Source organism: Trichocoleus desertorum ATA4-8-CV12, from assembly GCA_019358975.1.
GTDB classification, from domain to species: domain Bacteria; phylum Cyanobacteriota; class Cyanobacteriia; order FACHB-46; family FACHB-46; genus Trichocoleus; species Trichocoleus desertorum_A.
This window is the reverse complement of the sequence record JAHHIL010000044.1, coordinates 1-50,282: the sequence shown is the minus strand read 5'-3', so window position 1 is coordinate 50,282 and position 50,282 is coordinate 1. Positions and strand designations below refer to the sequence as shown.

General features: G+C 46.4%; 40 protein-coding genes. 25 read left to right on the top strand and 15 right to left on the bottom strand.

The window, feature by feature from the left end:
* Positions 1-1,449: pentapeptide repeat-containing protein (locus KME12_21865; GenBank protein MBW4490435.1), on the bottom strand; the 1,449-nt coding region annotated here is incomplete at its 3' end.
* A 178-nt stretch (positions 1,450-1,627) separates the two neighbouring features.
* On the opposite strand from KME12_21865, the gene KME12_21860 reads away from it, so the two are divergent.
* Entirely contained in the window at positions 1,628-1,915 is a 288-nt protein-coding gene (locus KME12_21860) for a hypothetical protein (protein ID MBW4490434.1), read from the top strand.
* Between the two features lie 210 nt (positions 1,916-2,125).
* Here KME12_21860 and KME12_21855 read toward each other — a convergent pair whose 3' ends face one another.
* A complete protein-coding gene (locus KME12_21855) occupies positions 2,126-2,401 on the bottom strand; it encodes a helix-turn-helix transcriptional regulator (protein MBW4490433.1) in 276 nt (91 codons plus the stop codon).
* A 284-nt stretch (positions 2,402-2,685) separates the two neighbouring features.
* On the opposite strand from KME12_21855, the gene KME12_21850 reads away from it, so the two are divergent.
* The 3 genes from KME12_21850 to KME12_21840 all read left to right on the top strand — a co-directional run bounded on the left by KME12_21850 (position 2,686) and on the right by KME12_21840 (position 4,759).
* Complete coding sequence (locus KME12_21850) at positions 2,686-3,087, top strand: hypothetical protein (GenBank protein MBW4490432.1); 402 nt, start codon at positions 2,686-2,688, stop codon at positions 3,085-3,087.
* 96 nt (positions 3,088-3,183) lie between these two features.
* The gene (locus tag KME12_21845; protein MBW4490431.1) at positions 3,184-3,558 is read left to right on the top strand and encodes a hypothetical protein; all 375 of its coding nucleotides are present in this window, start codon (positions 3,184-3,186) and stop codon (positions 3,556-3,558) included.
* Positions 3,559-3,763: 205 nt separating this feature from the next.
* A complete protein-coding gene (locus KME12_21840; protein ID MBW4490430.1) occupies positions 3,764-4,759 on the top strand; it encodes a hypothetical protein in 996 nt (331 codons plus the stop codon).
* 209 nt (positions 4,760-4,968) lie between these two features.
* Here KME12_21840 and KME12_21835 read toward each other — a convergent pair whose 3' ends face one another.
* Complete coding sequence (locus KME12_21835) at positions 4,969-6,090, bottom strand: pentapeptide repeat-containing protein (protein ID MBW4490429.1); 1,122 nt, start codon at positions 6,088-6,090, stop codon at positions 4,969-4,971.
* Positions 6,083-6,562 (bottom strand): hypothetical protein, encoded by a 480-nt coding sequence (locus tag KME12_21830; GenBank protein MBW4490428.1) that lies wholly within the window; start codon positions 6,560-6,562, stop codon positions 6,083-6,085. Before KME12_21830 ends, KME12_21835 begins: the two co-directional genes overlap by 8 nt.
* 487 nt (positions 6,563-7,049) lie before the next feature.
* On the opposite strand from KME12_21830, the gene KME12_21825 reads away from it, so the two are divergent.
* Both KME12_21825 and KME12_21820 read left to right on the top strand, forming a co-directional pair.
* Positions 7,050-8,240 carry an AIPR family protein gene (locus KME12_21825; protein ID MBW4490427.1) on the top strand — a complete coding sequence of 397 codons (1,191 nt, stop codon included), beginning with the start codon at positions 7,050-7,052 and terminating at the stop codon, positions 8,238-8,240.
* Between the two features lie 206 nt (positions 8,241-8,446).
* The gene (locus KME12_21820; protein MBW4490426.1) at positions 8,447-10,021 is read left to right on the top strand and encodes a hypothetical protein; all 1,575 of its coding nucleotides are present in this window, start codon (positions 8,447-8,449) and stop codon (positions 10,019-10,021) included.
* 202 nt (positions 10,022-10,223) lie between these two features.
* Here KME12_21820 and KME12_21815 read toward each other — a convergent pair whose 3' ends face one another.
* Positions 10,224-11,879: an IS1182 family transposase gene (locus KME12_21815; protein ID MBW4490425.1), complete on the bottom strand. Its 1,656-nt coding sequence runs from the start codon at positions 11,877-11,879 to the stop codon at positions 10,224-10,226.
* A 455-nt stretch (positions 11,880-12,334) separates the two neighbouring features.
* On the opposite strand from KME12_21815, the gene KME12_21810 reads away from it, so the two are divergent.
* Entirely contained in the window at positions 12,335-14,263 is a 1,929-nt protein-coding gene (locus KME12_21810; protein MBW4490424.1) for a hypothetical protein, read from the top strand.
* A gap of 61 nt (positions 14,264-14,324) precedes the next feature.
* Here the strand turns inward: KME12_21810 and KME12_21805 are convergent, their stop codons facing one another.
* Together KME12_21805 and KME12_21800 are read right to left on the bottom strand one after the other, a co-directional pair.
* The gene (locus KME12_21805; protein ID MBW4490423.1) at positions 14,325-16,022 is read right to left on the bottom strand and encodes a hypothetical protein; all 1,698 of its coding nucleotides are present in this window, start codon (positions 16,020-16,022) and stop codon (positions 14,325-14,327) included.
* A gap of 545 nt (positions 16,023-16,567) precedes the next feature.
* Positions 16,568-17,008: a hypothetical protein gene (locus KME12_21800; protein MBW4490422.1), complete on the bottom strand. Its 441-nt coding sequence runs from the start codon at positions 17,006-17,008 to the stop codon at positions 16,568-16,570.
* Positions 17,009-17,105: 97 nt separating this feature from the next.
* Between KME12_21800 and KME12_21795 the strand changes: the two genes are divergently transcribed.
* From KME12_21795 to KME12_21785, 3 genes are read left to right on the top strand one after another with little or no spacing between them, the layout of a single operon-like run.
* The gene (locus KME12_21795) at positions 17,106-17,756 is read left to right on the top strand and encodes an AAA family ATPase (protein ID MBW4490421.1); all 651 of its coding nucleotides are present in this window, start codon (positions 17,106-17,108) and stop codon (positions 17,754-17,756) included.
* Positions 17,728-18,642, top strand: a complete 915-nt coding sequence (locus tag KME12_21790) for a ParB/RepB/Spo0J family partition protein (protein MBW4490420.1) — start codon at positions 17,728-17,730, stop codon at positions 18,640-18,642. Before KME12_21795 ends, KME12_21790 begins: the two co-directional genes overlap by 29 nt.
* 18 nt (positions 18,643-18,660) lie before the next feature.
* Positions 18,661-19,266, top strand: a complete 606-nt coding sequence (locus KME12_21785; GenBank protein MBW4490419.1) for a hypothetical protein — start codon at positions 18,661-18,663, stop codon at positions 19,264-19,266.
* 319 nt (positions 19,267-19,585) lie between these two features.
* Here KME12_21785 and KME12_21780 read toward each other — a convergent pair whose 3' ends face one another.
* Positions 19,586-21,934 (bottom strand): GUN4 domain-containing protein, encoded by a 2,349-nt coding sequence (locus KME12_21780; GenBank protein MBW4490418.1) that lies wholly within the window; start codon positions 21,932-21,934, stop codon positions 19,586-19,588.
* A gap of 85 nt (positions 21,935-22,019) precedes the next feature.
* A complete protein-coding gene (locus tag KME12_21775) occupies positions 22,020-24,098 on the bottom strand; it encodes a DNA phosphorothioation-associated putative methyltransferase (protein ID MBW4490417.1) in 2,079 nt (692 codons plus the stop codon).
* A 218-nt stretch (positions 24,099-24,316) separates the two neighbouring features.
* Between KME12_21775 and KME12_21770 the strand changes: the two genes are divergently transcribed.
* The 7 genes from KME12_21770 (at position 24,317) to KME12_21740 (ending at position 34,071) form a co-directional block, all read left to right on the top strand.
* The gene (locus KME12_21770) at positions 24,317-25,234 is read left to right on the top strand and encodes a DUF4007 family protein (protein MBW4490416.1); all 918 of its coding nucleotides are present in this window, start codon (positions 24,317-24,319) and stop codon (positions 25,232-25,234) included.
* Positions 25,235-25,239: 5 nt separating this feature from the next.
* The gene (locus KME12_21765) at positions 25,240-28,785 is read left to right on the top strand and encodes a hypothetical protein (protein ID MBW4490415.1); all 3,546 of its coding nucleotides are present in this window, start codon (positions 25,240-25,242) and stop codon (positions 28,783-28,785) included.
* Positions 28,786-28,790: 5 nt separating this feature from the next.
* Positions 28,791-29,597 (top strand): phosphoadenosine phosphosulfate reductase family protein, encoded by an 807-nt coding sequence (locus tag KME12_21760; GenBank protein ID MBW4490414.1) that lies wholly within the window; start codon positions 28,791-28,793, stop codon positions 29,595-29,597.
* 329 nt (positions 29,598-29,926) lie between these two features.
* On the top strand, positions 29,927-30,436 hold the full coding sequence (locus tag KME12_21755; protein ID MBW4490413.1) for a hypothetical protein: 510 nt from the start codon (positions 29,927-29,929) through the stop codon (positions 30,434-30,436).
* Positions 30,437-30,464: 28 nt separating this feature from the next.
* On the top strand, positions 30,465-31,790 hold the full coding sequence (locus tag KME12_21750) for a DGQHR domain-containing protein (protein MBW4490412.1): 1,326 nt from the start codon (positions 30,465-30,467) through the stop codon (positions 31,788-31,790).
* A gap of 21 nt (positions 31,791-31,811) precedes the next feature.
* Positions 31,812-32,960: a cysteine desulfurase gene (locus KME12_21745; GenBank protein ID MBW4490411.1), complete on the top strand. Its 1,149-nt coding sequence runs from the start codon at positions 31,812-31,814 to the stop codon at positions 32,958-32,960.
* A 220-nt stretch (positions 32,961-33,180) separates the two neighbouring features.
* The gene (locus tag KME12_21740; protein ID MBW4490410.1) at positions 33,181-34,071 is read left to right on the top strand and encodes an IS5 family transposase; all 891 of its coding nucleotides are present in this window, start codon (positions 33,181-33,183) and stop codon (positions 34,069-34,071) included.
* A gap of 246 nt (positions 34,072-34,317) precedes the next feature.
* Here the strand turns inward: KME12_21740 and KME12_21735 are convergent, their stop codons facing one another.
* On the bottom strand, positions 34,318-35,973 hold the full coding sequence (locus KME12_21735; protein MBW4490409.1) for an IS1182 family transposase: 1,656 nt from the start codon (positions 35,971-35,973) through the stop codon (positions 34,318-34,320).
* 128 nt (positions 35,974-36,101) lie between these two features.
* Between KME12_21735 and KME12_21730 the strand changes: the two genes are divergently transcribed.
* Positions 36,102-36,293 (top strand): hypothetical protein, encoded by a 192-nt coding sequence (locus KME12_21730; protein MBW4490408.1) that lies wholly within the window; start codon positions 36,102-36,104, stop codon positions 36,291-36,293.
* Positions 36,294-36,491: 198 nt separating this feature from the next.
* Positions 36,492-37,076 carry a tyrosine-type recombinase/integrase gene (locus KME12_21725; GenBank protein ID MBW4490407.1) on the top strand — a complete coding sequence of 195 codons (585 nt, stop codon included), beginning with the start codon at positions 36,492-36,494 and terminating at the stop codon, positions 37,074-37,076.
* A gap of 62 nt (positions 37,077-37,138) precedes the next feature.
* Here KME12_21725 and KME12_21720 read toward each other — a convergent pair whose 3' ends face one another.
* On the bottom strand, positions 37,139-39,610 hold the full coding sequence (locus KME12_21720; GenBank protein ID MBW4490406.1) for an NACHT domain-containing NTPase: 2,472 nt from the start codon (positions 39,608-39,610) through the stop codon (positions 37,139-37,141).
* A 150-nt stretch (positions 39,611-39,760) separates the two neighbouring features.
* On the opposite strand from KME12_21720, the gene KME12_21715 reads away from it, so the two are divergent.
* The 3 genes from KME12_21715 to KME12_21705 all read left to right on the top strand — a co-directional run bounded on the left by KME12_21715 (position 39,761) and on the right by KME12_21705 (position 42,279).
* On the top strand, positions 39,761-39,961 hold the full coding sequence (locus KME12_21715) for a hypothetical protein (GenBank protein MBW4490405.1): 201 nt from the start codon (positions 39,761-39,763) through the stop codon (positions 39,959-39,961).
* Between the two features lie 160 nt (positions 39,962-40,121).
* Positions 40,122-41,492 carry an AAA family ATPase gene (locus tag KME12_21710; protein MBW4490404.1) on the top strand — a complete coding sequence of 457 codons (1,371 nt, stop codon included), beginning with the start codon at positions 40,122-40,124 and terminating at the stop codon, positions 41,490-41,492.
* A complete protein-coding gene (locus KME12_21705) occupies positions 41,485-42,279 on the top strand; it encodes a hypothetical protein (GenBank protein ID MBW4490403.1) in 795 nt (264 codons plus the stop codon). The genes KME12_21710 and KME12_21705 overlap by 8 nt, the downstream gene beginning before the upstream one ends.
* 115 nt (positions 42,280-42,394) lie before the next feature.
* Here KME12_21705 and KME12_21700 read toward each other — a convergent pair whose 3' ends face one another.
* Both KME12_21700 and KME12_21695 read right to left on the bottom strand, forming a co-directional pair.
* On the bottom strand, positions 42,395-43,186 hold the full coding sequence (locus KME12_21700) for an IS5 family transposase (GenBank protein MBW4490402.1): 792 nt from the start codon (positions 43,184-43,186) through the stop codon (positions 42,395-42,397).
* Positions 43,187-43,448: 262 nt separating this feature from the next.
* A complete protein-coding gene (locus KME12_21695; GenBank protein ID MBW4490401.1) occupies positions 43,449-45,812 on the bottom strand; it encodes a hypothetical protein in 2,364 nt (787 codons plus the stop codon).
* A 596-nt stretch (positions 45,813-46,408) separates the two neighbouring features.
* On the opposite strand from KME12_21695, the gene KME12_21690 reads away from it, so the two are divergent.
* On the top strand, positions 46,409-47,305 hold the full coding sequence (locus tag KME12_21690; protein ID MBW4490400.1) for an EamA family transporter: 897 nt from the start codon (positions 46,409-46,411) through the stop codon (positions 47,303-47,305).
* Between the two features lie 32 nt (positions 47,306-47,337).
* On the opposite strand, the gene KME12_21685 is transcribed toward KME12_21690, so the two are convergent.
* Positions 47,338-47,979 carry a Uma2 family endonuclease gene (locus tag KME12_21685; protein ID MBW4490399.1) on the bottom strand — a complete coding sequence of 214 codons (642 nt, stop codon included), beginning with the start codon at positions 47,977-47,979 and terminating at the stop codon, positions 47,338-47,340.
* A gap of 221 nt (positions 47,980-48,200) precedes the next feature.
* Here KME12_21685 and KME12_21680 point away from each other — a divergent pair, with 221 nt between their 5' ends.
* The gene (locus KME12_21680) at positions 48,201-48,971 is read left to right on the top strand and encodes a ParA family protein (protein ID MBW4490398.1); all 771 of its coding nucleotides are present in this window, start codon (positions 48,201-48,203) and stop codon (positions 48,969-48,971) included.
* A gap of 64 nt (positions 48,972-49,035) precedes the next feature.
* The gene (locus KME12_21675) at positions 49,036-49,491 is read left to right on the top strand and encodes a hypothetical protein (protein MBW4490397.1); all 456 of its coding nucleotides are present in this window, start codon (positions 49,036-49,038) and stop codon (positions 49,489-49,491) included.
* Between the two features lie 52 nt (positions 49,492-49,543).
* On the opposite strand, the gene KME12_21670 is transcribed toward KME12_21675, so the two are convergent.
* Positions 49,544-50,281, bottom strand: a complete 738-nt coding sequence (locus KME12_21670) for a pentapeptide repeat-containing protein (protein MBW4490396.1) — start codon at positions 50,279-50,281, stop codon at positions 49,544-49,546.
* Position 50,282 lies beyond the last annotated feature (1 nt).

The window sequence follows — 50,282 nt, the reverse complement described above, 5'->3', positions numbered from 1 at the left end:
CAGGTTGGCACCGCTCAGGTCTACACCGCTCAGGTTGGCCTGACTAGCTCCTTGGTTGACGATCTCCCAAGCTAAACGCCATTTAGCATTGATTTGTGTCTGCTCATCAATATATGCACCGCTCAGGTTTGCACCACTCAGGTTTGCACCGCTCAGGTTGGCACCGCTCAGGTCTACACCGCTCAGGTCTACACCGCTCAGGTTGGCACCGCTCAGGTCTACACCGCTCAGGTTGGCACCGCTCAGGTCTACACCGCTCAGGTTGGCCTGACTAGCTCCTTGGTTGACGATCTCCCAAGCTAAACGCCATTTAGCATTGATTTGTGTCTCCTCATTAATATATGCACCGCTCAGGTTGGCACCGCTCAGATTTGCACCGATCAGGTTGGCACCGCTCAGGTTGGCACCGCTCAGGTCTACACCGCTCAGGTCTACACCGCTCAGGTTGGCACCGCCCAGGTTGGCACCGCTCAGGTTTGCACCGCCCAGGTTGGCACCGCTCAGGTCTACACCGCTCAGGTTGGCCTGACTAGCTCCTTGGTTGACGATCTCCCAAGCTAAACGCCATTTAGCATTGATTTGTGTCTGCTCATCAATATATGCACCGCTCAGGTTTGCACCACTCAGGTGGGCACCGCTCAGGTTTGCACCGCTCAGGTTTGCACCGCTCAGGTTTGCACCGCTCAGGTTTGCACCGCTCAGGTCAGTATCACTTAGATCTACATTGCTAAGTTCGCGATTTTGAGCTGGAGAATTGATAATTTCTTGAACCACATTCCATTTATTCCAAGAAGTTTTGGTGTTGATAGCTTCTGATGATTGTTCATCTAAACGCTCAACCTCTTGAATCGGTAATCCACTCAGCTCAGTGATTTCTCCTGAAGTAACATTTTCTATCAGCCTTTCGATATCTTCTGGAGAGCCTGAAATCTTAATTCTAATGCTGCCTCCTTCAATATCTTGAACACGTATTGTGGCCCCTACATATATTTTTAGAACGGCTTCAATCGTTGTTCTAAAATTGGCATCAACAGAGGCAATGTCGCCCTCTAGGACGATCACTGCTTTGGTCTCGTTGTGCTGATCAACTACTGTTACCTGGCGCAGAACCGTTGCCATAGTTTTTTCTTCTTGAATGGTAGTGGAGCTGCCAAGTTTAAGTGCTTCTGGCTGCCCAGCTCTCTGTATCTCTACCATCTCATCGGTGGCTTTGGTCTCTAAAATCTCTTCCCAATTGAGCTGTAAGCCACTACAGATTCTCTTAAAGGTATCAGCCTGAATGCTATGACGCTGAAAAAAGTTTGTAACTGCATTGCGAGAGATCAACTGAGCTTTTGCAAAATTAGCTTTAGATTCAAAACCTAATCTAATCAAAGCTTTCTCGGCTTTCTTAATGCCTTCAGGGGAAGCAATAACCGTTAAGCGTTTTCGACTATTGGATTCAGGCATTAAAGAGAATTTCTACTTAGTTGACCTTGGAGCAAACAAAAATAGGGCACAAGTCAGTCATAACATAAGCACAAACAAAAGCTCAACAAAAGATGCGATCAATAGGAGCTTTGCTGAGTCAAGGTTTGAGGAATTGAGTTTCACACTGGAAGTAGGAAGTTTACATCCAATCATTCCTATGAACCAACCCAATTCAGCTTTCGACATCTTAGGCCCACTAAAAATGAAAATTGCTCAAGAGCGTGTACGCCAAGCCCGCTACAGCTTTAATATTGCCCTAACTTCAAGTGCAGCATTCACTGCGATTAGCTTTCTAGGTGCAGCAATGCTGTTGTTCGGCAAAGTTCCAGAAGGAGCAGCCGTTGCCTCTAGTGGCATGCTAAGTAGTGCTGGCTGTGTTCGTCTTGCTAAGGATGCCAACGATCGCTTAGACAAAATCATGAGCGAACTTCTGGATGAAGCATAAACGGTTATAGCTTTACTTCCACATTTGCCTTGCTAGCGCTAGCATTCCTATTCTGGCCAACCTGTCTGCTACATCTCCAAAAATATTAAGCTGCAAAACCTTTGATTTGGTCACCTCGTACTGTAGTTCCAGTGCATCAGCTTGGTTGACCCAATATTCAGTGCCCCAGTCTTCGCTGAGCCAGCGATCGCATCCTTACTCCCTTGAGGTTTACCGCGGTCGCCCTTGGAGAATCTGAGTTTGGATGGCCTCTGCAATTTGTGGCATTAGGTCAACTCCAAGAGCATCACAAATGGTTTGGAGGGTTTCATAGGGGACCGCCTTGGTTTCACCCGTTTCGATCCGTTGAATGTTCTGGCTAGTCATGCGCTTGCCTTCCAGAGTGATCTGTCGCGACAAGTCATTGAGCGACCAACCCTTAGCATCTCGCCAAGTCTTCAATCTCTTCTCTAACTCTGGCAGTTCAATTGTAATTGCGATTTTCATGCCCATGGACAGTCTGACTAGCGTTGCTTTCATCGTCGCTCATCGACGCTAATAAATTGTTAACTAACAATTGACAATTTAGGAATTGGAATCAAGAATGAGATAAGCGCTAGAAGCTGCATACCAAGCGTTTTTAGCGCACTGAATAAAAATTCAAAACACAACAAGCGATCGCGGGTTCTGAGAAACCAACGATCGCTGCTGATTATGCACCTCAGAACAGCCGAGTCTGGACAACCGCCTGTTCTGACGCCACCCCAACTTTCATTGAGGAATTCAGAATCATGCTAACTCAAAGCTTTAACACTCCAACTGCTCAGTTAGAAACCAATCCCGATGAGCAGATCCAGCTCAGTCAACAAACTTATGCTCTTCCAGGAAACTGCAATGGGGACTACACTGCGATCGCTTTCGAGATTCCCCTTTCTATAGCAGCGCACTTGTTAGAGGCGGCTCAGCAAGCTCAAGCTTGGTACGAAACTGAACAAGGCGAATACTATGCAGTTCTCGATTTAGCTCAAGCCTTTACCAAGTGGATAGAAAGTTGCGTTGAGGAACTAGCGAGTGATGCTTTTGAGCATTGCCTTTCCGGCAATCGGAACTATGCCTTCAATCGCCGCGCATTTGAGCAGGCAGTAGAGCGGCTGGAGCATTCGATACTAATCGAGCCTAAGAAAGTGGCATAAATCAGTGGATTGGGGTGGGAGCTTCCCACCTCGTAAACCTGGGGTGATTGAGGTTGACTACAAAGCTGCGTTCCAACTGCACCGTTAAGAGTAACCATGAAGTTGTCAGACTATCCACCACAAATTGCTCAAGCTGCCCGATTAGTGAATGAGTTAGACAGCAAACTTCTACAAGTGCGTCATCAGATGCATGAGGAAGAAGGCCAGGCTGAGGCAGTTGTAGCTTTTGAAAATGACCTAAAAAACGAGAATCAACGCAAAGCGAGACGTTTTCTGCTGTTGCAAACCAATCAGAAGTACCAAGACCTTCAGCAGCATTTCATGCAGCTAACTGTGGCGAAGGCAAATGCAATGGCTGAACTGGAAAGACTCCGTAATGGCTTCACTGCGACCAAGCTGCAAGCTCGTCAACAAATGGTGTATCAGCTTGCTATCCTAGGCTGCTGCGACCCCGAACTACTTGGCTTTTAGGCGATCGCCCTGGCTCGACTACTTTGTGACCCACTGCGAATATCGCTAGACGAACTAGCAACGGCTGTAGTAGAGTCCCCTTAAAGCGAAACCAGCACCGGGTTGGCTCCCAATGCTGGTTTCAAAAATCTAAGGACTGTTAGCCCATAGCTGGTAACTTAAGGCTAGCAGTTCTCCACCGCAAATTACAACTGGAGAACCACGGATGTCCGAAGTTTTTGCGCGCGTCACCCACGCGCACGATGCTCTAGCCCTACAACTCACCCCCTGTGCCGGTCAGTTACACCGTTGGTTGCTGAGACGCAGGCCCGCAGGACGGCCCCAAGAATTTGAGATGAACGAGTTTTCTGAGTGGACAGGGGTAAATCGCAAGCGCTCCTACTCCATCCGCCACATCCAGCGATCGCTTTTGGAACTAGTTCAAGTGGGACTAGTCGAGGTGGTGCGGAAGTACACAGGCCAGATTTTTAAGCTGGTAGCCAACCATCCCCAAGCGGACAAAAATGTCGCAAAACTGGATCAAAATATCCAATCTGGGATGGAAATGTCCAAAATAGAGGCCTCAAACCCTGATGGCTCCATTCTCTCTTATAGAGAAAAATCAAAGAAAACAGACATACCCTCCACCCACCCTGCTGCTAAAATTAACCAAAATGATCAGGAGGTAAGAGCTCAGGAAAAATCCTTAGATTTAGAGGGTTTGGAATGTTCAGGTCTAAATGCAGGATTAACTAACTTAGTTCAAAATGCTGAAATAGACGTTTCTTCCGCCAGCGGCGAGCAGCGCAAAATTTTAAATCAAGTTAAAGCGGCGATCGCCCCGATTCCGTTGAACCCACAAATTGCGGCTGTGGTACTAGAGGCAACTTTGACCACAGTTCAGGATGCGATCGCGCTAGTCAAGGAACGCAAGCAGAGTGGTGAGGTGAAGAATCCCGCTGGGTTGTTAGTGGATGCAATCCGAGGTCAGTGGAAGCCAGCTCAAAGCACTCCTAGTGTGATGGCTCAGTTCAATGATTGGTACCACAAGGCTTATGCTGCGGGTTTAATTGAGTACTTTACGTCTTCGGATAGCAAGGTGACTGGCCTACCCTCTGACTCAATTGGAGTCCTGCGGCGTGGTTCTCAGGTTTGGGAGGATTGGCGCGCGATCGCTTCAGAGAGCCAAACACTTCCTGATCCCGGCAATCTGCTGACTTAATGCTTGTGCTTCTAGCAGTAGACCTGCCTTGGCTGACAGGAGCTATTAGACGACAACTCTGATGGCGAACTTAGAGATGAAGCTTACTGTCATTGCTGTATCGACTCGGGACACAATCGCTTTTCCCTAACTGTGGATACCCAAACGGCATATTCGCAGAGACTCATCTAGAAACTGGTACGCGAACCTCTGATCGCTCGCCAGGAGAGCTATCGAATAATGGCTCCTCTCCTCATCAAATCAGCAACCTTAGAACTCGATAAACCTGTACAGCCAATCATAATTGCTCCCTCAACATTAGCTTTGTCAAGCACCACTCCAGTGAGTTGAGCTCTGTAGAAGTTTGCTCCACCTCCGATACGATGGATGGACTCCACCGCGACCTCGAGGGCGCTTTCGAGAGCGCTTTCGAGAGCGCCCTCGAGGTCGCGGTGGAGTTTATGGGCGCTGTCGAGGGCATAGTGGAGTTCATAGGTGAGGCGTTCGGCCTGGTTACGGGCGCTGTCAAGGGCATGGGCGCTTTCGAGAGCGCTGTTGAGGTCGCTGTCGAGGTCGCGGTGGAGTTCATGGGCGCTGTCGAGGTCGCGGTGGAGTTCATGGGCGCTGTCGAGGTTGCTGTCAAGGGCACGGGCGCTTTCGAGAGCGCTTTCGAGAGCGCTGTCGAGGCCGCTGTCTAAGTCGTTGATGCGAATGATGTTATGGAAGTACTCGATGTCACGGGCAAGGTCACGAACAAGGTCATAGGCACGGTCGAGGTCGCTGTCGAGGCCGCTGTCTAAGTCGTTGATGCGGTCGAGGTCGCTGTCGAGGCCGCTGTCTAAGTCGTTGATGCGGTCGAGGTCGCTGTCGAGGCCGCTGTCTAAGTCGTTGATGCGGTCGAGGTCGCTGTCGAGGCCGCTGTCTAAGTCGTTGATGCGGTCGAGGTGCATAAAGAGGTAGCGGGCGAGGTTTAGTTCTTTGTTTAAGTCGTTGATGTGGTTGAGGGCGCTGGTAATTAGGTAATCGACTTCTTTAGTACGGGCTAGATAGCTGGAGGGTAGAATACCTAAATTGGCATTTGTAAAGTTGGCTTCTTGCAGATTGGCATTTGTAAAGTTGGCTTCTTGCAGATTGGCATAAGCAAAGTTAGCACCACGCAGGTTAGTCCCTACAAAATTGGCGCTTGCCAAATTGCCTTCATAGAAATTAGTGCTCGACAGATCGGCTCCGGCAAAATCTTGCCTAGGGTCTAGTCCTAGCATTTCAGCTAACTTGAAAAAATTGGTCGTTTTAGCATCAAGAACATTACCGATTGCCTGATCAAGTTCTTCGAAGGAAGTAGGTTCAGCCATGTCTCCACCCCCCTTGACAAATAGGAGTAGATTCGACGATTGGCTTGATATAGCGAAGGGCGATTGCTCGTTCAATCACAGCAAGCTTATTGCGATGAATATTTTTAACTTGCCCAATTTGCCCCCAGGTGATCTGAACATCCTCACCTCGAACTATAAAATCAGCAGCTATTTCACAAGGAAGCTCATCAACTTGGAGACTCCCTAACAACGCTTCCGTTAGCATTCCTTCTAAAATTGGGCGATCGCCGTAGGCTTCAAAAATCCAGGCAGGTTTGTCTTCAGAGCCTATCTTCTTCACCTGGAAAACTTCTACTGTAATCTTCTCAGTCGATCCTTCAGTTGTTTTCGCTCCAATACTAGGAGCATTTGATGCTGCTCCTGCCTGAATTTCATTGGATTTAGTCTTTTGCCTTTCTACCGCAATCGATACCTTAAATGGTTCTAAAAGGGTTGTCTTTTCTAATGGCAATTTGCAATTCTGAAGTATAAATCGAAGTTGCCCCCGCCTCACGCCAAAGGTTGCCCGTCCTCCGGGTAGGCCTAACCGAGTGCCCCCTGGCACTATAATCTCCTGCTCACCGCTAAAGTTAACGGTAAGACTGAGATCAAATTCTTGTGAATGAGTTGTTACCTGCTTGCTTAATCTAGGTAAAAACGAGGCTTTAGGGGCTTCAGATTTTTCCTGAAGATGGAGTTTCATCGCTACGCAGTCAGGAAACTTACTCTCTACTTGAGGTTTTGGGCTGGCACTCATCAGGGCAAAAGCTTGAGAACTATGCTGCTCTATTCTGGCACTTCACCTAATTTTGTCTAGAGGAAGGCTACGGTAAGGCGATCGCCGCCTACTTTTGAAATTGTGGTTGCACTCCCCAAATACTTGTGTTAGCTTCAGCGAAGAGGTTCCGTTGAACCCAACTAACCAGTTCAGTAGAACAAAGCAAAACAGGATATAGATCATGGAAGAGAAGCAAGTTGAATTTCTTGCCAAGTCTGCTTGTCGTGTTTTTCAAGACAGCGATGAAAAGAGACAGATTTGGTCTTTAACGGTACCAGCTAAAGAAGTACCTCAAGGTTTTCCTTACGGTCCGAATGCTCGAAACGCTGATCTTGCAGCAAAGCCAGCCAAGGCTATGCTGGAAACTTTGAAGTCGGAACCGGAGCAATTCATTTACTACAACAACGGGATTATGCTTGTTGTTGCCTCGCTTCAGGCAAAGCGCGTTGAAGGGGGGGATTTTGAAATTCGGATCAGGTATAGCGAGCCGACCGAAGAAACTGAAGACTTTGTGGGGCATGGAGTTCTCAACGGAGGCCATACCTACAAAGCTCTGATGCATGCTCTGCATGGTCAACACAGGCGGGGAGAGCGTTATCCAGATTTAGAGCGAGCGTATGTTCAAGTCACTGTAGCTGTTGGGGTTGAGGAAGAACAAGTTTCTAGCATCAGCCGAGCTAGAAACTTGTCTAAAGCAGTTCCTGACTACGCCTTGAAAAATTTAGAAGGCGATTGGCAGGCTGTTGAGAAGTACCTACCTCAGAGCTGTCGCAAGAATGTGATATTCAAACCTAATGAATTTGAAAGTGAATTGGATGAGGCTCCAGAGTATACGGTTGTAGATGTTGTTCAACGCCTTGCGTTGCTTAACAACGAGATATTTGACTTCAGAAAAGACAGCCATCCTGTAGCCGCTTACACAGGTAAAGGTTCTCTCGTTCGCAAGTGGAATAATGAGGACTACAAAGCAATTCTTCCCCTATTGCCTGACATCTTGTGGCTGGAGGAGAAGATCATGGAAGCTCATGAAGCTTTGAACGGACGTAGCACCACAGGTGGAAAAGTTGTTATTTCCAGAGTTAGCGGGTGCAGCAAAAAGCCATCTACTTTAATAACAGGACGTATCTTTAACCTCACCGTTGCACCCCCCTTTGTTATGCCCGTTTTAGCTGCGTTCCGAGTCTTGATCAAAGATGGACAGTGGATCAAGCCAGTGGATGAGCTGTGGGAACAGTATGGAATGATGCTGGTCGATCGTCTTTGGGAAACCTACAAAGTTGAAGGAAGGGCAAGCGCTGCTTCCTTCGGTCGCTCTAAGAGCACTTGGAACACTCTCACCAACTTGATCGCTATGCAGTTCGTCCAAATTTAACGAGAGTTTGAAGCGGATGAGCTAGCGCTATAAGGGATAGACGGCAGGACTCAACTTCGATCATGATTCCGTAGTTACCTGCCGTTTGTGCGTATATTGAGTCACTTATGCGATCGCTCTTTGAAAGTATCAGCTTGTGCAAGATGAACTCATACTTGCACCATTCTTTGCTTATAGCTTGAGCCAATAAATGTGAGGTTGTGTAAATGCGAAATTGGCCTAAATCAAAAAGGACTATTTGGCAGTCTCTACGAATTAAAGCAACAAGAAGGATCTTCCAATTTGCAGAAGGTATTGAGAATCCAAAACGGAAAATTTTGAAGAACCTTAAGGATCATGCAACATTTAATTTGCATGTTCACGAATCTGAATTAATTGCTTGCCCTGAGAACTTAGAGGTCAGCCTAAACAAGATTGGATTTGCAGACTTGTTCTTCTCTGAGGAGTTCGATAGTCTTCAGAAAGGTTTGAACAGGTTATTAACTAGCTATCCTTATTCCTCTTTGGAAGGCAATACAGAAAACCTTAATGCTTGGTTCAACGATATTCGTAAATCTGCTTCTACAAATGCAGCATCTATTTATGTAGGCTCGATTCTCTTTGACAAGAAAGCTAGAAGCTTATTAAAGCTAGTTCATAGCGCTCAAATTTGGCTTCACTACCTTGATTCTTCTTTTATTATTCTTTCGATTTTTGTTAATCCATCGACTGAATTTTTATCAAAATTTTCTCAAATAAGTAAAAGCATCCCCTACCCTCAATCTGAAATTCTAGGTTTTAGCTTCAGAGATGGAATTACTGCATCTTCAAGAAATCCAACGCAAAATGTTAAGCAATTAGAGTTTGAAGAGATTTTCTTGGAACTCAACAAGAGTATCGTAATTTTTTTCAGAAAAACTTTTAATGCAGGTTTGTCAAGTTTTGGTCCTTTGCCTTGTATTGAAGTTATTAATTTCAATGTTCCTTTAAGAGAAATTCCAGAAAAACCATACCTACCAAAGTTTCCTCCAAAGCTTAGAGCCTCCTGCCAATTTCTTAGAAGTTTGGGGTATCCTTTCGATCAAAGATTAATCTACAAAAGCAGAAGTTGGTGGATATTTTATGAGGTTAGTAGAGAGAAATTGCTCTATGAGAATTCTTCCTCATATCAAGTATTAATGAGTTTGCCAGACTATAAAGTTCTAAAATCTGAAGCCAGCTCAGATGATAAAGAATCTATGTTTGGGATTATATCTTATAGACTTCATGAACTTTTCCCTTTACTAGCATTAGAACACTTCTATAAAGTTCTAAAGAGTATGACAATAGAGCTAAAAAATGAGTTAGAGCCAGCTTTAAAGGATCAAATAAAAGGGAGAATTCACCTTAGAACCTTAGAGGTGGGAATTTCAAAAATGACAAGAGTTAATGGCTTCCACTTTCATAACTCTAGGATGGGGGTAGGAATAAATGAGAAATTTCTTCTGTATTTTATAAATAGAGGGGCAGAAGGTCTATCGAGAAAAAAACACAAAGAGGAAGGATCAGTTTTTTTAGCAGAAGATGTGAAGTATCGCATTGACCAAGACAAGAAATTCTGTGAGGGGCAATTAAGCCTTTTAAAGTTAGCTTACTCGCAGATCCTGTCCTCTAAATCGCTCACGCTGAATTATCTTCTCCAACGGAATACTCTCATACTCTCAATCGTAGTTGCAGTCCTTACTGTTATCACTCTACTTCCAGAAAACACTCGAAAAATTTTAGCTATCAAACTATGGAATTTGTTAATAAATCTTTTTTGATACGGAATTTAAAGAAAGTATGGTTTTTCTCAAAACTTACGATCACTTGCTAGTCCACAGCAACTCGCCTAACACAAAAAAAACACTTCTTGCGAGGCAGGGCATTATCGAATTTGGTTTTTACACCATCCCCATCATAATTTAAGTCCTATAGGGGGTAAAGATAGCGAAGATACTGTTGGCGAATTCATCAGAGAAAAATCTATGCAACTCGAGACTTAAGCTCCAAGAATCGAGAGGTACGAGTTTTTGCTAAGGGAACTCCTGAGAGCCAAGCATCCAGACGAATCAAATTGAGAGCAACTGCGGTAAGAATATGCTGAAGATGCGTTTTCGCTAATCCTACATAGCGAGATTGCCGTAGACCCGAACGTCTGACTCCCTGGGATAACGTTCCCTCAATTCCCGCTCGCTGTTGATAGCGCTCCTTAAACTCTGCGGTTTCCTGCTCTTGCCGCCGTTGCTGTAAAACAGCATATTTGGCTTGCGGTTGTAGTGTCAGCCTGCGAGCATATTTTGAGTGAGTACAGCGTTTGCGAACGGGGCAGCGGCGACAATCAGCTTGTGAAAAATGCACATGGATGACGGGCAAACTCCGGTTATCGATCTTTTCTCTCCAAATGATGCTCTGATGTCCTTGAGGACAGGTTACTGTTTGCTCATTCCAATTGACGGCAAATTGGTCTGAAGTAAACTTGGAGTTTTTTCGACTCTGCCAGCTGGGATTGCCTCGCACTGCTCCAACCAAGTCAATACCATACTTTTTGTCACTGTTGAGGATATGGGCAGCGGTTATATATCCTGTATCCATCAGGTGTTCTTTGGGAAGCAGCGTCCTCTCTGATAGGCCTTCATGAACTGCATCAACGACTGCATCATCTGGGGTTGTGGAGAGCGTTGTATAAACGCCAGTGATGAAATGGGGGCAAGCCTCATCGCAGATTTCAGTCAGGTGAGCTTTGTATCCCACCCAATCCACACTTCGTTTGGTGCTGTAATGGGCTGCCACATCATAGGGAGAATGTATCGCTAGCGTAGACGGTGGCATGTCTTTAGGCGATCGCCATTGGAGAGCGCCATCTTCACCTAGTGCATAAAATTGCTGGAGCCAAACTTGTCGGAGGGTTTCTATGGCTGGAACATGTCGTAACCACTCTGGAGAAGAGGCATGATAAACAACATCTAGCAATGTCAATCCATCTTGGCCTATCGTGCGACCCAATGCTTCGCGTTCACTGTCTGATTTAGGCAAGCGATAGTTCTCAGTGCGCCGATGATAGCGCTCAAACCAAGCTGCTTGTAAATGTGGCTCTAGCCAATCTGAAGCCGCAACCGCTAGGCTATTGAGCGCAGCTCGAAAGGTCTCTCCCAATGTTTCGAGGCGATTCAATACTCGAATTGCCCCGAGAACATGAGTGGAATCGGTGCGTTGCCGCTGATGTCCTTTGAGTAATCCCTTCTCACGTAATTGTTCTAGCAACGGGTCTAGCAACAGGGATTCAGCATTGTCTGCCACCAGGCGATCGCGAAACTCACTCAAAATCGAGTAATTGAATCCTGGATCGCTGAGTGGCAGACTGAGGACATACTTCCAATCGATGCGAGCTCGAACAGCATCAGCAGCTTGGCGGTCAGAGAGATTTTCCATGAACTGCATCACACAAACTAAAGCCAACCGCCAGGGAGATTGTGCAGGTTGTCCTCGCCTGGAAAAGAGTGAGACAAAAGATTCGTCTTGATAGAGGCTGCCAAGTGTATCGCGGATTTGAAGGTAGAGGTTACCTTTGGGAAAAGCAGCTCGTGCGACTGCTGCGGTATCCTCTGGAACTGGAGGAATGGGCTGGGGTTGTATGGACATGCTACACCTCTGCTGAGCTGTAAAGCTTTACTCTCATCCTAGGCTAGACGCCAAGCTTCATTTTTCTCTGATGAATTCGCCAACAGTATCTTCGCTACCTTTACCCCTAGATCAGGCAACGAAGTAAAGACCAGCACTGGTTACTGAAAAAGTGCTTCTAATTCAAAACCGTAGGTTTCTGTTCAAATGCCCCCGCTGATCCAAAATACAAGATTCAATATATCGTAATTAGCTTAGCCGCTGGCAATAAAAGCGTAGGAAGCAATTATTTTGTTTTCCTACAAGCTTAAAGACATCAATCAATGCAAACTTTTATACAGAAAAGATTACATAGGTTCCAAGAATATTGCCAAAATTTGATATATCGTAGACTTGGGAGCCACAGGTATCTGTTAATACAGTACACAAATACTAAGTTTACGGTATATTAATTTCAATCAATATTTGGTTCCATAATGTCTCAATGTCCTCCTCAAAACACCCTTGAAGCTTTACATCGATATATCCAACAAGGAGAAACTAAGATTAGTGGCACAAGTTTTGCAAACTTGAAAACTGCTTTGAGGCGGTATGTTCTTCCCAACTTGCCGGGATATAACTTTGTCACTGAAGATCTAGAAGGAGTAGGTTTAGAGTATGTGCTCAGCCAGATTCCTCTGGATGTATTTCTAAATGCTGAGCCCCTTAAACTTCTCTCTGAGGCTTGTCAGGCCGCTTTGGCCGCTGAGCAAATTCGAGCTGATGTAGAGAGAACAACATACCGTCCAGCTGTTAATAAGTTTCTCAAGTGGATACAGCAAGAAACTTGGTATGAGGAGGCTGTCGAAGGGCGATATGGAAAGTATGCTCCTAGAACTCGCTCTGGAACCAACATCATGGCAGCCAATGAAGGTCGAAGAGCACTCCATGCCGATTCATATGGGCTACAGGAGTCTGAACTCACCTCAAAGCTTCTAAAACAGCTAGAACAACTTAATACGTTTTGTACTGGTGAGTATGTTCCGAAGCGCCAGGACAGGAAAATGCGAGCCAAAACTTTTAACAATCATAGAGCACGAGCACTCGATATCCTGGGATGGCTCAAGAATGTTGAGAATTATGAGATCAAAAACTTAGACCTCAAGCTATTGATTGATCTAGACTTGCTCAATAAATTCTTAGCTTGGGGCATTAATGAGCGTGGCAATACTTGTGGTTGGGGAATGGGCTTTTGTGACCTAGCGTTAAACGTTGCAAAGTGGCTGCATTGTTATGAGTCCAAAAGACCCATGTATCGAGATATTGCTGTAGTCGAAGAAATTCGAATGATTAGCAACAATCTATCCAAGCGGTACAAAGAACAGAAAAAGGCTAACAAGAGGGCTAAACGGGCTGAAAAAGAGATGACGATGGAACAGTGCATCGAAATTGTAAAGTATTTGAGAAAATGCTGCGCTCCTCGTGATTCTCTTGGGACAAAACGTTCTGACTTATCAATTATTCGATCCTGGCAGCGTTATTTACTTGTAGCTATTCTGACTTACTGTCCACTACGGCAACGCGAACTTAGAGAACTTGAACTCGAGCGCACGCTCTTTCGCATACTTAATGGCTATCGCATGGTTTTACAGCCAGACGACAACAAAACAGCCGATGAGCGAGACTTCATACTTTCCGATGTATTGGCTCCAGAAGTGGTTGCTGATATTGATGAATGGCTCAACGTTTGGAAACCAAAAGCTCAGGCAGCTACCGCAGACTTAAACAGTTGGTTAGGTCTTGTAGCTCGTCAGGGGTGCAGAAACACCGAAGAGTTAAAACGATACTTAGCAAAGCTAGGAAAACAACATCAGCAAGCCATACAAGCAGGCCGGAGCGAAGAAGCAGAGGGAGTAAGCAAGCGCATACAATCAGCTCAATCCCACGTTCAAACCATGGAGGAGGCAAGAAGTAATTTTCAAAGCAACTTATTCTTCGTCTCTTACGGAAATAGCCAACTAGAAGGATATGGTAAGCAGCTACAGGCAAGTCACTTATTCACCACCGTCACACGTGCTGTATATACGGCCAGTGCAGCACTAAAGATGCTAGAGCACCCGCTATTTAAGGATATTGAGCCACGCAAAACAAATCCTCACTTCTTTAGAAATATTGCGGTTACTCATGAGCGTCGACATGGTGATCCGACGAAGCGAAAGGCTTTTCACAAGGTCATCGGTAACTCTGAGGCAGTTGGGGACCAAGAGTATAACGAGATGCATCCTAGCGAGAAAACAGTTGATGCTAAGGGATGGTGGGAATCACCAACGCTTGAGGGAAAAACAGCGCTCACAGCTCAAATCAAAGCATTAGCATCAAAATTGCAAGCTGAAGAGCGACGAAAACTCTTCTTAGAACTTTTGTAGCTTTGTCACATGAATCTATAAAATCGACTCTCAAAAGCTGTTGAATTGTTCAACACTTTTTTCACTTGAGCGATCGCGTCCTCAATTGGTACAGCAAGCCTATCAATTCATCATCTGTGAGCTGACTTCTACGCTTACCCTGGAAGTTATCAGCAATGAATTGGTGGGCTTGCTCCACAGTCCACCCCAGTCGCCCAATCTGGATCTGAATCCCCACAATCACATCGCTGAGATCCTCATAAGCGATCGTAGAAGGAGCTTGAGGAGGCTGTGGAAAACTCACTTTCCCCCTCCCTTGACCCTCCCATACAGAGTAAACAGAAGTGAAAGAGGAAGAATCACCTTCACTTACCCCCCCACCCTTCATATAGGCAAAGGTGTGTAATTCCTCTCTGGGAGAGTTTTCTAGTGCTTTTGAAGGTGCGATCGCTGGAGATAGTGAGGTAGCTGTAACGGGCTCAGGTTGGTCTATTACATACCATTCGGGATGCCATAGCTCTTTGTACTTCTGCAAGGTGCTGTGGCTGCACTGGGCCAGAGAGGCGATCGCCTTAGCTCGAGCAGTCAGGCGATCGGGTAGTTGACTTTGTTGAGTCAGGTTGAGGACGGCTTGTTTGATTCGGGCTTGAGCGTCTTCGGCTCGCTTCTGGTTGAAGTTGACGATGTTGTTAGCAGATGGGACCTGAGAAGAGGTGCGATCGCGTTTCGGGTTGGTGCCGAGGGGCCAGTAGTAGCTTTCTACGGCTGTGGCCCATTCTTGGGCTCGGCGACTGATTTCGTGCTGGTGCTGACACCACTCTCGATAGCCAGGGCTTTTAATCGCAGTGTGCTCAATGTAGTGAGCCAGTGCTGCACCGGAGAGCGACTGGAAGACGACGCCATAGCAACCAATGGTTTTGAGCAGATGGTTCGTTTGTCCGGGTCCAGTCCACCCTTGCTCCATTTCGGTTTCTAGTTCTTGCTGCCACAGGGTGGTGTTACTGCGGCGGTTGTAGGAGCGGTACTGATGTTGTTTCTTGGCAGTGGCGATTGCCTGTTGCAGTTGCTCTAGATTCTGAGCGGCAGCAGCTTGATCCCACCGGTGGAAGAAGCAGGGCAAGTCGCTGGGCAGGGGTTGGAGGCGATCGCTGAGAAGGACGGAGCCACTACCAGGTTGCAGGGGTAGGCGATGAGCGTTGTATTCGCTATACTCTCCGGCTTTGCTATAGCGTTTGACGTTGGGGAAGACTTCCAGTTGGCCTGCTTTTAGGGGCAGGTGGTGTGCTTCCAGGCAGTGCTTGAGGACAACGGCAAGGCCAAAGGTAGGGACAGCTTCAGGCAGCGGGATGTAGAGGTGGAGGCCACCATTCCAGCTGGAGCGTAGCAGGAGGGTTTGATGAATGCCGATGCTAGCGAGGGCAGCTCGAAGGGTGGTAAGGGCTTGGCGATCGCGGGTGGGATGATGCAGGCTAAGGGCATCGAGGTCGATGAGGCCATAAGTGGTGGTGGAACCGAAGCGGACGCCAACGAGCTGAGCGGCATCTTGCCAGTAGGCCCAGAGGCTACGGGGCTTGAGGGGGTACTGCGTGAGGGTTTGCCAAGCGGGTTTTTGGCCAGCATCGGTAGGGGTAGGGGCGACGATCGCTTGCCAGGGGTAGGGGAAGAGCTGACACAAGCGCTGACCTAAGGAGTCGCGGGGCAGGGGTTCTGGTAGGCGCTGACGAGCTGGCTGAGGGGCGATCGCTTGACTATCACAAGCGGGTAGTTGTTTTCGGGGCATGATGCAACTCTCTAGTCCAGTAAAAGCAAGGGGACAGAGAGTGCAAAGTCAAAGAATATTGCTGCTCGACCTGCAACCGCAGGTAACAATCACGGTAGTTATGCATAGTCTCTCCGTCCCAAACATACGGTGGGCAGGGGATAGAGCGAGATTAACTAAAAAATATTCCTGTACGGTTAGTTTCTCTAGGATCTGCTCCATCCCTGATGTAGCGAGGAATAGAGAGCCATTTGCCTATTAAAAAACGGCACAAAAGGTCTTGTCACTTTTTGCCAAATCACCGTAATATAGACGCATGACACTGTAGGTGACTTAACTCTTAGCGGCCAAGCATCGAAGTTAAAGTCCCCTCTATTCCGTTCAAAAATCAATGGCTTTTCTACCCCTGCTGTTCCACCAGTTGGGGTTTTAGCCTTTTAGGGTGCCTAGAGCATAACCTGCTCCTTCATCACGCAACTAGCATCCCTAAGAATCACAGTTTTCCTCCATTTAGAATCAAGCTTGTTCAGTAGTTTACCTGATCCAACCTGCGATCGCTTCTTCTTTCAATCGATCGAAAGAAATTGAGCAATTTTTTGCCAATCTAACTCGGTCAGTAATGAATACAGCATATGATTGCCCTGCGGTCGCAGCAGTTTTTTGACGAGGTTCGCCTCCTTTTCGATAAACAACGTTTCAAAGTACTCTTGCTGTTCTAGGCTGAGTTGACCTGCGCGAGCTTGGACCAATTGCCGCCCCTGAACCAAGGCAGCTTCTATATCTGCGCCTAAGTTTTGCTGCTCCAGAAGGTAACGCAGTTCTGTAAAGAGAACTGACAAGAGTTTTACTCGTTTGAGCTGGATTTGAAGCTGAGTTGGCTCAAGGGTGGAAGGGCAGGAAGTTTGAATACCTATCTGAACATCCTGCCCAGATTTCTCCTCAAGTTGAACGGTTGCTCGAAGCCAGTCTTGTTCGTAAGTAAAAGCCTCCCAGTCAAATTGCATCATCGTTTTCCTCGAATTGACGTGGGTTATTGACAATTTTACAGGCATAACATGTGATGCTAGTACTAGCGTCATGAGCTAGGAAATACCTAATAAAGCAATGCTGATTGGAGTCCTCAATCGAAAAGGTGGCTGTGGGAAGTCAACAACAGCAGTGCATCTTGCCTACTGGCTATTCCAGCAGCAACAGCGCGTTATGCTAATCGATGCAGATGGGCAAGCAAGCTCTAGCCAGTGGCTTAAAAAGCTGGACATGCCCTCTGTTGTGATCAATGATCCAGACGACTTGTTTGATCAAATTGGTAAGTTTACTGAAGAGTATGATTCCGTGATTGTGGATTCACCCTCAGTTCTCGGAGAACCAGCTAAATCAGTATTGTTAAGTGTTGACTTAGCACTTGTTCCAGTTCAACCTTCTAATCTAGATTTGCTCTCAGCAAAGGATATCGTTCGCTTAGTCAATCAAGCACAGAAAATTCGTAAAGGGCTGCCTAGAGCAGCCATGTTCTTGAGCCGAGCAGCCCGAGGGACAGTCTTGCTTAGAGAGGCACAAGAAGCCTTAAGAAAGACTCAAGGCTTTAAACTATTAAACTCAGTGATTTACCAACGTCAAGTTATTGCTGATGCGCCAGGGCAAGCTGCCACTGTATTCAGCATGACTGGTGAGGCTGCTACTTCAGCAACTAAAGACTATAACAAGCTCTTTGAGGAGGCGATACACTATGGCGAGACGGAAGAGCCTGCAAGATGAATGGGCATTTGAAAACAACTCAAGCTCTGGCGATCACAGCGTTTCTATTGACTTAATTGTCATGCCCACCAGTCAACCTCGCCGCTACTTTGATGCTGAGAAGCTACAGCAGCTTACGGAGTCTATTCGACAGCATGGAATATTAGAGCCGCTTTTAGTTCGCCCTTCTAGCCAGCCAGGGGTTTATGAATTGATAGCCGGAGAACGAAGACTTAGAGCCGCGAAACAAGCTGACCTGTCTTCAGTTCCGGTGATCGTTCGTGAGCTTAATGATGAGGAAGCTTTACAGATTGCGCTAGTAGAAAACTTACAGCGGGAAGACCTAAACGCAGTCGAGGAAGCGGAAGGTATCTTACAACTTCTAGGGCTGAGACTACATATAAACTCTAGTGATGTTCCAGCTTTGCTTTACCGGATGCGCAATGAAGTCGCTGGCAATAGTAATCAGAATATCTTGACTAGTACAGATGGAAAAACTGTCCAGGCTGTCTTCCATGAGCTTGGAACACTTACTTGGGAATCTTTCGTAACCACTCGGCTATCACTGTTAAATTTACCTGCCGAAATTTTGGAAGCTCTAAGGAGCGGGCAAATTGCCTATACAAAAGCTCAAGTAATCGCTCGTATTAAAGATGATGAGCAGCGCCGTAAGCTTTTGGAGGAAGCGATCGCTAACGACCTTTCCTTTTTAGACATTAAGGAGCGAATTGCCAATCTTAAAGCTGATGCAGCCAAGTTACAAAATTCCGCTCCCTCACTTAAGAACCAAATTGATGATATCTTGCGATTAGCAAAGCGATCGCGGGTTTGGAGCAATCCTAAGAAGCAAAAACGGCTAGAAAAACTATTAGTTGAGCTGAGAACCTTGGTTGTTGAGGCTAATTAGTATGAGTTGAAGTAAAGGATGGAAAACTTGTTACTTCCTAAAGTTGTTTTAGGAAAATATCTAACTCTACAAGAGTTTTGTACCTGCACGCAGACCTACCAGAAGTACTCTAGTCAAATTGGCCCATACCCCGAAAATCTGGAAGAAACAATTCCAGCGTTACAATCACTTTGCCAATGGATTATTGACCCCATTATTGATCACTTTAGCAGGGAGCAATTCCATCTAACCTATGGGTTCTGCTCAACAGATTTGAAGCGCTTTCTAAGTCAAAGGGATCCAGAAACAGGCATCAAGAATGGTCGAGTTGACCCTAGCCGTGATCAGCACATGGCTCACGAGAAAAACCGAAATGGCAAGTATTACTGCGATCGCCTCGGTGCTGCCTGTGATTTTCAGATTGCGGGGTTGGAGAGCAATCGCCTTGTGGAGTGGATTTTGGAACAGCAATTACCATTTGATTCGCTGTACTACTATGGAAGCGATCGCCCCATTCATATTAGCCAAAGTCAGAAGCAAAATCGAAACATCTGGACATTTACAGATAAGGGAGTACCAACGCGAAAAGGACTTGAACATTGGGTAGAGTTGATCAAGCCTGCATCTACCAGGTTCCTGATTTAGCCTATGCCACGCAAACGTCGGGAAATTCAAACTGGCTATTACTAGGGATAAAGGTAGCGAAACCTTTATCCATACTACCATCTCACTACTCGCTGCAATAATCGCGAACTTCGTTCGGCTCGGTTTGAATGTCGAGAGGTGTTATTGTTTGCCATTAAACGCTGTCAGAAGTACTCAGTTCAGCCTAATAATTGACCAGAAAACGACGAGAAAACGGATCGCGGTGCCAATATCGGATCAGTCACCCTCGTGATGGCATCGTAGAAAATGTGATGGAAATCAATGTTAACGAAAAGCTGAAACTAGCGAATGTTACAGTTTACAAGTCTTTGTGCGAGAGAAGAGAGCATGCCCCCGCGGACACCAACGCATCGACGCCGTAGTACAGAGTACCTATAACAGGGAGAATTGTATTGGGAAGGGAGAAAGAAGTTCCGACTACTTGGGAGTAACTCAGCCATTTACCATTCCTACGCCAACCCATGAGATTGCCAAACTCCCACCAGATTTCATCACCAGGAAATTTGCCGTCTAGTTTAGCACCACACCCTACATAAATCTGCTTTTGGACGCTAAAGCCAAACATGCCATGGCTGTATTTCACCCAAAGGGCATCAATCGCCCGTAACTCATCACGCGGAAAAGTCAATAATTCTTCTGGTTCAAACCACTCTCCCTCCGTCCTGCCAACTGTCGTAATCATCAGCCGATAGGTTTCTTGATCGGCCTCTTTCCAGTGCCTACTTTTCAGATATTCCTCCAGTTTTGTGTAGCGGAGGGTTTGTACCGTGCTAGTTAGTGCTCTGAGTTCTTGTTCTAAGCCTGGGTCAAGCTTCTCTGGGTTGCGATACTCGCGCAAGCAGTCATAGGCCAGTTGAGCAGCTTCTTTGCCTAAATCGCAGACTTGTTGAATCACATCAGTCATCAACCGAGGGGGCAATTGAGCGCTGTAAAGCAAGATCGTTTCCCGCCATGAAGCTTTATCCCAGTTTTCTCTCACTAGAGCGAGTGATTTGATATGATTTTGGGCTAAAAAGCTGGCCGCAAAATAGCCTTGAAAGCTGAGATGCGGAAACTCATAGTAGCCTAGTTCTCGCTCTACTAATAACTCGCTGATCTGCACCATTTGCTTGAGCAAGGCTTCTGCCCCAACATCTTCTTGTTTTAATAGGGGATGTTTTTTTAGAAAACTGATCAACGACTGGCAAGAAACACGGGGGGAAGACCGTTTCACCATCGCCAGTGCTAACGATTGCAATACCTGATGACTTTTTTCATAAGGCAACAGCATGGGAATGCCCCGCGCTCTAGGGCGATCTTCGAGTTGTAGTTTGCAGATCCCTCGGTAGAGTTCAATGCGCCGTTTGGGTAACTCAGTGCCCGGATCAAAACGGTGAAATGTCGCCAGCATATTGAGCAAGAGTGGGTTTTCGGCCATCTCTTGCAGTTCAGGGCGATCAGGGTCTTGCAGTTGAGTCAACAACTTTTGAGCATTGCGCTCAGCGGCCTCTTTTGCTTGGTTGGCCTGCTTCTCACTGCGGGCACAACGTTCTTGGCAGAGATACCACCGCTTGATGAATCGCTCTTGTTGGTAAGACTTAAACTTCTGGACAAATAGTGGTACAGCCGGGCGTTTGGCAACATAGTCTTTAAATCCGGCAGGGCGAGATGTAATGATGAATGTGGTGCGATGGTACTCCTGCATTTGTTGGCTAATCCACTGGCTAACTCGTTGACGTTGGTCTTCAGCTAACTCATCAAAGCCATCAAACATCACCAATGCTCCCCCCTGCTCCAGCAAGTTTTCAACCCATGCGGGTGGGGGCTTGAGTGGATTGTTGGGCGATAACTTGGGTAGAAAATGGTTCTTAATTAGATCGGGCAAAGTTGGCAACTCAGGCTGTGATAGTTTGTCTCGCCAATCACGCAAGTACAGCAAGAAAGGAATGAGTTTTGGTGCCCGGTAGCGGCGGTATTTTCCTTGCCCATAGATCAAGGCAATGTGGCGTAACAATGTGGTTTTGCCAAATCCTCCCTGTGCCTGAATCGCCATTTGCCGAAATGTTGGATTCTTGCGTGATCTGAGAATTAAATCCCAAATATTAATTCCTTCAGACGATTGGTTTGCTTTTGCAGAATCTTTTCTGTTCTCAATAAAGCGTCCATTACCCTCAATCAGATAACCATTGAGCTGGAGCGGGACGAAGACTTCCTCCAACATAGGGATCGCAGTTTTATCTGGGTTGAAGCCTTCGGTTATGTATTCTTGGCAAGGTTTGGCTTGCAGTTCCAGATATTTCGCTTCAAAGCCTGAAAACTGCCACTTAATTGTCTCATCCAGGTTGGCTAGCAACTGATTTAAGACTTCGGCATCTTGTTTGCCCTTTTCTGCATAAATTTCTGACAACCGCTCAACAAAGTTCTTGCTGTAAGCTGCCCATACTGCCGTCACAATCGTGACGGGAAAGGTAAGGAGAACTTGTGTCCATTCTTGCTTTAACCAAAAGCTAGCAAATAGCCAGCCACTGCCTCCCAATGGCATCCACTGAATTAAAGGCTGTACCACCTGCCGTTGAATAAAGCGACGCTCCGGGCTAGGTTTGTTAGATTCGGAGGTAGGCTCTGGGGAAGGAGAGGATGCTTCGGTGGATTTGGGCGAATCAGCCATATCGTGTTTTTAGGGCATATCTTCCTCAATTTTTAACCTAGGAAATAACAGATGGCATCCGAGTCATTATTGGTAGAGCTTGAAATCAGCCAGCAGATTCTGCGGCAGATGCTGTTCGCCCTGCCTGCTTTGCACGAATAGCCGATCGCACTAACTTCACCTGATAGGGGTCAGCATCTTTTCGCCACAATACACGATGCCCCTTTAATTCAGCACAATGCTCCTCTAAGCACTTTTGCCAACCTCGGCGATCGCTAATGCTCCTTATATCATCCAGTAACCCCCAATCTGATTCTTGACGAGTTAGCTTAGCAAACTTCGCATAGAGAGCATATTCGGTCGTGACGAGCAGATCCTTCTGATGCAGTAGGGGTGGATTGTCCTTTGGGTCATAGTCACGGTAGTGAACGTGCAAATCCCGCAGATCAATCTGCATGCTCGTGTGCAGCGCAGGATGAGGATCAGTGTCAAAGGCTGGATAGAACAAATAAGAAATCTTAGGCTTGCGGAAGTGAAATTTAACGACGTTGGCTTCCTGGGGGCGACCGATCGTGCGAGAGGCACAACCTTCGTAGAGCCGAAGCAAAGGATCAAGTGCCTCGATCGCCGACACATGAACCCACAGTGAATTCGGTCGCTTTTGCCCGATCGCACTACTCTTGCAGCGTTCCTCAACTACCTCCAGATTGCCTAAGGTCATCAACATTAGATCTGCCGCAGCACAAGCTTGTTGATAGCCCCCGAACAGACTCCTGATGTCATTCTGAACCACGGGTGTTAAATCCCGTAGCTTGGGACGACGACTAAAATGGCTCAACGCCAAATAAACTAACAAATCTTGACGGCGGCGATCGCTAATCGCATCCCACTCTTGCGGGTTTGTAGCTTGCAGAACGATCTGGAAGGCCCGCTTTAGGTTGCCAAACTCACTGTTGAGTGTTGCAGTTTCAGGCAACTCTTCTAGGGTTGGCAACCGCCCCCGCTCAGTGAAAAAAGTCATTAGGGGAGTTAGCAGTTCCTTGTAATCTTCAAACCGCTTATTGCTGAGCTGAACCTTAGGAACACTAACGCGCGATCGGAATCGGGAGGCTCGAAAACTTTGTGCCTGAGCTTCATCCCGGAAAACAAAGTAAATCCCCAAAGCTACTGGGATAGAGTCAACTCCCAGCACTTGGTCAATATAAATCTTCAGTTCATCCTGGTCGTAATACTTCTGAAACGTATTACGGCTGGTAATGATCCCATCGCCGTAGGCAATTTGGCTATTCCCCTGAGCGATGAGAACCTGCGCAGCCACAATCAGTACTTGCTGAGTCAGATCCCAAGCTTGAACCAACGCCTCTCGACGCTCTGCCTGAGATTCAATGACATTGATCACGTAGCCTAAATTGATGACATCAGCAGCAACTTGAGCTACATCCGGACGATAATGGGGGTCCCAACCAGAACACTCATAACCCAACTTAGTGACCCGCTCAACATCACCTCCCTGACCACAACCGTAGTCGAAGAATGTCATGCTCTGCTTCAACAGTCCAGCTTCCAATGCCAGACGAACAGGTTTAGACAAGTCATTGCGGCTAATAGCAGCTTTGTGGCGATCGATTTTGACTTGGGCAGCTTGGGCATTAAGAAGCGATCGATGAACCAAGGTATGCCCCTGGAATGCCACCTTGAACTGAGCCAGCCGCTCTTCCCAAACCAAGCGAGTGCCAATCGCCCGAGGATTGTCAAGCAGGCCCAGAGCTTCTTCTTGCCGAGTTAGTGCTGCAAATTGCTGGTAATAGGGATAATTAATCGTAACAAAAGTTTCCTTGCGATGCAGAATAAACGGGTTATCGGCATCCCCATAGTCCCGGTGCTTCACCTCACGGGTTTGTAGATTCACTTGGATGCTTGATTGAAGGGCAGGGTGAGGATCAGTGTCAAATTCTGGATAGAACAGGTAAGAAACGGTCGGCTTCGCTGTACTGAATTTGACTACGGTAATCCCCTTAGGAGAAGAGGCAATCTGCCTTGCCTCGCTTTCATAGGCTTGCAGAAGCGGATCTAATGCCTGTAGGGCCGAGATGTGAACGTATAGGGCATCGGGCAACAGCTTACCTACCTTACTTCGTTGACAGGTAATCACGATCGCTTCGAATTGAGCCAGACCACAGGGCATTGATTGAGTAATTTGGCAGTTTTGCTTGAACCCGACTGGAACCTATTATGCTACTGAACTTGGTATGATGTGAAACTCTGTCCAAGAAACCGCTTGAATATAAAGCGATCATGGTAGTTTGTAAAATTCCTCTGGCTGAGTTTACCAATAGCATAAGGAACTTCTCAACAGACTACGGGTAGTACACAATAAAGTACATCGGTTCTATAAAAAGGGCTATGGTAGAGCAAATCAGTCTTGATCTTGGAAGGGTTGATACTCGTCAATCGAGTGTCTTTGCTCGCCACGAAACTTTTCACCCCCGGTTTGGCTGGCTGAAGAAGGGCTTCGATTGTGCCATTCAAGATCCAAGGGTGTTTTTGAATGAGGGCGCTCCCATTCAGCTTGGGGTTGGAAAAAACATGGTTCGCTCCATCCGCTATTGGGAACAGGCTTTTAAGCTGTTACAGGATGATCAACCGACAGACTTTGGACAGCGGTTACTAGCCGACACAGGATGGGACCCATTTTTAGAGGATTCCGCCTCGCTCTGGTTGCTGCACTGGCAGTTGCTTAAACTCCCTTGCTATGCAACTACCTGGTATTTCACTTTTAATTTATTCCGTTCAGTCGAATTTACTGAACAAGACCTGCTCGTTGCTTTGGAGAACTATTACCAGAAACAGCAAGGGCTACGAACTGCTTCGTCTTCGTTTCAAAAAGACGTTCGTTGCCTCTTAAAAATGTATGTAGAGCAGCAAAGCAAATCGGGGTTTACAGAAGACTCCATTGATTGCCCTTTTACCGAGTTAGGGCTGTTGCATACCGCTGGCGATACTCGTATCTACACGTTCCGGGTAGGGACGAAAAGAAATTTACCCCCAGCTGTCGTCGTTTCTGCTTGTCTAGAGTTTGCAGCCCAGGATCGGCAAGGGCAGGGTACGATCGCCGTCTCTCGCTTACTATATGAAGCAGGTAGCCCAGGGTTAGCCTTCAAGCTATCAGAAAGTGCTTTGTGTAATGCAATTGAGCAAGTTGCCCAACAGCATGAGCCAATTAGTCTATCGGACACAGCTGGATTAATTCAATTCTCCTTTACAGAAGATCCTCTGATTCTGGCGGAGCAAATTTTGCAAGATTATTACCAGACGAGGTGAGGTAAATGGCTCAAAAATTTTTATCGCAGTACTTTAGCCTCAACCGTCGCTATGCTCGCTCGGTTAATTTAGAGCGAGATCTGGAATTGCCAGATGCTGTAGAAGGATACATTGTGACGGAACGAGCAGTGGATGCGTTACGGCGCATGTTACCTGCTTTTACTAAAAATAGCCCTCAACGTGCCTGGACACTGACTGGGGTTTACGGTACAGGTAAATCAGCATTTGCTCACTTTTGGGCAGGGCTTTGTGCGTCAGAGGCTGGCCCTGTGCGACAAAAAGCGTTGACAATCGCAGAGCGGGCACTGGGATCAGCCAGTCCTGAGCTACAAGCGCTTACGGATGGATTGCCACGGCGGGGACTCGTGCAAGCAGTTAGCACTGCTCAGCGGGAGCCTCTCAGTCATACCATCGTCCGTGCATTAAGGCGAGGGGTTGAAATATTTTGGCGAAGGAGCCGCAAGAAGCCAGAGATATTGGCTGATTTAGTAGACTTAGAGATAGAGCTTGCCGCTGGTCACTCGATTGAGGAAAAGCAAGTTCTGCAACTGATTCAGGCAGTGGCGCAGGCAGCAAAGACGGATGTCCTACTCCTGATTGATGAGTTAGGCAAGACGTTGGAGTTTGCAGCTCAACATCAAGGCGTTGCAGACTTATACCTGTTGCAGCAAATCGCAGAACTCCCTGAACGTACGCCTTATCAGGTGTATCTCGTTGGGGTGTTGCACCAATCCTTTGGGGATTACGGAGAACGGTTAGCTTCCAGTGAGCGGAAAGAATGGTCAAAAATTCACGGGCGATTTGAGGATATTCCCTTCACAGAATCGCCGGAACAGATGACTCGTTTACTGGGACAAGCCATTATCCATAACGAAGCAGGCGCTTTGAAAGAATTAATTCAGCAACGAGCAACGGTATGGTTTGAGCATCTAGCTGAGCACCTAGAATTAAGTGATTTGTCGTCTGCGGTACTAGCAGAGGCTTATCCACTTCATCCACTGACCTCTCTGGTATTACCCCAGCTGTGTACGAGGTATGCTCAAAACGATCGCTCTCTCTTTACCTTCCTGACGAGTTCTGAGCCATATTCCTTTAAGCAATTCTTAGATTCAACGGCTCTCAATAAAAATTTAATTCCAACGCTAAAAATCCATCAGGTTTACGACTATTTTGTAGAGTCAGCAGGGATGGGGTTGTCATCTCGTCCCAATGTTCAGAAGTGGCTAGAGGTTCAGGGGGTTGTTGCAGATGCCAGCCGTCGAATGGATCTGTCACCTGAAGTAATTCAGGCACTCAAGACGATTGGTACGCTTAATTTAATTACATCGGCAGGGGCACTACGGGCAACTCAAGCCCTGTCAATCTTGCCATTGTGTGAGTCGCCTGATGAAACGACTAGCGATAACCCTTGGCAAACGGCGATTCAAACCCTTTTAGAGAAAAACCTAATTACTTACCGTAAGCAGTTGGATGAACTGCGAATCTGGGAGGGATCTGATTTCAATGTTCAGATTGCGATCGACCAGTATTTTGAACAAGAACGGGGATCGCTAGTTGAGATCTTGTCACGGGTGCGTGCCTTAAAACCATTGGTTGCTCAACGCCACAGTTACCGAGTGGGAACCCTCCGCTATTTTGAGCGGCGATATGGAGATAAGACTCATGACCTATCCACCCTTCAAGTATCTAAGCCAGATTATGACGGCTTGATCGTGTACTGGATGGAGGCACAACCTCTTGTAGAAGCTCCCCCTTCTACCACTAAAGATGGTAAGCCTCTTATTGTGGTTAATACGGCTCATCTCAAAACCTTGCGCGACCGCGCGATCGAATTTGCCGCCTTAGAAAAGATTCAATCAACCGCTTCAGAATTGCAAACGGATGGGGTTGCTCGGCGGGAAGTGCGGCAGCGGTTGGTGCAAGCAGAAAACTTGATGGATGAGACATTAACTCAGGCACTTGATCCCGCTAATTCTGAAAGCTTTTCCTGGTTTTTAGGAGAACAGCAGGAGATTCGAGATAGCGCCGATCTCAATGCAGCATTATCGGAGGTGTGTGAGAAGGTCTATTGCCATAGCCCTACTCTTTGGAATGAATTGATTAACCGGCGAGAACTTACCTCTCAAGGGGCAAAGGCGCGGCGTGAGTTGATTGAAGGCATGCTGAACCATGAAGATCAGGAGAAATTGGGACTGAAGGGCTATGGTCCTGAAGTGAGCATGTATTACTCGGTGCTGGCAGAGCCAGGGATTCACCGCCAGGAGAATGGAGAATGGGGTTTCTATCCGCCAATTGCAAATCGTTCTGCCAAACAAAAAGGCAATGGCAGGACAGATTTATCAAGTCTCTGGCAGTCAGTTGAATCCTTTTGTTTGAAATCTGCTGAACAACCGCGCAGCCTCGATCAGCTATACGCCTTGCTAGGGGCTCCACCCTATGGCGTTAAACCAGGGGTAATCCCAGTGCTGTTAGCTGCTATGCTGCTTTACCACGTTGATGATGTCGGGCTTTATCATGATGGGACGTTTGTTCCGGTGTTGACGGCTCCTCATTTTGAGTTGTTAGTGAAACAACCCGGACGGTTTGCCGTTAAATCGTTTGAAATGGCAGGGCTGCGATCCCAGGTCTTTCAAGAATTGGAAGCTATTTGGCGGAGTCGAGTCCCTGCGGGAGTACGGAACACTTCGCTCTTGGCGATCGCCAAGCCGTTGTTCCAGTTCGTCAAGAAGCTGCCAGCCTACACCCTGAAAACTCAACAACTGAGTGCTGAAGCTCAGGCAGTCCTGAAAACGTTGCAAACAGCTCAAGAGCCAGATAAACTATTGTTTACTAGTCTGCCTCAAGCCTGTGGGTTGGCTCCCATTCGGCATGCTGATCCAAATGATGAATCGGCGGCACGAACCTTCCGCAAACGGTTGGTTAAAGCACTTCATGAATTAGAGATTACCTATGAAAATCTCCTGAGTACTGGTCGGCAGTTGCTTCATGCTGCTTTCGGAGTCCGTAGTAACCTAGAGCATTTGCGGCCTGATTTGCGTGTGAGAGCCAACTACTTGGTCGATCGCTGCTTGGAGCCAATGCTGAGGCGCTTTACGCTAGCGGCGAGCGATACCATGTTGGCAGATACGGAGTGGTTAGAATCCCTGATGATGATTTTGGCAGATAAGCCTGCCCATACTTGGAGCGATGACGATCGCGCTGCCTTTGAATTGAAGCTGAATGATGTTGCTCGACAGTTTAAGCGACTAGAAGCCTTACAAAAAGATATTGCAGCGACTGACCATGAAGGCTTTGAGGCATATCGGCTTACCGTCACCAAATCAGACGGACACGAACTAAACCAGGTTGTCTGGATTGACCAGACCCAGGAAGAACAACTGAATCGGTTAGTGGATGAGATCTTAGACAAGCCGACCCTCCGGAACGATGCTAAACTGCGGCAAGCTTTGATTGCTAAATTGGCAAGAGAGGTGTTGCAGGTACAAACCCCCGACGAATTGAAGGAAGTCCGTCAGAGGCGGGGTAAACGGAAAACGAAGGTGGTGGATTAAGGGAGATGGTGAAGCAGCCCATTCGACATATTCTGGGGCTTTCAGGGGGTAAGGATAGTACTGCCCTAGCGGTGCTGATGCGACAAAAGTACCCTGACCTGCCGATGGAGTATTTTTTCTGTGATACCCACAAGGAACTGTCAGAAACTTATGATTATCTCGATCGCATTGAGGCTCGGCTGGGTATCAAAATTATTCGCTTAAGTGCCGATCGCGGTTTTGACCATTGGTTAGAGGTGTATGGAGGCGTTTTGCCATCTCCTCAAGTGCGATGGTGTACAAAACAAATGAAGATTAAGCCTTTGGAGGAGTTTATCGGTGATGACGATGCCATCAGCTATATTGGCATTCGTGCAGATGAACACCGGGAAGGCTATATTTCGACAAAGCCAACAATTCAAGCCCGTTACCCCTTTAAGGAACATGGGCTAGTTAAGGCAGATATTATTCGGTTGTTAGAGGAAAGTGGCATTGGCTTACCAGACTATTACCGCTGGCGCAGTCGCTCAGGATGTTACTTCTGCTTCTTCCAGCGGAAGTATGAGTGGGTGATGCTAGCGCAGGAGCATCCTGACCTATTTGCCAAGGCGATCGCCTACGAGCAAAACCATAGCGATGGTCGAACCTACACTTGGACGCAGGGCGAAACATTGCTGGGATTGCTAGCACGTAAGGATGAAATTATTGCAGACCATGAACGAGCGATCGTACGAGAGGCAAAAACAAAGCCCAATCAACCGTTGGCAGAAGTGCTGGAAGCGGTACTCGATGAAGATGATGACACGTTACCCTGTTTGGCATGTCACTTATAGTGATCAAGGAAGTAGACGCTATGATACTCAGCCCTCTAACCCCTCAATGCAAATAGGCTACGTCAGTTTAACCGCAGCCTGCCATTAAGAACATATAGCTGTTTCCTAAATCTTCACTGGATAAGGCAAATTTGTGATCGCTCCTCACCTGGATCAACCAAATTCGCCATAATACTCAAGATTGAGCGATCGCGGCGAATATGCTGGGCAATCGGGGGGTGCCCCGAAGGGAACCCGGTAACAACCAAAGATCCTTACCTGGAGGCAACGGTTACATTACCAAGCAATCGGGGCAAAATGGACTAGAAGCCCGCCAATGGTAGACGGAAATGGTTGATGCTCCCTATGATTTTGCTACTCAGAAGGCAGCTATTGCAGGGCGATTTGCAAAAGACTACGAGTTCACCCTCCGATGGCTTCCACAATATATAGAAGAGTTTCCAGTAGCGATGCAAGCTATTCAGTTGAACTGGCAAAAGTGTAATTTTATTCGTGATGCTCAAACTTCCATCCCAAATAAGTATGGAGTGTATTGCTTTTCAACGAAATTAGGAAAGCCTTTTGCAGAAGACCTTCATATTCCCTTGTACATTGGAAAAGCTGCTCAACAATATCTTTCGGAAAGGTATAAAGATTATCTTATAGAGGCAAAAAATATTACGGGTCGAAAAAAAGTAGTATTTATGCTTAATAAATATCGTAATCGCTTAGTTTTTTGGTGGGCTGAACTACCTCGAATTCATGTAGATGCTGTAGAAGAACATCTTCTTATGTGTTGCCGAACTCCATGTAACGAAATTATCCCTGATAGACAGAAACACTGGGGTAAAGCATTTTGATAAGTACATTTGTCTAGGAGAAAGAAAAGTGCCAGATTACGTGCCAGCATTACAAGCTCGGATGGGTGATTGGAGATACTACGTTACCGTAATGAAATTGGGTAAAGTCGCCCGTGAGTGTAGGCTTGCAGAGGAAATTCATACAGATAAGGATCTTGATGCTTTAATCCAAAGGGCAATTCAAGATCGTGTTGAAAAAGAAATGGTTCCTTACCTTATCCATGAGCCGCAGCGATTCTACGGTGCTTTAGTCGTGGCTGTTTATGGAGGAGAACCAGAGTTTTCACCAGTAAGAGTTGATGAGCATGAACTCCTAGATGATAAAGACAGAGGCAGTTATGGCTTTGGATTACTTCGTTTTGATGGAAGTCAGGTCTACTACGCTTTGGATGGACAACACAGATTAAAGTCTATCCAAGAAGCCATAAAGATAGAACCTGACTTGGCAAAAGAAGAGATTACTGTAATTATCCTTAAACATGAGGATTCTAAGGAAGGGCTACAACGAACTCGCAGATTATTTTCTACTCTCAATCGGCGCGCAAAACCAACATCTTCTGGTATGAATATTGCCATTGATGAAGATGACGGAGTAGCGATCATTTCACGTCGATTGGTAAAAGAAAGTAATGTGTTAAAAGGATTAGTTTTAAATACTTTGGGCTCTAAGCAACTTGCACCAAGTAAAGCAAATGAATCGTACATTACAACGCTTGCCTCTCTGTATGAAGTAAACGAGATTCTGCTTAGTGCTTATGAAGGGGGTCTACAAATTGATAACGATTTCAAAAGATTTAGACCTTCAAGTGATGATTTGGATAAATATTATTTGTTTTTAGAAGAAATATGGGAAAAGATGCTCGATTGTTGCCCTGGATTTGATGCTGTTAAAAGCGGGAGAAAAAAACCGGGTGATCTCCGTCTTCTCCTTGATTCTGATGGTTTACCTACTATAAACGACCATCAAAAACTTATTTATGGTGGTAATGTTTTTCTACGTCCAGTTGGTCAGTATGTTGTTGCAGAGGTTATCAAACAAGCTGGTATTCAAAGAAAGTCAATTCCAGATGTAATTGTAGCAATTATGACTCAGGTTTCAATGAATATTGATGATGCACCCTGGGCAGGTGTAATCTGGAATCCATTAGCACGTTCCATTATTGGTGGAAGAAAAGAGAGATCACTCATCGCCACAATGATCAACCATGCTTTAGGGCTTAGAACATCAGTAAAAGTTCGTGAGCTCAAGCAGAAATATCGTGATGCTATTGGTAATAAAAAAGCTTCCCTACTTCCACTTATCAATTGGTCTGGACAAAATGATCAACCTCACGAGGAAGATGAAGAAGATTAAGACTAATAGGTGATTAGAAGTGTGATTTATCTTGATTACCATGCAACAACTCCCGTTGATCCACGAGTAGCTGATCGCATTTACCATTACATGGTTACAGAGTTTGGCAACGCTAGCAGCACTGATCATGAGCAGGGCGATCGCGCTGAGACCGCTGTTAAGCAAGCTGCTAAACAAGTTGCTGACCTCATAGGAGCCTCACCGGGGGAAATTGTTTGGACATCCGGTGCAACTGAAAGCATCAATCTAGTAATTCAGGGGGGCCTAACCCCTAACTCCACAAACCCCCATCGAATTGGCTTAATGCCGATCGAACACAAAGCAGTCCTTGATACCTGTCGCGCTTTAGAGAAGCGAGGTTGTGCTGAACTAGTTTATCTGCAAATAGATTCCAGAGGCAGGCTTGACCTCGAACATTTGGAGCAGGTCTGCACTAAGGGGATGTCTCTGCTCTGTGTCATGGCAGCTAACAACGAGATTGGCAACATTTACCCTATTCAAAAGGTTGGGCGAATTGCTCAACGCTATGGCATTCCTTTTCTATGTGATGGCTCTCAGGCAGTCGGTAAAATTCCCATGCAATTTGAAGAGTGGGGCATCACCTACCTAGCAATCTCTGCCCACAAGCTCTACGGTCCTAAAGGTGTTGGAGCGCTAGCTGTGCGTAGAGGCTATCAATTGGAACCACTTATATTTGGTGGTGGTCATCAGCGAGGAATGCGATCGGGCACTCTTAACGTTCCAGGGATTGTAGGGTTGGGAGAAGCTTGCCGGTTGCGATCGCTGGAGATGGAGGAGGATGAAAGGGCGATCGCAAGCAAGCGCGACCGTCTTCAAGCTCTCTTATCTAGAGAAGTAACCGATTTGATAGTCAATGGGGATGCTGAGAATCGACTAGCAGGAAACCTTCACATCTCAATTCCAAACATTCCCAACAGTGCAATTATTGCTAGGGTTCGTCAAAAAATAGCAATTTCTACAGGAGCAGCTTGTTCAACTGGTATTGAAACTCCCTCTCATGTTCTCCATGAAATGGCTCTTCCAGAATCTTTGATTGAGGGTGCACTCCGGATTGGAATAGGTAAGTTCACGACTAATGAGGAAGTTGAGGCAGCAGCTCATGTCTTATCCAGTACCATTGGGGCAATTAGAACTATCCTCTATACCTGAACTTGCTTCCAGACTGTATTTAGAGAGATAGCCTATCAATCTTTCAAAATGGACCAGCGGGGGCATTTGAACAGAAACCTACGGTTTTAACTGGAATCTTTATTCCATAGGACTTCTATCTACTGTTAGGGCGAGCGCTAGAAAAAAGACTGTTTTCTTTGTGCTCGACTTCTGAGCACGCTTGAGTCTTGATCAGCATAAGAAAACCCTGCGAAGCGCCATGAATCAGCAAGCCCTCAAACCCTCTGAAATTGCTCGGGTGAATGTGGACACGACCGTGCAGGAGAAGGCAATTGCCTTTCCCACCGATGCTCGCTTGTACGACAAAGCCAGACGAGCCTTGGTGCGCTTTGCTCGCAAGCATCACGTCCAACTGAGGCAGAGCTATGTACGACTGGGCAAGCAAGCCTTATTCCGCCAAAGTCGCTATGCCGCAGCCAAGCAAGGCAAGCGAGCAAGGCAACAAACTCGCAAACTCCGCACCTATCTAGGACGAGTCATTCGTGACATTGAGCGCAAGATGAAGCAACTGCCGCCAGAGTTGCAGGCACTCTTGGAGATTGCCAAACGCATCTATGTGCAACAGCCCAAGGACACAGGCAAACTCTACAGTGTGCACGCACCTGAAACCGAATGCATCGCTAAGGGCAAAGTGCACAAACGCTATGAGTTTGGCTGTAAGGTGGTGCTCGTGACCACTCATGCCAGCAACTGGATTGTGGGCATGGATGCGGTGCATGGCAATCCCTATGATGGAGCCACCTTGAGAGAAGCACTGAGTCAAACCCAACACCTCACGGCTATCAAACCGAAGCAAGCTGCTGTGGACAAAGGGTTTCGAGGGACCTCTCATCATCCTCCTGATGTGGAAGTCCTGGTGGCAGGCACCCGCAAGCGGAACCAGGCACTCAAGCGACTGCTCAAACGGCGCAGCGCGATTGAACCTGTGATTGGGCACGTCAAACAAGACCATGCTCTCAAGCGCAACTATTTGAGAGGACAAGACGGTGACCGAATCAATGCCTTCCTAGCGGGTTGTGGCTTCAACTTGCGGAAGCTGTTTCGCTTCTTTTTAAGCGCTCCTCTCCTTCAACCTCAGCCGATCGCTTAAGGACGGTTTTTCAGGGACGACTAATTAAACCCTGCTAAATTTATCTTTCTTAGCCTTGCTAAAGGAGTGAACGTGCTCGTCGGTTATGCACGAGTGTCCAAGGCAGATGGTTCGCAACTGTGAATTGACGACCGCGATGCTCTACACCTACGCAATGGTGACAGCTCTGTCAAAGAAGCTGAACCGCGATTGCTAGATGGGGTAAAGGTAGCGAAGATACTGTTGGCGAATTCATCAGAGAAAAATCTATGCAACTCGAGACTTAAGCTCCAGGAATCGAGAGGTACGAGTTTTTGCTAAGGGAACTCCTGAGAGCCAAGCATCCAGACGAATCAAATTGAGAGCAACTGCGGTAAGAATATGCTGAAGATGCGTTTTCGCTAATCCTACATAGCGAGATTGCCGTAGACCCGAACGTCTGACTCCCTGGGATAACGTTCCCTCAATTCCCGCTCGCTGTTGATAGCGCTCCTTAAACTCTGCGGTTTCCTGCTCTTGCCGCCGTTGCTGTAAAACAGCATATTTGGCTTGCGGTTGTAGTGTCAGCCTGCGAGCATATTTTGAGTGAGTACAGCGTTTGCGAACGGGGCAGCGGCGACAATCAGCTTGTGAAAAATGCACATGGATGACGGGCAAACTCCGGTTATCGATCTTTTCTCTCCAAATGATGCTCTGATGTCCTTGAGGACAGGTTACTGTTTGCTCATTCCAATTGACGGCAAATTGGTCTGAAGTAAACTTGGAGTTTTTTCGACTCTGCCAGCTGGGATTGCCTCGCACTGCTCCAACCAAGTCAATACCATACTTTTTGTCACTGTTGAGGATATGGGCAGCGGTTATATATCCTGTATCCATCAGGTGTTCTTTGGGAAGCAGCGTCCTCTCTGATAGGCCTTCATGAACTGCATCAACGACTGCATCATCTGGGGTTGTGGAGAGCGTTGTATAAACGCCAGTGATGAAATGGGGGCAAGCCTCATCGCAGATTTCAGTCAGGTGAGCTTTGTATCCCACCCAATCCACACTTCGTTTGGTGCTGTAATGGGCTGCCACATCATAGGGAGAATGTATCGCTAGCGTAGACGGTGGCATGTCTTTAGGCGATCGCCATTGGAGAGCGCCATCTTCACCTAGTGCATAAAATTGCTGGAGCCAAACTTGTCGGAGGGTTTCTATGGCTGGAACATGTCGTAACCACTCTGGAGAAGAGGCATGATAAACAACATCTAGCAATGTCAATCCATCTTGGCCTATCGTGCGACCCAATGCTTCGCGTTCACTGTCTGATTTAGGCAAGCGATAGTTCTCAGTGCGCCGATGATAGCGCTCAAACCAAGCTGCTTGTAAATGTGGCTCTAGCCAATCTGAAGCCGCAACCGCTAGGCTATTGAGCGCAGCTCGAAAGGTCTCTCCCAATGTTTCGAGGCGATTCAATACTCGAATTGCCCCGAGAACATGAGTGGAATCGGTGCGTTGCCGCTGATGTCCTTTGAGTAATCCCTTCTCACGTAATTGTTCTAGCAACGGGTCTAGCAACAGGGATTCAGCATTGTCTGCCACCAGGCGATCGCGAAACTCACTCAAAATCGAGTAATTGAATCCTGGATCGCTGAGTGGCAGACTGAGGACATACTTCCAATCGATGCGAGCTCGAACAGCATCAGCAGCTTGGCGGTCAGAGAGATTTTCCATGAACTGCATCACACAAACTAAAGCCAACCGCCAGGGAGATTGTGCAGGTTGTCCTCGCCTGGAAAAGAGTGAGACAAAAGATTCGTCTTGATAGAGGCTGCCAAGTGTATCGCGGATTTGAAGGTAGAGGTTACCTTTGGGAAAAGCAGCTCGTGCGACTGCTGCGGTATCCTCTGGAACTGGAGGAATGGGCTGGGGTTGTATGGACATGCTACACCTCTGCTGAGCTGTAAAGCTTTACTCTCATCCTAGGCTAGACGCCAAGCTTCATTTTTCTCTGATGAATTCGCCAACAGTATCTTCGCTACCTTTACCCCTATAGAGAAGTAAAACACTCAATGGGTATGGGTAAGAAAGGCCAAAAGTCGCGCCGGGGCAAACCGGAAATATATGACGAGCCAAAATCTAAAATCGTGGTGCTCAACATGACCGCCACTGGATTGCAGTTGCTAGACCAGAAAATTCAAGCACATGACCCCAAACTGTCGTGTTCTGAATACATCGAACGCCTAGCCAGAGGTACTCTATAGCGTATCCTTCCAACTCTTCATACATTGGAGGCGATCGCAAGATTTAGGAAGACATTTGTATAGCAATGGAGAGATTTTGGTCGCTAAGGCTAAAAAGTCTATGTAGATTGCTTTCGGTAGCTGCATTGATTCGTTTCTCAATAAATCAAACAGTCCGAAAAACAACCATTTTACGGACTGTTAGACTAAAATGCTTCCATGCCACCCTCCAACACGCTCTCTAGACAACCCAATCTCACTTACCGCAGCCGGGAGTACTTAACTCCCAGGGAAGTGCAGCGCCTGATTGAATCGGCAGGGCAACGCGGCAGACATCCTCTGCGCGATCGCACGTTGTTGTTACTGATGTTCCGGCATGGATTGCGAGCGGGAGAAGCTTGCTTGCTGAAGTGGGATGCAGTGATGCTGGAGGAGCGCTGTATTGCGATCTCGCGTCTCAAAGGCAGTAATAGTGGCGTACATCGCCTGCAACCGGATGAGCTGGAAGCGCTGGTGTTGCTCCGAGAACGTTACGCTGGCAGTTATGCTCTGTTTGTGAATGAACGAGAGACGAGACTGACGACGGGGGCCATCTCAAAGATGATGAAGCGTTCTGGGGAGTTGGCGGATCTCCCTTTGCCGGTGCATCCGCATATGTTGCGTCATTCTTGTGGATATTATCTGGCGGAGCAGGGATTACCGACGCGGGATATCCAGGAGTATTTAGGACATAAGAATATTCAGCATACGGTGCGGTATACGGCAGCCAATCCGGCTAGGTTTGATCGCATTATTTGGATGTAGAAGGAGACGAAGTAGGCCAGTGATGGTGAAGGCTGTGACAATCCACCGCAATGAGTAGCATGTTAAGAGGTGCTGGGGTTGTTCAGTTGATTGGGGAAGCGGTGCTTGATCTCTTCGATAGGAAGTAGCAAACTGGCTTCGATTTCCTCACGAACTTCTTGGCTAACCTGGCAATCACTGTTAAGGCACTCAACTAGCAATTTGTTGGCATCGTAATATTGCTGCAGTTGTTTTATCTCGGTAGCGCTAAACTGCCAGTCATGCCACATATTGTGATGTTCAATCATCACGGCTCTTAGTTGGATTACCCAGGATGAACCATTAGCCTGCCACCATTGTTGAATATAATCCCAATTTTCCCAAGGATCTGGAAGTTGTTCCTTAAGTTTGGCAAGGGATTGGTAGAGTGCAAGGGCGTAGCTGTGGGCGCGGGCAAGGCTGAGGAACCAGTCGAGGTCGAGGTTGAGGTCACGGAGCAAGTCGAGAAAGCGCTCGGGATCGAGTCCGATGAAGCGCTCAAGGTCGAGGTCGAGGTCGAGGTTGAAGAAGTGGTCGAGGGCGCGCTCACGGGCCAGGCCGACAGCTAGGTTGAGGGATAAGAAGCGGTCGTCGTTGCAGTCGAAATTGAGGGCATGGGCGTAGATACGGGAACGGGCGAGGCCGAAGTCGAGGCCGAGGTCGAGGTCGAGGTCGAGGTCGAGGCCTTCGTCAACAGTGCGGGCAAGTTTGAGGGCGTGGTCGAGGTCGAGGTTGAAGAAGCGGTCGAGGTTGAGGGTTTGGGCAATTTCGAGGGCAAAGTAGAACGCTCGAACGGCAGCGGGTTTGTAGGGCACGTTTGCTGAGCAAGATTTCTGCTGAACCCAGTTAAGAAATTGTTGAAGTTTTTCGTCAGTTGCCAGCATCTTATCAATCCGAAACTTCGTCTTAAGCAGCAGAGAGTCTGCCTCCTCCATCATCCCTACCGTTAATAGCAGGATTTCTCGCCATCGCTTCTCGGTCAAATGGGAAATGAGAAATGGATATAGTTCATCACGCTTTTCAATTCGACGAGCAGTAAAATACTCGTGAAAAGTCAGGTGGCTGAAGGAGTAAATGCCTCGTGCCCTTTCTACCAATAGTCCATGCTGTGCCTCAATGGATTTCAAAACAGCCTCACTATCAATTTGCAATGCTTCCGGGTTAGTACTGGCATTCGGTCGGTTCCAGATGTATTGCTCGATTTGCTGCTCTACTACCCTTTGCTTGAAGAAATACTCACTTCCTTCAAAGGTAGTAAAGGCAATCTGGCTCAATAAGTCTTCCTTACGCTTCAAAGACAAGTCTTTGTAGGCGTCATCTCGCTTGATGTTGCGTTTGACATCCCATTTCTTCAGTAAGATGTCCAAACCTTCCTTGTAGAGTTCTGCTCGGTTTGTCGGAAAGTCTGCCCGTTCTTCAAATACTAGACATAGAAGGGTAAGAAGTAGAGGATTAGTTGCTAGTTCTGTCAGACGTTTGTGGGTTTTCAGTTCTTTGGGAAATTGGTCTGCTTTGGTTGGGTTTTTCCGATGAAACCAGTTCTGGGAAAACTCAGCAATCTGGTCATCATCGAAGTCAGCAACTTCAACCTCTGTAAACTGCTCAAAGGTATACTCTTGGGCAGCAATCCGGCAGGTAATGACAAACTGGCTGGCATGACACAGGGCAGAAATACTACAGATTTCTTGCAACACACGATCGTGATCTACATCCCGAACTTCATCTAACCCATCTAATAAAACCAGCGATCGCCCCTCTTGCAACAGGATTTCGGTCGTCTTCACGGCATCATCAATTCCACAGGCCTCAAACTGGGAGCAAATGAAGGATTGCAAGCTGGGCTGTCCTGGTTGTTCAGCGAACTCCTTCAAGGTGACAAACATCGGCACTCGATTGGTGTACAATTGTCCCTCGTTACACTGAATCGCTAGCCATTTGAGAAACGTGGTTTTCCCGGCTCCAGGTTTACCTAGAATGAGGAGTTTGTCATGACGCTGAACGGCCTCTAATCCTGGTATTGGCTCCTGCCAGACACGACCCAATGTAAAGCGATCGAAGTCTTTTACGTCACATCCTTCTAGCAGTTCCGCGATTGTTCGTCGTTGATTGCGGCTGACTTTCTCCAAAATGTTGACTTTGGTGTAAATGGAGTCCAGTGAGATGGGCTGCTCCATGTCCAATACCCGCATGGTGCCACATCGCTTCTGAATACTGGCGTAGACTTTTTGCCTAACTTCTTGAACTACGGCATCTATGTAGGGGCGATCGCTTAGCTCATTAGGTTCAGAGGCCACATGATTGATCGCGACCGTATTTTCTAAATTCAACCCCAGGCGATCGCAAATGAGAGCAAAGTTCTCGCGGTCGATCGGCTTCCCCTTGAAGAATTTGTTGATGGTCTGCCGGGAGAGCCCCAAATCTTCTGCTAGAGCATTTTGGTTGAGCGAATAGTGAGCTAAAGCAACTTTTGCCTTCTCGATCCCTTTTTGCGAGGCCTGGAGCGATCGCGTGCCCATAGTTCAACGGTGAAAGTTGAGCTTATTTTACCCACGGCGCTGAAGTCATACCGAACTTAGGCTGAAGTCATACCTGGCTTTGCCCTAACTGAAACTGGAACAGAAGCTGCGATCGCGACGATAGGGGTGTCGAATTCAAGAACAAATGTAATGCAGAAAACGAAGCGATCGCGCCGCCCACAGAAACCTGACATTCTTCCATTCGTAATTTTGGTGCTGGTCATCGGTTCCTTTGCCCTAGCATGGGTTGATGAGGATGCCCGTGCTACATTTGCGGACCTTGCCAAGGTTGGTGTTGGAGGCTACATCGGCTTAATGATGCCATCCAATCGGACGGGTAGGCCTGAGTAGGCTAGTGTTTATGGACAGGGGATGAGTACAACGGTTTCATTCCCTGCCTATTAGTGTGCGATGAAGTGCAGGTGAAATCCCAAATAAATAGGGCACTTTAGAAATGTAGCCTTCTTATGGAGAAGTAACGTATGAAGATAGCTAGGTACTCTAAAGAGGAATGGTAATGATAGATTGGAGTGCCGTTTTAGCTAACATTCCCCCGAAAGCTATAGAAAACGACGTAGGCACCCATTTTATACCCTACTTGTTAGAAGCACTGGGATTTGACACAACGGAGCGTGCAGGGCAGTTTGCGACTGGAGTAGGAGGCGACTGCGTCGATTTTGCCGCTCGCAAAAATACTGCGGATGATGTCTTCAGTTTTACTAGAAATGACCCTGTTTTAATGGTTGAAATTAAGGGTCGCTTCACAAATGCAGGCAGCTCCATTAATTTGACAGAAGGCTCTAGCCAGTACGTGCGGACGCGAGAACAGATAAAACGGTATTTACTCTCTCCAAAAGGAAAGACTGTTCAATGGGGTATCATTACCAATTCAACACACATTCAACTTTTCAGACATCACGATAAGGTCATTGTACCCGCTACCAAGTGCATCGAAATTAGTGAAGTAAATATCGAAGCTGTCATCAGTAGTATTAAGAAACTGATTGAGAATACTGTTCGTGGCCTTTGTGTTTGTGTTTATAACAACAAGGGTGGTGTAGGCAAGACCACAACGACTGTCAATCTGGCATCGACGCTAGCGACACAGAAAAAGAAGGTGTTGCTGGTTGACTTTGACTCTCAGCGTGACTTGACAACAGCGCTGGGGTTAAAGCCGAACAATATTAAATTGTCTGAATGCTTAAAAGATAGGACGCTAGATATTCGCTCGACTATCGTGCCATATAAGCTAGTTCAAAATGCTAGCAAATCGAGCAAAGTCTATCACGTTTTTGACGTGATACCAGCCGATCTCGGAATGGAAGCTTTTACCCAAGATACCCAAGCCCGTGTTCAAAAAGCGTCTGCTCGGCTAAGAGATTTGCTGAAGCCATTTATTAATGAGTATGACTACATCTTTATCGACTGCCCAACTCAATGGGTCTTCTTTAGCCAGAGTGGAGTGTATGCATCTGATACGGTGTTGATTCCTACTCGCCATAACGACCTATCGTCCCTTCATAATGCTGCCAGAGTTGTGCAGGAGTTTGTTCCTAAAGTAAAAGAGTTAAGGCAGGACGGTGGACCAATTGCTCTCCCCATCTTCTTCAATGGCAGTCCTTCTGATGGGCGTGCGATCGATATGGCAAGAGAAGAAATTGACGAGATTATTGGGGCGGCAAAGGCGGCAAGCAATCTCAACCTAGCACCATACTTCTTTCCTAGGATCGTTCCTGGCAACATAGACAAAACTGTATTCAATCTCCCGGAGTATGCAGCAGTTTCTAGCGGTGCCTTTGCTCGTGTTCCGGCTGTTTTGAAGCACAAGAGAATTCACGAATATTATCTTGCTTTAGCCAGGGAGTATTTCTTAAATGAGTGATTTCGATAATGTTGGGCAACTGATGTGCCTCCCATTAGACGACATTTTGCCTGCTGATCATTATTCAGCTCCTTCCAGATATATCATTGCTGCTGCGGCTGATGCACTTCTAAAAACTGAGGGGCATAACTGGATACCACTGATTGTTGAAGAGGTAGAGGACTATAAGTACCAAGCCGTTACTAATCACTTTGTCTATGTAGTTGCTGCCCATGCGGGTCTAGAAGAACTCTGGTGCCTTGTCATTAAGTCTAGTGGGCCAGATATCGAACAAGCTCGTATTTTGGCTGGCGAAGTTACCCCAAAGATTGACCTTACAACAGCTACTAGAGAAACAATCCAGTTAGTCTTGAAGCATCTTGGTAGCCAGCCAGGAAGCTCATTGAAAGGTGTAGATACGACAATCGCAGCCACTAGGATTGCAGCTGAAGATCGAACTACTTGGCAGGACTTCACCCCTATCGTCAAACTCAAGTGCGGCATAACCAAGGGCAAGAAGCTAGATACATTAGCGGCTGCCTTTTACCTATCACCGCCACCCCCACCGCCTGAACCACCATCTACTATCAGTATCAAACAAGCATCTGAACAGGAAATTTTCGAACGCTTAAATTATCTAACCACTCACAAAATCGGTGGCTTTGACACTGTTGATCCTGAAAAAGTGTCAAAGCTGGTCGCTAACGCAAATAGAAGTAAATGGAAGAGCTTGAATCCCATTACCAAAATGGATTGTGAGATTGATGCAGCTAAGGTCAAAACACTGAAGGCCTTATTTACGATTTGAGTAAGTGTAGACATACATTTGCGTTCGCTGATCTAGCCAAGGTAGGGGTGGGCGGTTGCATTGCCCTGCGGGTTGCTACTTAGAGGATGTTTGAAAAGGAGTAAGGTGCAGACTTTTATGCCAACCGCCTCACCATAATGCGAAGCATAGCAAGGTAGATCCACGTCTCGGATGTGGCAGGCAGCAACTCATAGTCTCGCACTAAGCGGCGTGCCTCCATTAGCCAACCAAAAGTCCGCTCGACTACCCAGCGCTTTTTGAGTAACACGAAGCCTTTGGTTTGCTCCGGTCTGAGTACGACCTGCACAATCCACCGACAAACGTCCATCACCCAAACCATGAACGAATTGCCATCATAGCCACCATCGACCCAAAGGGTGTGCAGGCGCGCCACCGCTTTACCCATGCGTTTGACGCGCTTGAGTACTTGTTTAGCGCCTTCGCGCTCCCTCACACTCGCAGCACTCACAAAGACACGCAACACCAATCCCAGGGTATCGACCGTCAAGAATCGTTTGCGACCCTTGATCACTTTAGCGGCATCAAATCCCACCTGCTTGCTCACCCTGGCCGCAGTTTTGACGCTTTGAGAGTCGAGGATGGCTTCCGATGGACTCGCCGCTCGCTCCTGATCCGCTCGCACCCACTGGTGCAGATGGTCATGCATTTTCACCCAAGTTCCATCGATGCGCCAGTTGCGAAAATAGGTGTAGACCGTTTGCCAGTTGGGGAAGTCACCCGGCAACGAGCGCCAACGACATCCTTCACACAGCACGTAAAAGATTGCATTGAGAACTGCCCAGATGTCCACAGAGCGGGGACGACCACCCGGTTTTGCAGGAGGAATCAACGGCTCAAGTAGGTCAAACTGCTCTGGAGTCAGGTTGCTGGCGTATGCTTTACTCATGGCTCTCAACGGTGCTGTGATTCAGTATCTACAGCGTATGTCCTGAGAGCTTTTTTACTCTCCACTCAACTTCTCAAACGTCCTCTTAGAGCGATCGCTCTAAGTAGTTATGAATGAAGAGCAGAGCCTATCTGCTCTCTATTTCAATATCGATAGGCTAAACCATTTGGCTCATGTTCTAGACGTAGGAATTACTTAGCTTAGGAATGCTATTTCTGTAAAATAATTGCCATGCCTAGAACATCATTAGCTATTTGTTAAGCTAGGCAAGTCCGTATTCGTCTGAGTTCAAATTATGCTCCTTTAGAAAGTCTTCTGTAATCATTCTGGAAGCTTGTGCAGTTTTTTCTAAAGCCTTCAACTTGTTATATGCTGAGCTATTTTGCATTTCAACACTGTGGTTTTTTAGAGTAGCCAAAGACTTGCTCTCTGAGTGCGTCATGCCTTGACGTTCAAAATAACTAGTTGCGGAGCTTCTTACGCCATGCGGATTAGCTCTAATACCTAAATGATTCCAAATGAGATTCTCATATAAGTCTCTCAAGGAAGCTACCTTGAATGAATTACCATTTAATTGTGTGAAAACATTATCGTGCTGTGGCTGAAATATATCCCGGAAGCCAGATAGTTGCTTTGTCTCTGGAATCACATAACCGCACCAATTGAACTGTTCTTCGCGGTAACGACTTCTTTGTTTACTTCCAGCCTGTGTGGGCCAATTATGCCATGTAGGTGAATAATCCTCACGTCCATAAAGCCATGCTTGTAATTCTGGATTGTAGATTTTAGGAACTCTGTAGGTACTTTCTCGATCAGTTTTGGTTTGTGTCTCATCTAAATCAACCACCCATTCGAAAGCTTTTCCCTGGGGGTGAGAAGGAGCATTTCCTTTGTCATCCCTTGCATCAGCAGGGTCTAAGTAATAGAGTTTCGTGTAAATGTTGAAGTAAACCTTATAACGCTTTAACTTGGAGTCCCAAGGAGCTTCCTCATAACTATTGGTTTCCCAATCGAGATAGTAAAGCCTTAGAGTATCGTGTACCTTCAACTCCCGAACTACATGCTGACGGTCAGGAGCAATAATGCGAAAGAACATAACAATTAGATAACGTTGAAAATCTTTTGCCACTCCTCGTTGAGTTCTCAGCCTGCCTAAATTAACATTCCAAGTCTCGCAAGGTTGATGTCGTGGGGAACATAAGTGTAGTAGTTTTTTGAGCAGTTGCCCTAGCTCTTGCCAAGATGGATTGCGTTTGATGGGATTAATCTCGTTGGCCTTGCTAGGAGAATTTTCCTCCTGACTTCGCATTCTACGCAATTCCATGATCACAGGAATATCTTTGTAATCCGGATACATAACTGGATCGGTAATATCTCGATAGAGAAATTTTGCTAAGTTTAGCTCAGCATGATAAAACTCCAAAATATACTTTGAACTAATCCGATAACCATCAATTCTACTTAAAGGATTATGCTGAAATTTAAGCCACTTAACATAGTCGTTGAGAAAGCCACGAACTGATTGAGCAGCATCCTGAGCTTCTAATTTTATTCGTTCCTTTGCTTCCTCTCTTTGTATCATATTTCTCAATGCCTTAATTGCATTAGTCCCCTCAGTTTGTGCTAATGCTTGTCCCAGTCTTGCTATTAACTGAAAACTAAGCGATACATTTTTTGCAGCCAGCTCAGACTGAATTTCGTCTAATAGTTGCTGGCTTTGGGACTCGGAGTAATTCTGTTTGGAAGTGTTATTTTTAGCCAACCATTCATCCAGTTTGCTAGAACGAATATCAACTACTGGAATTAAGTCTTCAAACTTTATTTGATCGATCGCTCTTGGTGGATATTTCTGATTTAGTTCCTCAATCCAAAGAGGGGGGTGGGGCTCTACCAGCAACCAATCAGATTCATATCGTGGATTTCTTTCTCGCATGTTATGGGCATGCTCATAGCTGTTGTGGTAGTAGCCTATTTTGTCAAGAGTCAACCAACCTAGGAGTTGCAACACATACCGAAAACAAAGTTTATAAGTCGATTCTTCCACTATGCTTGAAATAGGGCGACGGCTACTATAGTGAGGGTCTGTCCAGAAAGAGTCAAATTCTCTAAACTGCTTCTGTACAGATTCACAGAATTGCTCAAGCTTCGCTCCGTAGGAAATTAATGAGTGGCGATTTGTAATTGGATAATCTCCTTTATTACCTCGGTTATGCCGTCGGCTTGGACCTGAATAGCTAATAGGAATCGTCCATTCTTCGCTGCGTTGGGGCTTCATTAATCCCTCTTCCTGGCACCAAAGCAAAAAATGTTTGAGATGGCACTTGTAGACAGTACGAATATTGGGATTTGAGTTAAGAGAAACAAATATTTTTTCCTGCCAGCTTAGAACTCGATTAATATCGCTAAGAGTTTCAATATTAAGCTTACGAGCCTGCTCTAAAACTTGATTAACTTGTTGCCGACTTAAACGTTGCTCTGGAATGACTTGAAAGTCGAGTTCAAATCTTGGATAAGGCAGAAGATACCGAACGAGCGCTGACTTGAACCCTTTAATTCTTGTGGGAAAAGCTTGTGCGTAACGTTCATAGGCACTTGTGATGCTTGTAACTTCTTTTACGGTGTTCATAGTGCTTATAGTACAAAAATACTATAAGTGTACCACATGTACTAAAATGTAGGAATCAGGGTCATACTAAGTTTTAAATATCTCTCAACTTAAAGGCTTAAATCCCTATATTGCTCTGTGCATAAGGGGTTCAGTTTTTTTGTTCGTATAAGGATGTATAAGGTACCATTACGCATCCTTATACAATTTAGAAGCTATACAGAGTGCTGCTTAGACAAATTTGAGGCAATTCAGGCCTAAAAGGCTATGACAACAGGCAGTAAAATATTTCTGTATAAAAAGAAACTAAAATCCGAGGTTTATTTAAGTGTATTTATATGCATCTTGTTCTCCACGGGGACTTAAATTTTCTGAGCTTGTCATTTGCCAGGTTCCTTTATAAGCAAGGATTCCTACTCTCATCTAATAGCTTTTGATGTATTTTCTGAAAATTTGACATCTATAGCTTTTAACAGGCTCTAGCTTGTTTTTGGTTTGATTTTTATATAGTAACGGGATTAAACTACTGCACCTTTACGGTGAAAGGAGTAAAGCGTAGTTCAGAGCTATTTGGGTATAAATGGTTCCAAACAACAGGCTCAAGGCTAATAACTAATATGACATGGCTTCCCTTTGCAATTACAGCTTACTTGGTCTGGGCATTTTCGAACTTGCTCAGTAAAGTTTTAATTAGCAGCTACATCTCGAACGTTATTGTCTATACAGTAGTAATTGGAGCTTCAAACGTAGTCCCAACATTTCTAATACCTTTCAAAGGCTTGATAATTCCAAGTTTCTCGCTTCTCTTCATTGCTTTTTTAGCAGGAAGCCTTTATGTTGCAGTTTTAGTTCTTTACTTCAAAGCTCTGTCTCTTGAAGAACCTTCTAGAGTTATCCCCCTATGGCGATTCACTCCCATCTTCACACTACTCTTTTCAGGCAACCTGATTGATGAGAATCTAAATGGTTATCAGGCTATAGCCTTTATTCTCCTAGTAGTTGGAGGGTTTGGAGTATCTATTAAACGGATCGAGGATACGTTCAAACTTAGTTCCGCATTCTATTTGATGTTTCTTTCTAGCTTAATTGCTGGAATTTACAATGTTTTAATTAAATTTGTCTATCTTCATCTTTCCTACTACGATGGATTTACCTTAGTCCGTTTTGGAGCTGCTCTAACTGCCTTCTCAGCTCTACTGATTCCTAAAAATAGACTTGAATTAATAAGTGCTTTGGCTTCAGTAAGTAAACGCATCAAAAGTTTAATATTACTAAATGGCTTGCTAGATCTTATTGGATTAGCGTTCTTAAACTATGCAATAAAATTAAAATCTGTTTCCTTAGTTACTGCCTCTGCTGGGATTCAAGCAGTTTTTGTCTTACTTTTTTCTGCCCTGTTATCTCTTAAATTTCCAAACCTATTTAAGGAAGACCTTAGTCGAGCAAGTTTGTTGCAAAAAGGTGGGGCAATTGCTCTCATTGTCGTCGGCACTCTACTTTTGAGTCTAGGTTGATCACCAGTACTGCGATTTGAAAAAATAGTTGATTATAAAGATCTGCTTTGTTCTCTAATCCAGGCTCGAAAAGCTCGAATCACGCCTACTTCTCCGATCTCAGGACTTTGGTTAAGAAAGCGGGGAATGATGGTCAACGGCAAGTTTGAGAAGGTAGGGCTGTATCCAAGTTGAGTATATTGTCCCTGCCGTAGCTGTTTGATAGTTAACTCACCATTGGAATAGCGCCAGATTTCAGGCACTCCTAAAGCAACATAGATCGGCTCTTTGTTGAGAGATGAACTGCTAAAGTCTACTTCCAGCACTAAGTCGGGGGCAGGATCGCGATCGAGGTCAATCGTTTCTAGCGCTCTCACCTTGGGTTCGTTTTGGATATAGAAGCAGGAGTCTGGTTCGATGCCCTTCAATAAGTCCTCCCGTTTACACGTCAATGCGCCTGCGCTCCGAATTGGTAAGTTCAGCTCCTCTACAAGGACATCGATCAGCTTCTCAATTAGGCGTTTGGTATGTTCATGAGGAAACAAAGGGGACATGATTTCCAGAGTTCCTTGGTCATAAGCTAATCGAGCATTACTGGTTTCGCTAAGCTCATCCAACATCAGCTCAAATAAATGCCAGCTAACGTTGTGCAGAACGATGCGTTGTTCTCCTAAGGTTAGTGCTGCGATGGTCATGGCTTCCTCCGCTTTGCTCTGGAATTTCAACTTGCTCTGAAGTTAATTGATGGACCGCTTGTCTGATACTAACTAAGAAATATCAGGCCAATAGAATTTAATCGTGCAACTTGAAGTTAGCATTTTAGCTATTGCAAACTCAGTAAAAAGCTAAAATTAGCTTTTTATACTTTACTAATTTAAGTTTTTATATTTAACTAAGATAACTCATCAACACGGTTATGCTGACTCTTGCAATCACTTCTCTTTCAGGTGGGCAGGGTAAAACAACTGCTGCTCTAATGCTGGGGCGGCTTTTGTCTCAACAGGGTTTTGCTACCTTGATGGTGGATGCTGATCCCCAGCACAATCTCACAACATATTTAGGATTTGAGCTTCAGCCGAATCAACCAACTCTGCTGGAGTTTATTAAAAAGTCTGTTACTGCTGAGGACTGTATCTACCCAGTTGAGGTCAATGACAACTTATTTTTGATTCCGTCTGATGATCAACTGGATAACGTACAAGACTATCTGTCTAATAGTGGGGTTGGAGCAACTCTGCTCAAACGTCGCTTGGAGGCTGTTGCTGATGTTTTTAAGGTTTGCATCATTGATGCGCCACCTCAGCGATCGCAAATTTGCTTATCAGTTATGGGAGCCGCAGATTTCTTAATCATCCCCGCCGAAGCGTCAGTTAAAGGTTATGGCTCTCTAGTGCGTACCCTCGATTTGCTCTACAACTTGCAAGATATTGGTGCAACTCAGGCGAAGGTGATGGGAGTTCTTCCATTTCGCGATCGCTGGATTGGTAATAACCAAAGTCAAGAGAGCCGCTTAGCAGTAGATGGGATGCGTGAGGAGGTTGGTGAGGAACTGATGCTACCCTCTATTCGAGAGTCGGAGCGTTATAAGCAAGCAATCAATAAAGGTACGACGTTGAGTGCAATGGGATTCGCCGACTTGGAATACCCATTTGAGCTACTTGTATCAAATACTAAAAGGCTTATTTAACAAAAAGCTAAATTTAGATCTTTAAAACTTACTAAATTTGATTTAAGGTTTGGGTTAGAATTTTATGTCAGACAGCGTTCTTGATCGAATTCGCAAAAATCGTACTAAAGCAGCCGTTCCACCCAGAAGTGATGCTTTGATCGCTCAATCGCAACAGATACCCAATGCGGGAGAAGCACTAGAGGAGGCGATCGCCTCAAGCTCTGACACTCCAGAGGATGATCGAGAGCCTGTGCTGGGTAATACTTTGGAGCAGCTAAGGGCGGAATTAATGAAGCTGCCTGAAACTCGTCGTCACTCCGCAATTGTTCTAGAGAAGTCCTTAGATCAAGAATTAACCCGCTACTGTAAGGATCAGCGAATTACTGTTGAGGTCTTTCTAGAAGCTGCTTGGACGCAGGCCAGTACTGATCCAGCCCTAATGGAAAAAATTGTAGATGAAGCAAAGTGCCGCTATAAAGGTCGGAAGGAAGCAGGTAAGTTACGGCGGCTCATCACTATGCTGGAAAGCAAAACCTAAACCTTAGAAAGTATTCGCTACTACTTAAGGTGGCATAGTTGCTCAAATTTATTTAGCGATTGATAGGAGAGCGGCTAAACTCACGATCGCTAGAAGCGTCATCGAACTTTGCCCCTCGCATTAATAGAGCTTGACGTTCCGTATTAGAGAGTCCAATACCTTGTCCGAAGTAAGCATTGATAACCTCAGCAGTATCTAATTTTGCGCCCCTCAGGTTGGCACCGCTCAGGTTGGCAAGGATCAGGTGGGCACTGCTCAGGTTGGCACCGCTCAGGTTGGCAAGGATCAGGTGGGCACTGCTCAGGTTGGCACCGCTCAGGTTGGCAAGGATCAGGTGGGCACTGCTCAGGTTGGCACCGCTCAGGTCTGCACCGCTCAGGTTGGCACCGCTCAGGTCTGCACCGCTCAGGTTGGCACCGCTCAGGTTGGCACCGCTCAGGTCTGCACCGCTCAGGTTGGCCTGACTAGCTCCTTGGTTAACGATCTCCCAAGCTAAACGCCATTTAGCATTGATTTGTGTCTGCTCATCAATATATGCACCGCTCAGGTTGGCACCGCTCAGGTTGGCACCGCTCAGGTTGGCACCGCTCAGGTTGGCACCGCTCAGGTTGGCACCGCTCAGGTCTACACCGCTCAGGTTGGCACCGCTCAGGTTGGCACCGCTCAGGTTGGCACCGCTCAGGTCTACACCGCTCAGGTTGGCCTGACTAGCTCCTTGGTTGACGATCTCCCAAGCTAAACGCCATTTAGCATTGATTTGTGTCTGCTCATCAATATATGCACCGCTCAGG

Coding starts and splice junctions, on each gene's coding strand:
- KME12_21860 (MBW4490434.1), top strand. CDS start 1,628: ATGAACCAACCCAATTCAGCTTTCGACATCTTAGGCCCACTAAAAATG.
- KME12_21855 (MBW4490433.1), bottom strand. CDS start 2,401: ATGAAAATCGCAATTACAATTGAACTGCCAGAGTTAGAGAAGAGATTG.
- KME12_21850 (MBW4490432.1), top strand. CDS start 2,686: ATGCTAACTCAAAGCTTTAACACTCCAACTGCTCAGTTAGAAACCAAT.
- KME12_21845 (MBW4490431.1), top strand. CDS start 3,184: ATGAAGTTGTCAGACTATCCACCACAAATTGCTCAAGCTGCCCGATTA.
- KME12_21840 (MBW4490430.1), top strand. CDS start 3,764: ATGTCCGAAGTTTTTGCGCGCGTCACCCACGCGCACGATGCTCTAGCC.
- KME12_21835 (MBW4490429.1), bottom strand. CDS start 6,090: ATGGCTGAACCTACTTCCTTCGAAGAACTTGATCAGGCAATCGGTAAT.
- KME12_21825 (MBW4490427.1), top strand. CDS start 7,050: ATGGAAGAGAAGCAAGTTGAATTTCTTGCCAAGTCTGCTTGTCGTGTT.
- KME12_21820 (MBW4490426.1), top strand. CDS start 8,447: ATGCGAAATTGGCCTAAATCAAAAAGGACTATTTGGCAGTCTCTACGA.
- KME12_21815 (MBW4490425.1), bottom strand. CDS start 11,879: ATGTCCATACAACCCCAGCCCATTCCTCCAGTTCCAGAGGATACCGCA.
- KME12_21810 (MBW4490424.1), top strand. CDS start 12,335: ATGTCTCAATGTCCTCCTCAAAACACCCTTGAAGCTTTACATCGATAT.
- KME12_21805 (MBW4490423.1), bottom strand. CDS start 16,022: ATGCCCCGAAAACAACTACCCGCTTGTGATAGTCAAGCGATCGCCCCT.
- KME12_21800 (MBW4490422.1), bottom strand. CDS start 17,008: ATGATGCAATTTGACTGGGAGGCTTTTACTTACGAACAAGACTGGCTT.
- KME12_21795 (MBW4490421.1), top strand. CDS start 17,106: ATGCTGATTGGAGTCCTCAATCGAAAAGGTGGCTGTGGGAAGTCAACA.
- KME12_21790 (MBW4490420.1), top strand. CDS start 17,728: ATGGCGAGACGGAAGAGCCTGCAAGATGAATGGGCATTTGAAAACAAC.
- KME12_21785 (MBW4490419.1), top strand. CDS start 18,661: ATGGAAAACTTGTTACTTCCTAAAGTTGTTTTAGGAAAATATCTAACT.
- KME12_21780 (MBW4490418.1), bottom strand. CDS start 21,934: ATGGCTGATTCGCCCAAATCCACCGAAGCATCCTCTCCTTCCCCAGAG.
- KME12_21775 (MBW4490417.1), bottom strand. CDS start 24,098: ATGCCCTGTGGTCTGGCTCAATTCGAAGCGATCGTGATTACCTGTCAA.
- KME12_21770 (MBW4490416.1), top strand. CDS start 24,317: ATGGTAGAGCAAATCAGTCTTGATCTTGGAAGGGTTGATACTCGTCAA.
- KME12_21765 (MBW4490415.1), top strand. CDS start 25,240: ATGGCTCAAAAATTTTTATCGCAGTACTTTAGCCTCAACCGTCGCTAT.
- KME12_21760 (MBW4490414.1), top strand. CDS start 28,791: ATGGTGAAGCAGCCCATTCGACATATTCTGGGGCTTTCAGGGGGTAAG.
- KME12_21755 (MBW4490413.1), top strand. CDS start 29,927: ATGGTTGATGCTCCCTATGATTTTGCTACTCAGAAGGCAGCTATTGCA.
- KME12_21740 (MBW4490410.1), top strand. CDS start 33,181: ATGAATCAGCAAGCCCTCAAACCCTCTGAAATTGCTCGGGTGAATGTG.
- KME12_21735 (MBW4490409.1), bottom strand. CDS start 35,973: ATGTCCATACAACCCCAGCCCATTCCTCCAGTTCCAGAGGATACCGCA.
- KME12_21730 (MBW4490408.1), top strand. CDS start 36,102: ATGGGTATGGGTAAGAAAGGCCAAAAGTCGCGCCGGGGCAAACCGGAA.
- KME12_21725 (MBW4490407.1), top strand. CDS start 36,492: ATGCCACCCTCCAACACGCTCTCTAGACAACCCAATCTCACTTACCGC.
- KME12_21720 (MBW4490406.1), bottom strand. CDS start 39,610: ATGGGCACGCGATCGCTCCAGGCCTCGCAAAAAGGGATCGAGAAGGCA.
- KME12_21715 (MBW4490405.1), top strand. CDS start 39,761: ATGCAGAAAACGAAGCGATCGCGCCGCCCACAGAAACCTGACATTCTT.
- KME12_21710 (MBW4490404.1), top strand. CDS start 40,122: ATGGTAATGATAGATTGGAGTGCCGTTTTAGCTAACATTCCCCCGAAA.
- KME12_21705 (MBW4490403.1), top strand. CDS start 41,485: ATGAGTGATTTCGATAATGTTGGGCAACTGATGTGCCTCCCATTAGAC.
- KME12_21700 (MBW4490402.1), bottom strand. CDS start 43,186: ATGAGTAAAGCATACGCCAGCAACCTGACTCCAGAGCAGTTTGACCTA.
- KME12_21695 (MBW4490401.1), bottom strand. CDS start 45,812: ATGAACACCGTAAAAGAAGTTACAAGCATCACAAGTGCCTATGAACGT.
- KME12_21690 (MBW4490400.1), top strand. CDS start 46,409: ATGACATGGCTTCCCTTTGCAATTACAGCTTACTTGGTCTGGGCATTT.
- KME12_21685 (MBW4490399.1), bottom strand. CDS start 47,979: ATGACCATCGCAGCACTAACCTTAGGAGAACAACGCATCGTTCTGCAC.
- KME12_21680 (MBW4490398.1), top strand. CDS start 48,201: ATGCTGACTCTTGCAATCACTTCTCTTTCAGGTGGGCAGGGTAAAACA.
- KME12_21675 (MBW4490397.1), top strand. CDS start 49,036: ATGTCAGACAGCGTTCTTGATCGAATTCGCAAAAATCGTACTAAAGCA.